Origin of the sequence: Asaia prunellae JCM 25354, assembly GCF_000613885.1 — a bacterium.
Classification (GTDB): domain Bacteria; phylum Pseudomonadota; class Alphaproteobacteria; order Acetobacterales; family Acetobacteraceae; genus Asaia; species Asaia prunellae.
The window spans coordinates 173,015-230,685 of the sequence record NZ_BAJV01000001.1; the positions used below are offsets into that span (position 1 = coordinate 173,015).

Here is a 57,671-nt window from a genome sequence, read left to right on the forward strand (position 1 = left end):
AGCCAGGCCAATGACCTTGGGGTGGTCGCGGTAAGTACCCAGCGCCGACGCATCAAGAATAGCTCCGGATGTTTCAACTGGAGTTGCCGGAACGCAACTCGAGAGATTGACCCGCAAATCCATGATGGTGCGATTGGCACAGTTCAGAAAATAATCGAACGCTGCCTCTCCCATGACATTGGCCATTTCATGAGGATCACAGATCGCAGTTGTCACCCCGTGTGGTAATACACAGCGATCAAACTCATAGGGCGTGATCAGGGAAGATTCGACGTGGAGATGCGTATCGATAAAACCTGGCACAGCAATCTTGCCTGTACCATCGATCTCATGCACCCCTTCATAACGCTCCAAGGTGCCAATGATGCGATCGCCGCAGATGGCGATATCACCATCAAGAATGTCACCGGTTACCAGATCGAACAAACCGACATTGCGTATGACCAGATCAGCAGGCATGTTGCCACTGCCTTGCTGAATTCTTTGCTCGATTACATGACGCATTCCATACTCTCCGGTGACCCAGTCCCACTATATAGGTAAAGCCACCGGAGCTTTCAAACAGGCATTCTATATGGTCAGATCAGAGCGTCTTGATCCGGTTTGGCCATGAGACGTCCTCCCATCTCGTAGAAATTCCGGTCGAAGGTTCTGGTTTCCATAATCGACGCAGCAAGCTCTTTGAGGATTTCCATATGGCGATCAAGTAATTCCGATATTCCCTCGTCGCTTTTATCAAGAGAAATAATAGCTCCGCTTGCATAATCCTGTATGGATCCTGCAAGATTGATAAAATCGGAGAGCACGTAATCTTCCGTTACCGCACCAGGCCGTTTCAGAAACTCCATAACTTCTTTATGGAGGTTGATGAAATCGTATATTTTCCCATGAATGGAATCAACATATGAGACGTTCTCTGATTTATTATTCATGAAAAGAACGCACATCAACAGGAAATAAAAGACTGTATCCCAGTTTGTCTTGACAAAGACATAATTCCAGTCATCGAAATAACCATAGGACGACCGATGCGTCTCGGCAAAAACCCCATAGGTTTCTTCAAGAAAGTCATTCATCTGATCGATCAGTGACAGACCGTCAGCTTTGGTTATGGCATTTGTGATCATTGTGTTGGCAAGACCGATCAGATCGGTACCGTTCGAATACAGAGGGTCGACAAAACCCGCAGCCTCGCCCGTTAATGCCCAGCCATCTGCAGAAATATACTGCTTGGAAAGATACGAGTAGTTTCGCAGCATGGCGAAATCAAGCACATCGAAATTTTTCGCCTCCATATAGCTATGGAAACGGGGCTCATGCTGTTTCAGCCAGCTCATAGCCAGAGGATAAGCACTCATCGATGAGAGCTTGTGAATGCTGTTATCGAAAACGATCCCGATGCTCGTCGTTTGTTCGTTGATCGGGATAATCCATACCCAGTAGCCACGCCCTACGAGATGGGTAGTGCTGTGCCATCTATCATCTGCGTCCAGAAATGAATTGGCCGGATCACGCGAGGCGAGAAACTCGTTGATATCGACTCTTCCTCCCACACGAAACCAGATAGCCGAATGATCGATCCCTGCTTCTTTCTGGAGACCAAATTTCTTCATTAATACGCGGCTGCGTCCGGAGGCATCGATGACCCAGCGTGCAGAAGTCGTTTTGCACGCGCCATCGTGATCTCTGATAGTAACCTGGTTCAGATCGCCTTTCTTCTCGAAGTCAATAACCTTGTTGTTCTCGATTACGGTGATCGATGGCTGAACAAGATCAAGGAGATGGTTTTCAAGTTTGCCACGATCAATCTGATAGGTGTTGTGTCGGGGATAAAAGCTCAGGCCAAGCTCACGATAAGGATCCTCTTCTGAGACACCGCTGGTCTGGATAAAGCGAAGTCCCATCTTCTTGTAATGCTGAGTGTTCAGGTGCTGTACACAACCGAGGGTCTGGGCAAGATAATGAGCGCCTATTTCCACGGTAGATTCACCCACCTTGTGAATACGCTCGGGATTTGGAAATTTCCGGTTATGTACGATGCAGATGTCCAGATCAGGATCTGCCATCAGCAATTGACGCGCAAGGGTCAGCCCTGCCAGGCCACCGCCTATGATCAGGACATCATGAAACGTATTCGACTCTCTATCTGACAACGCACTTCCCTCGATTAGCGTCATTGTTTTCAAAAAAACCGATGAATCCAAAGATGCGAACTTTGAAAATTCCTACAAGTCCGCAAACGGAATAAACCAGTCCACTTTTTCTTTGTTATAAAGACACAAGCACTCTGTACTTTACACGACATGTGCATCGCCCTGGAATTATATTTTGTTTAACACCTAAAACATGTCGTGATAACTTGCTGCTTCAAGACGGAATTTTCTTTCTGGTATACAGATGCGGCATACCCGTTCGCGGGTGATGAACAGAGATACGTTTTTTCAACACCATTATCGCGACGCTTGCCGTCATAAGATTTTGAGGCCGTTTATACTATGCCTTTTTCCGATCAAGAACGTCAGATTCTTCTGGATTGCAAGGGCATAGGACCGGTTGTCATACAACGTCTTGAAGAAAGTGGTATCGATAGCCTTGAAGAGCTGTCCCGGCAGATTGCTGATGAGCTATGTCATCAGATCAGTGTGAGGCTTGGAGCTTCCTGCTGGCGAAACAGTCCACAGGCGCGTTCAGCTGTTACCATGGCCATCACAATCGCCCGAGCGTTCGCAGGCGCCAACAAGTGTAGAGAGACCGATTGAAGTAAGGGTGCAATCTGGCCTCTGCTCACGTTTTGTACCCTTTCCTCTTTCCTAACAATCCGCGACAGCCTATCTAGGCAATTGAGACGCGTTCTCACAGGACGCCGTAATTCTTGTTCGGATGGGTCTAGCCATGACACTCGACACCCTGCCCAAAGGCGCCCACGCGATCGTCAGTCAGGTCGTTGCCCGCATGGAAGACGATCCGATCGCCACCCGTCTTGGCGAGCTTGGTTTCATACCCGGGCCCGGTCGAGATCGTGGCCACAGGCCCTGTGGGGCATGACCCGATTGCCGTTCGTCTTGGTTCCACCTGCTTTGCCCTTCGCCGTGGTGAGGCTTCGCGCATCGCGCTTCAGCACGATCTCTGATCCCTTATGGATGCTGTTACCCTGCCGGAAACGGCCACAAAGCCGTTGAGAGCCGCTCTTGTCGGCAATCCGAATTGCGGCAAGACCTCGCTGTTCAATCAGCTTACCGGCAGCCGGCAGAAGGTAGCCAACTATGCCGGTGTAACGGTCGAGCGCAAGGAAGGACGACTGACCACACCTCTTGGCCGTTCTGTCAGACTGCTCGATCTCCCCGGCACGTACAGCCTGAGCGCAACCAGCCCCGATGAAGATGTCACTCGTGATGTATGCATGGGGCTTCATCCGGTTGAGAAACAACCTGACCTGATCATCTGTGTCGTCTCGGCCAGCAATCTCCGGCTTCATCTACGCTTTCTGCTCGAACTTGTTCAGCTCGGCAGGCCAATGCTGGTCGTGCTGAACATGATGGACGAGGCAGCACGTATCGGCCTCACAATTGATGTCCCGGCACTCGCCGCCGCAATCGGTGTACCGATCATCCCCACCATAAGCCTGCGCAAAAGCGGAATCAGCCATCTGCTCGAAGCGCTCGACAAACCGGAATTCCCCCTGCCACCCGCATTACCTGAGGGGCTCGATCTGCATGCTCAGGTCGGGACACTGATCGCGCGCTTTACCAATGAATCGTCGCTCAGGAGTGACAGGCTGGCCGACAGGCTAGATCGCTGGTTTCTCCACCCCGTCTGGGGGCCAGTCATCCTTCTGGTCGTGCTGTTTTTCATGTTCCAGACAGTTTTTGCCTGGGCACAGCCAATCATGGATGCGCTTGAAGCGGGTATTGCTTCGCTTGGCCAGATGATTGTCTCACCTTTGCCTCAGGGATTGCTTCGCAGTCTGATCGCCGATGGCGTTATTGCCGGGGCGGGAACGGTTATTGTTTTTCTTCCACAGATCTTGATCCTGTTCCTGTGGATATTGTGCCTTGAGGAAACCGGCTATCTGCCCCGTGCGGCCTTTCTGCTCGACAGGATCATGGCACTTGCCGGATTAAGCGGACGTTCTTTCATACCGTTGCTCTCAAGCTTTGCCTGCGCCATTCCGGGCATCATGGCAGCGCGTACCATCCAGAATCCGCGTGACCGGCTGGTGACCATCCTGATCGCACCGCTCATGACCTGCTCCGCGCGACTGCCTGTCTATACGCTTTTGATTGGCGCCTTCGTGCCGCATCGCACGGTATTCGGCTTTCTTGGACTACAGGGGCTTGTACTGTTCGGGCTTTATTTCGTCGCCATCATCAGCGGCATCCTTGCGGCACGCCTCATGACGCACGGCGTAGCATCAGACGAGCATCCCCTGATGCTCGAACTGCCCCCCTACCGTACACCCAATCTGAAAAGCATAGCGCTTGGTCTGTGGCAACGTGCCACCATGTTTCTGTCGCGTGTTGGCACGATCATCGTTTCCCTGAATGTCCTGCTCTGGGCCCTGTCGAGTTTCCCGTCCCCACCAGCAGGTGCCCCAGGAGCCGCTATCGATTACAGTCTGGCAGGCATGATAGGCCACTGGATGCTGCCGGTCTTTGCGCCACTCGGATTCAATTGGCAGATCTGTGTTTCACTGATTCCTGGCCTTGCCGCTCGTGAGGTCGCGGTCAGTGCGCTGGCTACCGTTTATGCACTGGGCGCGAGTGACGATGCGGCGGCAAGCCAGCTCACGCCCCTGCTCAGTGCGCACTGGAGCATGGCAACTGCCTTCTCCCTGCTTGCCTGGTATGTCTATGCCCCGCAATGCATCTCAACTCTTGCTGTGATGCGTCGCGAAACACGCTCACTCAAGGTTGTTCTGGGCGCTGCTGCCTATCTGTTCGGCCTTGCTTACGTAGCGTCGCTGCTTACGTATCACGTGACACGCGCCCTGACTGGAGCTTCCTCATGACACAAAGCATCATCGTTATTGTTCTCGTAGGCATAGCGCTGGCTTTCTGGCTGAACAGACTTTTTCCGCTTCAGGCAGCGCGCCTCAGGACACAACTCGGCATTGCCCGACAGACAGCGCCTCAAACACAGAAAAAAGGCTGCAACAGCTGTGATCGCTGCAAGGGCGGGGGGTGTCACTAAGCAGCCGGCCAGACATTATATGCTGCTTTCAGCCCGCGTGATGAACTCGCGAACCTCATGCAGATTTTCCATAATGGCATGGGCCTTGCCGATGATTTCCTCATTCGGTGCCATAAGATCCGGTACCACAATCACCCTAATACCAGCTGCATGCGCCGCGCGCGCGCCATTGTGGGAATCTTCTATCGCCAGACAATAGGCAGGCTCGATGCCAAGGGCATGAGCTGCCTTGAGGTAGGGTTCCGGATCAGGCTTGCCGTGCGTGACATCGTCACGCGTGATGATGGCATCGAAACGCTCATGAATCCCGACATGCCGAAGATGGGTATCGGTACGTGCACGGCTCGATGACGTAGCAATCGCTCGCGGCAAACCCAGTCTGTCCAGATCATCCAGAAGCGGTATAACCCCCTGCTTCAGGATCAGCCTGCCAGCCTCGACCAGTGCATGCATACGCTTGTCCTGCGTACGAAACAGGGCATCAAGATCAACGCCTGATCCATAAGTGTCGATTACAAGACGCGCGCAGGCGTCACCTGGCAGACCAATCATCTGCCGGGCAAACTCGACAGGAATGTCATGACCGAGATCTCGCGCTGCGGTGACAAAGGCCTCAAGCGCGAGTGTCTCACTATCGAGCAGCACACCATCCATATCGAACAAAACACCCCGTATCGGGCCGGGTCCTGTCATCGAATCTCTCCTCACGCCGTCTGGCCGCGAGCGCAAAATGGCAACCAGGCTCCAGACGACACCTTATCTTGCCCTATCCGGGATGACAGACCAACCGCGCCGCCAGCTCAGCCGCAACGAAAGCCGCAATAATCTGAGGGCGCTTGTCGCCCAGCCCCTGAGCGCCTACAGGGCAGACAAGCCGGTCAATCTTTGTCTGGGGGAGACCGATATCACGGAAACCTGCCTCAAAGCGTTTTCTCTTGCTACGCGATCCGATAAGCCCGACATAGGCAAGATCGTCACGCTCAAGCGCCATCGCCACGATCATGGCATCAAGCCTGTGGCTGTGTGTCATGACCAGAATCCCGTCTCCCGGCCTCAGGCGGACAATCTCGTGCTCCCAATCATCGGTTACACAGACACTCACTCCGTGCGGCACCGTCCCGAACTCGTCCGCTCGCTGGTCGATCCAGCGCAGGGAGATGGGAAGCAATACTGCGGCCTGCATGAGTGCTCTCCCCACATGTCCTGCCCCGAATACGGACAGAACGGGCCAGGCCTGACGCTGCGCATCCAGGGCGCGCAGTTCAGCGTCAAGATCAAAGACCGGTTCATAACGGATCACCACTACGCCACCACAGCACTGATTGGCCTGTGGTCCAAGCACGAAGCGGTTTTCCTCACGCCCGGCCTCGCCGCGCAGGATCTGCCGCGCCCGCATCAACGACTCCCATTCAAGCGCACCACCGCCAATCGTACCCGTCTGGGCGGTTTCGGTCACAAGCATGAAAGCTCCTGCCTCACGCGGGGTCGAACCACGCGTTTCAGCAACCACCACACGCAATACGGCCACAGCCTGACGCTGCCATGTCTGGATGAGAGCCAGATCGATCAGCCGGATTCTCCCTGCTGGTTCTGCGCCTTGACGCGCATGATTGTACGCAAGAGCGTTTCAGGCGTCGCAGGCGCATCAAGCGACGGACAGGCGCGATAGGAATCAAGGCTTGCAATGGCATCCGACAAGGCATGCAGCACGGCTACGCATGGCATAAAGGGGGTTCGCCAACGGCCTTGGACCGGTAGATGGTTGCCTCACGATTGGGAGCATTCTCGAGCAGGGTAACATTGAAAATACGCGGGCGGTCAGAGCAGGCCGGGATTTTATAGGTGCTCGGGGCATGGGTACGCAGCCTGCCCTGCGTGTCCCAGACAAGTTCCTCGGTTGTCAGCCAGCCTGCCCCCTGGACAAAAGCGCCTTCGATCTGACCGATATCAATAGACGGATTGAGGGACTCCCCGGCGTCATGAAGAATATCGACGCGGTCAATCGTGTTTTCGCCGGTCAGCAGATCGAGCGTCACTTCGGCACAAGCAGCACCATAGGCAAAATAATAGAATGGCCGACCACGCCCTGTCGCTGCATCCCACGAAATCTTGGGGGTCTTGTAGAATCCGCTGGCCGAAAGTGAGATGCGCGCAAAATAGACCTGCCAGACGAAATCGCGGAACGAAATGCGCTCATCCCCGATGCGCACGCCTTCGGTCTCGAAGCTTATCTGCTCAGGGGCCACCTGCCATTTCTCTGCAGCAAAACCGATCATGCGCCCCTTGATCTGGGTAACCGCATCAAGCACCGCCATGCCATTGAGATCAGCCCCGGAAGAAGCCGCCGTGGCAGAAGTATTCGGCACCTTGCCCGTTGTTGTGGCGGTAATACGGACGCTCTCGGCTGGCAGGGCGAATTCATGCCGGACGATCTGCACCATCTTGGTATGCAGCCCCTGCCCCATTTCCGTGCCACCATGGTTCACCTGCACAGAACCATCTGTATAGACATGAACCAGCGCGCCCGCCTGATTGTAATGGGTAGCGGTGAAGGAAATGCCAAATTTCACCGGCACAATGGCAATGCCCTTTCTCAGGCTGCGGCTCGTGCTGTTGAACACACGCAGGGCCTCGCGACGCGCGCGATAATCACAGCGTTCGGCAAGCTGGCTCAGAACCAGATCAGTAATCGAGTCCTCAACCACCATGTGATAGGGCGTCACATTGCGTTCACCCGTGCCATAGACATTCCGCAGACGCACATCGAGCGGATCCATGCCCGTGGCATAGGCAATCTCCTCAATCACCCGTTCGGCAGCGATGATGCCCTGAGGGCCGCCAAAGCCGCGAAACGCGGTATTGGACTGCGTGTTGGTCTTGAGTGCCAGAGAGCGAAACCGCACATCGGGGTAGTAATAGGCGTTGTCGGCATGAAACAGAGCGCGATCGGTTACCGGGCCTGAAAGATCGGCCGACCATCCACATCGGGCCGCAAGCTCCATATCCACGGCCAGGATATCGCCCTGATCGGTAAAGCCGACATCATAACCAACCTGGAAATCATGTCGCTTGCCGGTGATGACCATGTCGTCATCCCGATCAAGGCGCATCTTGGCAGCCTGCCCTGTCCGTTCAGCGGCAAGAGCAGCAAGACAGGCGCACCCGTTGGCCTGGGATTCCTTACCGCCGAAACCTCCTCCCATACGCCTGATTTCAGTGGTGACGAGGTGGTGCGGCCGTCCCAGAACACTCGCAACAAGGTGCTGCGTTTCAGAAGGGTGCTGCGTCGAGGACCACAGACGCATTTCACCGGCTTCACCAGGCTGGGCAAGGGCTACCTGCTTCGAGATAGAAGTGTTCCTGCCCGCCTATCGTCAGGGTGCCCCTGAGCCGCCGCGGGGCCCTGCCGAGAGCCGACGCCACATCCCCCCGCGCCATGGTGAGCGGTCGCCAGACAACGGCGCTGCCATTTTCCTTCGCGCTGTCGATATCAAGAATGGCCGGGAGCTCATCATAGACGATACGCGCTAGGCTGACCGCACGACGTGCAATGGCTCGATCAGTTGCCACTACGGCGAAAATGGGCTGACCGACATGCTGCACCAGATCCTGCGCCAGTAGCGGCTCATCATTGGCATGAACCGGGCTGGTCTGGTTTTCACCCGGGATATCCTCAGCTGTCAGCACACGCACGACACCCGGTACGCGCGTACAGCCGAAAGATCGACGGATACGAGCCGCGCATGCGCTTTCTCGCTCAGGCCCGGTACCACATGCAACAATCCCTTCGGCTCGGGCAGATCATCGATATAGAGCGCCCGTCCGGTTACATGCAGCACCGCGCTTTCATGTTTCATGTCACGGGTGTCGTTGGTGGCAGGTCCCGGGGCGGATGCGGCTTCGGTGACCGATACGCTTTGAGGGGATGCGACGAGCGCGCTTTGATCAGGCATGGAGCAGCCCTCCCGCTCTGGCCAGACGTATGGTCTCGCCGCGGCTCTCCTCGTAGAAACGTGTCAGCAGATTGGCCGCCACAGTCTGTCGATACCAGGCGCTGGCACGCATGTCGCTCAGTGGGGTGAAATCTTCAGCCAGGGCCAGGCGGGCAGCCTCAAGCGTGGCCTCGTTCCATGATGCGCCCGTCAGCACAGCTTCCGCACGAGGCGCCCGGCAGGGCGTAGCCGCCATGCCTCCAAAGGCCAGACGGGCTTCCACAACATGACCGATTTCGTCCACACATATGGCGAAAGCAGCCAGAACTGCCGAGATATCCTGATCAAAACGCTTGGAAATTTTGTAACTGCGATAGAATGTGCCTTTGGCCAGAGGTGGAATATGAACCGCCTCGATAAACTCCCCTGGGCGCCGATCCTGCCTGCCATAGCCCAGAAAATAGCGCTCAAGCGGGATGACACGTTTTTCGCTGCCGTAACGCAGATGCAGCATGGCTCCGGCCGCAATCAGCGCGGGCGGTCCATCACCTATGGGCGAACCATTGGCAATATTGCCGCAAAGCGTTGCGCTGTTGCGTATCGGGGTCGAGCCGATCCGTCCGACAAGCGCGCCAAAATCAGGCAGGTGCGCAGAGAGTGCTTCACGTGCAGCATCATAAGTGATGCTGCGCCGATATGGAGCCCATCTTCCCTGTGTTCGAGCCTCATCAGCTCGCGGCACTGGCCGATAAAGGCCACACGTGCAGAGGGCGCATGGCCTTTGTAACCCATAGCCCTACATCGGTCGCCCCGGCCACAATCAGCGTATCCGGGTAATCGAGCAGATATTGTGCGAGCGTGTCGGCAGTGTCGGGTATAAAAACCGTCCCGGTTGCAGTCTGGATGACCACATCCGCATGATCCTCAAGCGCCTCCAGCCTTGGGACAAGGCCTGAAAGCATTTCTTCAAAGGCACTGTCGGGTGCTGCAAGCGCCTGCTTCATGGCGCGCACGATGGGGGCGTAGCCTGTGCAACGGCAGAGATTGCCTGAAAGGGCCGAATCAATCGCCGCATCGTCGTTCGGACGCTGTTCGGCATTGCGATAGGCTACCATCGACATCACAAATCCCGGCGTGCAGAAGCCGCATTGCGTCCCGTTGAGACTGACCATCGCCTCCTGAACCGGATGCAGGGCAGCAGCACTGCCGATATCCTCAATGGTAAACAGGACCGCACCATCAAGCATGGGCAAAAGCTGGATACAGGCATTGACAGCCTTCAGGACCACGCGATTTTGGCGCAAACGAGCGACAATCACCGTGCAGGCACCGCAATCACCTTCATTACAGCCTTCTTTGGTCCCTGTGCGGCCCTTATGACGCAGCCAGTCGAGCAAAGTCTGGTCAGGGGCTACATCGTTCAGACTGACGAGACGCTCTCCCAGATAGAACCGTATTGAATGACGCATGAAGACCCCCTTCAAAAAGCGGAAAGCAGATGAATGAGAGGGGGCTGCCCCTTCGCCATTTCCTGAAACTCTTGTATGATTGTGAGATTCGACGTCAGAGAACAATCAGGAATATTGCATTTCCTGCCTTGTTCTCGCTTCGAACTGCGCCTAAGGCTCCACGGCCATTCCAAACGCAAGAGGATCACAATGAAATCCACTGATCTGATCGACCGCATCGCTGCCGCTACCGGTGGCACCAAGGCCGACGCCAAGACCGCCCTCGACACGGTCTGGGCCAGCATCATCGACGCCGCCACCAAGGGCGACGAAGTTTCCATTCCGGGCTTTGGCAAGTTCCAGGTCCGCTCGACGGCTGCCCGTCAGGGCCGCAACCCGAAGACGGGTGAGACAATCGAAATTGCTGCTTCCAAGAAGCTCAGCTACTCCCCGGCCAAGAACGTCAAGGACGCGCTCGCCGGCAAGTAAGCCGCTCAGGGCGTCAGTCGGTTGAGGGTGGTTTCCGCCCCGCCCTGACAGCCCGGATCGGGTCAGGCCCCTGTTCTTCCTGAAAACCACGTTTTTCTCGAAAACAGGGCCTTACCCTTCCCTTTTGCCCCTCCATGGTCCCTTCACGGGCTGAGGTGCGAACAATAATTGGACGTAAAAGTTACTTTGTCCTGTCCGGGATGCTTGCAAAAGTAGACTGGTTTCGTCACGTTCCGCGGCATGCTGCCCCGCTTTCTACCCATTCTCCTCATCGCTTTTCCGTTCGTCTCTGCCCAGGCCGAAACGCCTGAAGCACAGGCTACTGCACGCGTGTTCGATCATCTCCGCAACGATCCGACCCGCCTCACCCTGTTCATGCGCAGCTTCCCGAAAGGGGGCGATCTGCACAATCATCTGGCAGGCGCCATCCCGGCTGAGAGCTTTCTCGACTGGGCGGCTGAGGACGGACTTTGTGTGTCTCTCTCCCAGGGGCGCCTTCTTTCTACCAAATGCCGACTTGCCACACCGGGCGATATCCCCGCTGCCCAGCTACGGGCACATGACGACGCGCGCGCGGTCATGATCGATTCCCTGTCGATGCATGATTTCGTTCCCACAGCGACAGATCGTTCCGGCCACGATCACTTTTTCTCGACTTTTGGACGGTTTGCACCGGTTCTGGCTGCCCATCAGGGGGCCATGCTGGCTCAGGCACGTGATCAGGCCGCTGCCGATCACATTGTCTATCTCGAACTCATGATCTCGCCGGGACTTGGCGCCATGGTGAAGGCCGGAGATCAGCACCCCTTGCACGATCTTGACCTCTCGGCGGCCCATGAGGCCCTGGCTGATGATCGTCCGCGCCTTGTTGCCGAAGCCAGACATGACACGGACGAGATGGAACATGATGCACGGGACATCCTGCAATGCGACACACCCGCCGCTCATCCCGGCTGTGCCGTGACCGTACGTTATCTGTTTCAGGCCATACGTACCATGACGCCTGCGCAGGTCTTTACCCAGCTGGATGCGGGCTACCAGCTCGTCCATGACGACAAACGTTTTGTGGGGCTGAACTTCGTCGCCCCTGAAGACAACCCCGTTGCCATGGCCGATTACAGTCTGCACATGCAGATGTTCGCCAAGCTGGGCGCTCTCTATCCCGATGTAAGGCTCAGTCTTCACGCAGGAGAACTGACCCCTGCCCTCGTTCCGTCCAGCGGATTGCAGAGCCATATACGCGACGCTGTTGAAATCGCAGGAGCGGAGCGCATTGGCCACGGGGTTGATATCGTATGGGAGAAAGATTCCATTCGCCTGCTCAATGAAATGGCCCAGCAACGCATTGCAGTCGAGATCAACCTGACCAGCAACGCCCAGATTTTAGGGGTAAGTGGTAGCGCCCACCCCCTGAATCTCTACCGCCGTGCCCATGTCCCGGTCGTTCTCTCGACCGATGATGAAGGCGTATCACGCAGCAATCTCACACTCGATTATCTGAGAGCGCTATCTACCACCAGCCTGACCTATGCCGATCTCAAGACCCTCTCGCGCAACAGTCTGACCTATGCCTTTATTCCAGGTACCAGCCTGTGGGACGGCGATCATATCACCACGCTTTGCAAAGCCCCCCAGAGCTTTGCCTGCGCGGATTTCCTGAAAAAGAGCGAGAAAGCCCGACTTCAGCTTCAGCTCGAACAGAATTTTGCTACTTTCGAGAACACGATCAGCCACGAACCCCTTTTCCAGTGAAAATCCCCTCACCCATGATGAAAAGCCTTCTCGCTCTCACCACACTCTCGCTTGTCAGTATTCCTCTCACCCCCCCTGTGGTGGCACAGGCTGCTGAAACGGCCCCTGCGGCAGCCAAGATCCCGGTACGCGTCGTAGTCGTTACGACCTTCGAAATCGGCAAGGATACAGGCGACACACCGGGTGAATACCAGAACTGGATCGAGAAATTTCCCCTCGCCCAGACCCTCCCTGCTCCGGGGACTGATCATGGCGTGATGCACTACAATCCTGATCTGCAGGTTCTGGCAATCGCCAGCGGTGAAGGTCCGGAGCATATGGCTTCTGCCATGACCGCCCTTGTTCTCGACCCACGTTTTGACCTTCGACACAGCTATTTCGTGCTTGCCGGTATTGCCGGGATCAACCCCAATTTCGGGACAATCGGCGCGGCAGTCTGGGCACCACGCGTCATTAATGGTGGACTGGCCCATCTGATCGATCCACGTGAAATCCCCAAGGACTGGCCTGACGGTTTCACACCTGTGCAGGGTAGCCGCCCCGACGAAACGCCACGGCCGCCTCTGCATTCGCTCTCCGGTGACATGATGTATACGCTCAACCCCGGACTGACACGCTGGGCCTTCGATCTTACCAGATCCATCACCCTGCCTGACAGCGAAGGCATGAAACAGAGCCGGGCGCGCTACCGTGCTACGCCCCGGCGCTGAAGCCTCCTGTTGTCATGATGGGGGATACCATTTCAGGTGAGACCTTCTGGGTTGGCAAGCTCATGAATCGCTGGGCTGAACGCTGGGTGCGCTACTGGACTGACAATCAGGGTGTCATGGCCACCACTGCCGAAGAGGATGTTGCATTCTGCCAGGCCCTCGCCCTCCAGGCCAAGGCCGGACGTGTGGATCCTGATCGTGCCCTCGTACTGCGGACTTCGAGCAATTTCGACATGCCCCCGCCGGGCCGGACTGCCGCGCAGCTCCTTGCTGATGAAGCCAATGAAAAAGGCTATTCAGCCTTCATTCCCTCGGTCAACGCTGCCTATCAGGTCGGCAGCGTCGTCGTGCGCGAGCTGGCAACACACTGGGACCGCTACGAGAAGGTGATTCCTTCCACCGGAAAATAGCAACAACAGAGCTTCGTTCCCCGTCTCCTTTCCGTTCCAATCCAGACCAGCCTAGCGGGACTGGCCGCGGAAGCGGGCCGGGGGCACGCCGAGCAATCGTGTAAATGCCTTGGCAAAGGCACTGAGAGACGCATAACCGGTCTCGACCGCAACACGGGTCACGCTTTCTCCCTGGGCAAGAAGCGTCGCGGCATGAAAAAGCCGCGCCTGACTGATCCATTGCTGCCAGCTCATGCCGGTCTCCCGGTCAAAATGCCGCCGGAAACTTCGTTCCGACATACCTGCCTCCCGTAGTGCCATTGCGAGACTGGCCCTGCCGGGATCCAGCAAGGCGGCATCCATTGCGCGCTGGAGCGAAGGACGCGTCGCTTTCGGCAGCACGAATGCCTGTTTTTCCGCATTACCGATCACCTCCTGCACCATCAGGGCAAGGGTCTGGAAACAACTCCTGGCCAGAGGATCAGGATCAAGCGATCCCTCTGACCAACGCACAACGTGAAACAGCATTTCCTGAAGAACCGGTGACACCGGAAAAACGCAAATAGTCTCACAGCTCCCGACAACCACCTCGGCATCCAGGAACAGCGACAATCCGTCGAGATCACGGATCATGGTGCGATGACGTGTTCTGGCCGGAATCCATAACGCATGCCCGGCAGGAAGAAGATGACGCCCGTCCTGCCCCTCCACCTGCGTCGTACCTTTTCTGGCAAAAAGAATCTGATGATGCTGGTGGTCGTGCCATGCATAGAACAGGGCCTCATGCGACTCCCTGCGAGCCATTCCGATGCCCTGCAGGCGGTCAAGGCCATGGTCCTCGAGAGCCACCTTCGTTTCCTCGACTGTCAGAATTCTCATCTGGCCGTTATCCGCTCTTTTTTGACCGACCCGCGTCAGACGGCCATCTCTTTCCCTCCTATCCTGCGCGTATCAGGAAAGGAATGAGCATGACGTCTACCCATGATAACCGGATCATCACACAGTTCACCCGCTGGGCAGCATGTTTTGCCGCACTGCCGATCCATGCTGAGGCCGAGAGCATGGCCATGACTGTTGCTGCCTGCGACGTCAGATCAGGAACACGTGTACTCGATGTGGCCTGCGGGCCAGGTATTGTCTCCTGCGCGCTGGCTGCGGAAGGTGCCGATGTAACCGCTCTGGATATGACCCCGGCCATGCTCATCCAAGGGCGCGAACTGGCCGCACGGCGTGCCCTCCCTGTCACGTTCGATCCAGGCAACGCCTACCACCTGCCTTACGGGAACGGTACATTCGACAGAGTGGTCACGCGATACAGCTTCCACCACATGATCCGTCCCCTTGACTGCCTGAAGGAAATGGTCCGCGTCTGCTGCACGGGCGGTCGCATTGTCGTTATCGATGCCACCCCGGCTCCCGAGTGCCAGCAGGCCTATGATCAGGCAGAAAGAGTACGTGACCCCTCCCATATAAATGCCCTGACCCGGACACAGCTCCTGTCTTTGGGAGAAGAACTCGGCCTGACTACAATCCGGACCCATCATTATCGCCTCGAGGCCTGTCTGAACGATCAGGTCGCCCCCGAAGATCAGGCTGCCCTGCATGATCTGTTTGCCGAGGATATTGCCAGCGGCACCAACCGGCTGGGGATGGGTGCCTGGCATGTTGAAGAAGGTATACGTTTCTTCTTTCCGATTTCGATTATCGTCTGGCAGAAATAACGCCTGCGGCAAGGACGGAACAAGGTTTTGTCAAAACACATTGGCCAGCTGAGACGCTTCTGGTTCAGGCGTTCAGGAGAAGGACGACAAGCTTGCTCAGCAAGGTTTCTTCTTCTGCGCCGAACCGCGCGGGTTCCGGGCTGTCAATGTCGAGCACACCCAGCAATTCACCATCGCGGATCAGCGGCAGGACAATTTCAGAGGCAGAAGCAGCATCACAGGCGATATGCCCCGGAAAGCTGTGTACATCGTCAATGCGCTGGATGCGGCGCTCCGCGGCTGCCGTGCCGCAGACACCACGCCCCATAGCGATACGCGTGCAAGCCACCCGCCCCTGAAACGGTCCAAGCACCAGCTCGCCATTCTTATAGAGATAGAACCCTGCCAGTTGATCCGTGGCAAAGCCTCAAACAATACCGCCGCGATGTTGGCCATATTGGCAATCAGATCGCTCTCGACAGCGACGAGGCCTTCAACAGCGGAAAGAATATCATCCTGGGTCAGTTTATGATCCGAGGCACTCATGGCATTTCACTTTCAGAGGTTCTGAAAGACAATATACCCTGCCACGAGGAAAATGAGACCTGCAAAAACCAGTTTCAAAGTGGAACCGGAACCTTTGCCAAGCTTTCGCGCCAACCAGGTACCCGCCAAGGAACCAGCTACACCACCTGTGATGAACCATCCGGCAAGCGGCCAGTCAACAAGACCTGAGAACGCGTAACTGACCGCAGTCGTAACACCAAATGCTGCTACCGCCACCAGCGAGGTACCAACCGCATTAAGCACTGGCATATGGGTGGCAGCCATCAGCGCGGGCACGATCAGAAAACCACCACCAATACCGAAGAAGCCGGAAAGTCCTCCCGTACAGAGACCGAACAGCCCGACCTTCCAGACATTGTCACGATTGCACGCCGCACCGGGTATGCCTTCGTCATGGCGCCCCCTGATCATGGCAACGCCAACCAGTACCATCAAAACGGAAAAAAGCAGCAACAGACGCTGCCCGTCTACCGCCTTGCCCAACTGCGCGCCCAGCGCTGCCCCCATCATTCCTGCCGGGGCGAAAAACCCTGCACAACGCCATTTGACGGTATGCTCCTTCGCATGACTCACCAGCCAGCAAGCGCATTCACTGCTACGGCAAAGGCACTGGTCCCGATGGCGACATGCGGATTACGCACCCCTACAGCATAAATCAGCAAGGGCACGGCAAGGATCGAGCCTCCTCCACCGATCAGGCCGAGAACCAACCCGACAAGACTGCCTGACGCAAGGGCAGGCAGAAGAGGAGTCTCGATCATGAAACGTGATCAGCCTTTGCTCTTTCTGGCAGGACGCACGAACAGCTCACGCCCGCGCAGCATGAAATCCCAGTAAAGACGAGGCATGACCTTCTCTTTCAGGAACCAAGCAAGACGGGTAGGTTTCTTGCCGTCCAGAATCCAGCCCGGCAGAGTCGACAACAGCTTGCCGCCATAACCGAATTCGGCAAGTACGATCTTGCCACGCTCGACGGTCAACGGGCATCCACCATAGCCATCATAAGCATAATCCAGCTTGCGACCTGAAAGCTGGGCAATGAGGTTTTCGACCACCACAGGGGCCTGTTTGCGCGCTGCAGCGGCGGTTTTGGCATTGCTTGTCCCGGCGACATCACCAACAGCGAAAACATTCGGGAACACGGTGTGCTGCAGCGTATCGGGATGAACGGAAACGAACCCGTCCTGGCCGGCCAGGGAAGACGACTTGATCACATCGGGCGCGGTCTGGGGCGGCACAACATGCAGCATGTCGAAACTGCGCTCAACACGTTCGACTCCGTTATCGGTCGTACGCTCGAATGTAGCAATCTTCCTGTCGCCATCGACCGCGACAAGGCGTGATCTGAGTGTCAGATCGATACTGTATCCCTTGATGTAATCCATCAGCGCCGGCACGAAATCAGCCACGCCGAACAGACTTGGCGTGGCCGTGTCGAATGCAACCTGAACACGTCCAAGTACGCCCCGGCGACGCCAGGCATCGCAGGCCAGATACACCGCTTTCTGGGGCGCACCGGCACATTTGATCGGCATGGGCGGCTGGGTAAAGAGAGCAGTTCCCTCATCAAGCCCGCTAACCAGTTCCCAGGTATAGGGGGCCAGGTCGTAGCGGTAATTGGAGGTTACACCATTCCTGCCAAGTGTTTCGGTCAGACCCGGGATCGCAGCCCAATCAAGCTTCAGCCCCGTAGCAACAATAAGTGCGTCATACAGGATTTCACTGCCGTCACCGAGCGCGACCCGGCTCTGCTCGGGATTGAACGCCGTCACGGCCTGACGGATCCAGCTCGCACGCGCCGGGATAAGCCCCACTTCTGAGCGGCGCGTATCCTTTGCCTCGAATACCCCACCACCGACCAGCGTCCAGCCCGGCTGATAATAATGCTCGGTAGAGGCTCTATCACAGCTACCAGCAATTCGGGTCGGCGACGCAGCAGGCTCGCGGCACAGGCCAGGCCACCAGCCCCACCCCCGACAACCACCACATCAAAACGCTGGTTTTTGTGTGCAGGTTCTTCAGACTGGGCGGAGGCCAGTTCGAACAGATCGGACGCACGACGACCTGAACGGCAGTAAGCCAGAATTTTTCCGGTATTGTCCGGTCCGATCATTTCGGCCAGTGTCTGCCGCATGACTGTAACACTATGGGCATCGGGCGTCGTACCCATGCGTACCGGAATATAGGCAAAAGCGAGTCCGCTTTTTTCTGCAGCGACGCCCAGAGCCGCTACACCCGGCTGATCCTTTTCCTCGTCATCAGGACGAACGGAGATGATGGCGGTAAACCCCTGCTCCTTGAGCGCTGGCAGGTCTTCTACCTGAATCTGGGGCGAAACGGCGAAGTGTGCCGTAAGGAAGCGATGGGACATGAGCATGACTCTCTCTTGTCAGACTGTTTTATTGATGAGCGTGGCCGGGCCTAAAGCGTGTCCAGTGGTATTTTTATGTAGCGCGTACCGTTCTCTTCCGGTTCCGGCAGACGCCCACCTCGCATATTGATCTGAACTGACGGCATGATGAGATTAGGCAAGGACAATGTCGCATCACGTTTCGTACGCATCGCCACGAATTCGTCTTCACTCACCCCGTCATGAACATGCAGATTGCTGTCGCGCTGGGCACCAATCGTTGTTTCCCAGGCGTAGAAATCGCGTCCCGGCGCCTTGTAATCATGACAAAGGAACAACCTTGTTTCACGTGGCAAAGAGAGAAGACGCCTGATCGAACGATAGAGCTGTCTTGCATCGCCACCAGGAAAATCAGCGCGTGCTGTACCGAAATCAGGCATAAACAATGTGTCGCCGATAAAGGCGGCATCACCGATCACGAAAGCCATATCCGCCGGAGTATGACCTGGCACGTGAAGGGCCATCGCCTCGATTTCACCAATTCTGAAAACGTCACCATCCCTGAACAGATGATCGAATTGCGAGCCATCCCGGGCAAAACGCGTACCAGCATTGAAGATTTTGCCGAAAACCTCCTGTACACGCGTGATTTCCGCACCAATTGCCAGCCTGCCACCAAGTTGCTCCTGCAACCAGGGCGCTGCTGACAGATGATCGGCATGAGCATGTGTCTCAAGTTGCCAGACAACCGTCAGATTTTCATTTTTTATGAAATCAACAAGCGCCTGCGCGCTCTCCGATGAGGTACGACCCGAGGCCGGATCGTAATCGAGCACGCTGTCAATGACAGCCGCCTCACGACATTCAGGATCATACACAACATGAGAAGCCGTAAACGTAGCCTCGTCAAAGAAGCTTCTGACCATCGGCCTGCGCAACACGCCATCATGTGTGTCACCTATCAGCTTTGTGGCCTGGCCTATATGGACGTCATCCATGTCGCGCTCCTCACAATTTCATATTTTCATAATATGACATTTCTCTCTTTATGTAAAAATGATAATGTCCTGGGTCAAGAACTGCTTTCTTAAAGAGAGGACATCCCGTGCAGGACGCGTTGCCTATCTTGCCTCTTCAACTCGGATCGAAAGCGCCAAATTTTCGCGCCCGCACAACACAGGCGTCGTGACTCTGGGCGATTTTCGCGGGCGCTGGATTGTGCTTTTCTCTCATCCGGCAGATTTTACCCCTGTATGCACCAGTGAATTTATTGCTTTCGCCAATGCACAGGACGATTTTGACGCCCTCGACTGTCAGCTGCTCGGTCTTTCTGTTGATAGCCTGCCTTCACATCTTGCCTGGCTTGATGCCATCAGACGGGAACTGGGCGTGACCATACGCTTTCCGGTGATCGAAGACCCGTCCATGGCAATCGCGCGCGCTTATGGCATGCTTGATCAGTCTGCGGAAAACAGCAGTACGGTACGATCGAGCTTCATTATTGATCCTGCAGGCAACATCCAGTCCATTCTGGTTTATCCGCTTTCTGTGGGACGATCGGTTAAAGAAATCCTGCGTACGGTCAAAGCCCTGAAACACTCGGCTGAAAGCAGCATGCTGACCCCTGAAAGCTGGGAGCCCGGCAAGCCTCTCTTCGAACCGTCATCCTGCACTTTTGACAAAGTCTCGATGCAGGATTCGGCACTCTGGTTTTATCGGCTCAAGGAGGATAGAAAATGAAGAACAACAGCAAAGAAAGCTTTGCTTCCCTTCTGGAACGGCTGCGTCTTTATAATCAGGCACAACGCCTGACCATCCTCTCCTGTCTCTGTGCACAGCCCCGATCGGTTTCTGAAATCGAACGGGAGACCCAGATTGGTCAGCCGGCACTGTCACAGCAACTGGGAGAGCTGAGGCGGGCCGGTATAGTCGCAGCAAAACGCTCAGCGCGCGAAGTTATCTATGATTTTGCCTCATCGCTGGAAAAACACAGAGCTCAGATCATTCTGTCCCTGTTGTCTGGCGAGATAAAAGCGCCTCAGCCAATGACAGGCGCCTCACCTCACATCGGAGCACAATTTGCCACGATCATCAGCGAGGGACAGCCTGACGCCTAGTCTTTAGAGGATCAGGAGTTTTCCGGAACTGGCTGATCACATGGTCCCGGAACGATTGGAGAATCGCTCTGGGACCGACCATTCCGTCAGGACAGGGATTCTGACAATGCCTGCCGGCTATCAGAGACCCCTCGTCAGAATCAAATTGCCACAATACCCTGAATGAAGTGATGCAGGACATTCACGCTTGCACCAATCTCCCCTTCGGTCGCCAGACGCAGCGCCGGAGCCACAGGCGATTCATACGGTGCAGAGATACCTGTAAATTCCGCAATCCTGCCAGCACGAGCCGCTGCGTAAAGCCCCTTGGGGTCCCGGGTCTCACATAATTCAAGCGCTGCATCGATGTGAACTTCATGGAAGCCCTGCCCTATGATCTGCGCCGCCTGGGCGCGATCCTCAGCCAGAGGCGAAACCAGCGCAACAATCACAACCTGCCCGCTCTCGGCCAGAATGCGGGCGACATGTGCCGTACGGCGAATATTTTCACGACGATCAGCTGCAGAAAACCCGAGATCGCTGCATAATCCGGCACGCAACGTATCACCATCGAGAACCGTGGTGCGTAGCCCCTTCTTGACCAGTTCCGCTTCTGCCGCGCGTGCAATGGTGCTCTTGCCCGAGCCAGGCAGGCCAGTCAGCCAGAAGACAGCCCCTTCGTGACCATGCAGATCACGACGCTCGCTTGCTGTTACCTTGCTGGCGGTCGGGTGAATAGCATGCGCGCCTTCGGGAAGTTCCGCAGCACCGAGCAGCGGCGCGCCGCCTACAATACGCTGGAAACGATCGACCAGCACGCCACGACCATCATTGTAGCCCGGAGCAAACGGGTCAAACAGAATGGCGTGAGACGTTGTCAGCGTGATCTCGGCAAAACCATCCGGCGGCACTTCGTCCCCCGGAGAGAGCGTCAGATCGTCGAGATTCACCACAGCATCAATAGAAGCTACCGTCACATCATGCTCGGCGGTCGCCAGTCGAAGGGTAAAGCTCTCACCTACACGCAGCGGATCGCCGCGCAACCAGAACAGACGAGTACGAATGCGAGCCGCACGGATCGGCGCTTGCCAGCCTCATGCGCATGGAAAAGCAGATCACCACGATCAGGAACGAGATCAGGTTCAAGACGCAGGGCAATCGATTCACCCGCACCCGCAACAGGATTTTCAGGCGCATGCCAGCGGCAGATTTCAGCTACCGTCGCCTGCTGCCCCTGCAATCCGATCATGATGCGATCCCCTGCTCGGATCACACCACGCTCAATGCGCCCGGCAACATAGCGCACATCATCGAAGCGATAGACATCCTGTACTGGCATACGGAAATCGAGTGCAAGACGCGAGGCCGGGGCTGGCACCGCTGCAAGTGCCTCGACCAGCGTTGGGCCAGCATACCAAGGCGCACGCTCGGAGCGGCTGGCAATGTTATCGCCATCGCGGGCCGAGGCCGGAACAAAGGCCTCGACCGTGATTTCAAGACGCCCCAGAAGATCGCGCACATCACGCTCAGCCTGAGCGATCTTCGTCTGGTCGAAATCAAGCAGATCGGACTTGTTCAGCAGAACGATGACATGACGAATACCGATCAGGCGCAGCAGCATGGCATGACGACGCGTCTGTTCCTGCGCGCCCTCGAGCGCATCAACCACCAGAACGGCAGCCTCGGCATCGGCAGCACCTGTAATCATGTTGCGCAGGAACTGACGGTGGCCCGGCGCATCGACAATCACGAATTCACGCCCGCCCAGATGGAACGGAATACGCGTGGAATCGACGGTCACGCCCTGATCGCGCTCGATCTGGAGGGAGTCGAGCAGGAAGCTCCATTCGACAGCCAGGCCACGCTTGCGGCTGCTCTCGACAATCTGCGCAAGCTTGCCATCCTGCAAGCTGTCGGTGTCGTAGAGCAGACGCCCGATCAGCGTCGACTTGCCATGATCGACATGGCCGACGATGACGATCGGTGTGGCGGCGGCCGCAGCGAGGCGGGAAGATCGTTGGTGGTCATGGTATCGCCCATAGCTCAGAGATAGCCCGCAACACGCAGACGCTCGAAAGCGTCTTCGGATTCATGGTCCATGGCGCGACCGGCGCGCTCGGAGGTCTTGCTGTTTTCCAGCTCGGCAATGACTTCGGCCAAAGTCGAGGCATTGCTGTCGATCGGGCTCGTGATGTCCTGATCACCCAGAGAACGATACCGCTTGCCGTTTCTGGCAAAATACAGATCAACCAGCGGAATGTTCTCGCGCTCGATATAGCGCCAGATATCGATCTCACGCCATGAGAGCAGCGGATGCACGCGGATATGCATGCCGTCTTCATAAGGCGTAGCGTACTGGTCCCAGAATTCAGGGGGCTGGTTGCGCACATCCCATCGATGACCCGCACCGCGAGGACTGAACACGCGCTCCTTGGCACGCGTTGCTTGCTCGTCGCGACGGATACCGGCAATAACGCCGCGCAGCTTGTGCTTTTCGATCAGACTCGCCAGACCAGCCGTCTTGCGTGCAGCAGAGCGTGCTGCGGGCGGCAGGGAGGGATCGATTTCCTCAACCGGCGGGCAATCACCCAGCATCAGATCGAGATTCCATTTCTTCGTGTATTCCTCACGAAAGGCATACATCTCGGGAAATTTCTTGCCGGTATCGACATGCATGACCGGAAAGGGCACACGACCCATAAAGGCCTTGCGTGCCAGCCAGACCATGACATTGCTGTCCTTGCCCAGAGACCAGAGCAGCGAAAGCGGACGAAGCTTGCGATAGGCTTCACGCAGCACGAAAATGCTCTGCGCCTCGAGCTGATCGAGATCGTCCATGACGCGGGGGGACGCCAAACTCATGTTATGCTCCGTTATCGCGCAGGCAGGTGAATGCCGCATTCGGTTTTGGTCTGACCGGCCCAGCGACCGGCTCTGGGATCCTCGCCTTCCGCCACGGCACGTGTGCACGGCGCACAGCCGATGGAACGGAAGCCGAGGGCGGTCAAAGGGTGGCGTGGCAGGGCTCGGCGAGTCATTTCCGCCTCGATCTGCGCACCCGTCCAGGCTGCAAGAGGATTGATCTTGGCCCGTCCGTCATCGAGCGGTTCGAATACTGGCATGGCGGCACGGGTCGCAGCCTGACCGCGCTTGCGCCCCGTAATCCACGCATCGAAATCGTTCAAAGCGGCGTCCATCGGCTCCACCTTGCGCAGGGCGCAGCAGGCATCGGGATCGAAATCGGCCAGCATATCCTGTGGGTCGCGATCATGCAGGGCCTTGTCGCTGGGCCCGACGGAACGCAGATTGGTCAGGCCCAGAAAGTCGGCCAGCTCGTCACGATAAGCTAATGTCTCAGGGAAATGACGTCGCGTTTCCAGAAAGAAAACAGGGAAATCTCCGTCAATTTCGGCAATCATTGCCAGAAGCAGTGCGGATTCGGCACCAAAAGACGAGACGAGCGCAACGCGCCCGTGAAGCAGTTCCATGGCATGCGCCAGCAGCCTGTCTTCAGGAATCTCTTCGAGGATCTGCCGTTCTGTCCGGGTCAGGGCCATGACTGAATAAATCCACACCAATTGATCGCTTATTGCGACAATATGCCCGACATAATAGCTCAGACCGCGACGTGCAATGGGTAATCTACGAACTTCACGCTTCTTGATGGTGAATTAAGCGCCGGTGATTGATCACCTCTCCCACCAGTGTGAGCGCCGGACTGACGATCCCACGCTCAATAACCAACGTCGGCAGGGTAGCCAATGTTGCGACATGAACGCGCTGGTCGTGCCTTGTGCCCTGCTCGATAACAGCAGCTGGCCATTCAGGCGGCAGGCCATGGGCCATCAGCTGGGCACAAAGATCAGCCATGGGGGCAAGCCCCATATAGATAGCAAGGGTCTGACCCTTCTTCGCCAGACTGGTCCAGTCGAGATTGAGCGTTCCATCGGCACGTGCATGGCCGGTCACAAAAATGCAGCTCTGCGCACAATCACGATGGGTCAGCGGGATTCCCGCAGCGGCCCCGCAGCCACTGGCCGCCGTGATGCCAGGGATGACGCGCACTGTCACGCCCGCATCGACCAGCGCCTCCATCTCCTCGCCGCCACGCCCGAAAATGAACGGATCGCCACCCTTGAGACGCAGCACCCGCTCACCCGCTTTGGCACGCCTGATCAGCTCCTCATTGATCCCGTCCTGAGGCAAAGTGTGCTTGCTGCGCTTTTTGCCCACGAACACACGCTCGGCGTCACGACGCACACGATCCATGATCGCCGGAGGGATCAGCTGATCATACAGCACGGAATCCGCATTTGACATCAGGCGCAAGGCAGCCAGTGTGAGCAGGTCCGGGTCACCCGGCCCGGCCCCCACAAGCCAGACCTCTCCTTGCATGGGGGCGCCTGTGAGAGCGTCTTCCAGACTCTGGCGGGCAGCCATGTCATCGCCTTGCAAAGCCTGCTCGGCTCCACGGCCATCAACAAAATTCTCCCATGCCCGACGACGGATCTGCGTGTCAGGCTGGGCCTGTTTGATCCAGGCGCGCTGGGCCTGCATGAAACGAGCGAGACGGGACAGCCCATCAGGCAAGAGTGCTTCGATCTGGGTTCGAAGGCGACGCGCAAGAACCGGTGCGGCCCCATTGGTTGAGATGGCAATCTGCACAGGGGTGCGGTCAATTATAGCCGGGGTGATGAAGCTGGAAGGCTCGGGATCATCGACAACGCAGATAGCCACGCGCAATGATTGTGCCATCGCCGCAATCGTCCGGTTGAGCGCAAAATCACCAGTTGCGGCAAAAACCAGCCGCATTCCGGGCATAAGGCCTGCAAGCGTATCAGGCGCAATCTCGTCACCAAGATGGGTAACCCGTCCGGATGCCACTTCCTGTGCGATCTCGTGATCGTCGATCTGCCCCAGAACCGCAATGTCCGGACAGCGCCCGAGAAGAAGGCGCAACTTGTTTGCGGCTACTTGTCCGCCCCCGATGACGAGAGTGCGCGCGTCATCCAGACGCATGGCAATAGGGAGATAGGTCGCTTCCTTGATCATAATCCATCTATGGCGTGCCCTCCCGCAATCGCCAAGATACAGCAGCATCCGGAGACAGATACTTCGGGCTCACTTGTAAGAAACCACACGAAAATGTCGGCTGGGCAGCTTCGGCAAGCCTGTTAGCATACCCACAAAATGAGCCGCGATGAGAAGGAATTCGCAATGTCCGACCCTGTCCTGTTTTCTCTCAAAGGGCGGCGCGCCCTGATCACCGGTGCATCACGCGGAATCGGCTTTACCCTGGCGCAGGGTCTGGGAAGTTTCGGCGCCGAGATCATTCTGAACGGTCGTCAGGCTGGGGCTCTGGATGCAGCGCGTGCCCGACTTGAACAGGAAGGCATTGCGACGCGCGGCAGCGTATTCGACGTCACGGATCAGGATCAGGTCATGGCAGGAATCGAGGCCATAGAAAAGGAAGGACCGATTGATATCCTGATCAATAATGCCGGCATCCAGTTCCGTTCGTCGCTTGATCAGTTCCCCCGCAATGAATGGGACCGGTTGATCTCGACCAATCTCAGTTCTGTGTTTTTCGTCGCCCAGGCGGTTTCACGCCACATGATCGCGCGCAATCGCGGCAAGATCATCAATATCTGCTCGGTTCAAAGTGAACTCGCCCGCCCTGGAATTGCGCCCTATACGGCCACGAAAGGGGCTGTGAAGATGCTGACAAAAGGGATGGCAACCGACTGGGCGCGGCACGGGCTGCAAATCAATGGTCTCGCCCCGGGGTATTTTGAAACCGAGATGAACGCAGCTCTTGTCGCCGACCAGGCGTTCTCATCCTGGTTGTGTCAGCGTACCCCTGCCGCCCGGTGGGGCAAAAGTGAGGAGCTGATTGGCGCCGCCGTGTTCCTGGCCTCGGATGCCTCAAGCTTTGTCAATGGCCATATTCTGACTGTTGACGGCGGTCTGACGGCCTCTGTCTAGCGACGTTGCCCATCGACGGAGAACCGTAATTACAAGGAAGAATGCTGCATAAAATATAAAGAACTGCGAACCGCCATTGAAACGAGCCGCAACATATCATCCATATCTGTTGGTCAAGACTCATTGTACGCAGTCTGTTGCGGCTTTTCAGGAAAACAGCTCCCGAAAAGCCATCAGCCTATACATCACCTAGCTCGGGTCATTTACCCTCATTTCCTCACGGGATCTGAACCAGAATTCTCCATTCAGAGCAATGGTTTCTGAGTACAGGGGTAAGCCCACTTTCATTCTTTTGCGGAAACAATATCTCTTACTCATTCAAACTTTGTTATCATATAACATATTAGTTTTTTCCCTCAATAAAGATAAATCCATAATATAGATTTATAAAAAATAATGAGGTTAATATAATGGCTCTTCCTCAACTCGACGAACAAGCTGTAGGCTTGCCAACAATCGGAACCTACGAAGTACAGTATACAATACTCGCTGATGCTCCATATAATCAGAGTGCCGCAAACGCGAAACTAACCAAGATAACTTACAATGCAGATGGAACATTTACAATCGATGGCGTCACGCGTTCTGTGCAGTACATACTGAAGACATCAATTGGCCCCTATAGCCCGTCTTATCCGGTTATGATGATAAAGGCGACTGGAGGCGCGAATATCCTGCTTGCTGCACCAGGCTTTGATTTGTCCAAATGGATATTTGTCATGCCAACCATGGGAAGTTTTCAGACTACGGTTAGCATGTCTTACAATGCACCCAACGCAACAGCAGCCGAGAAGAGCACATACTCTCGCGGCATGTATGCAGGCGTTGCAGGATGGACAGGCAAATGTTTTCTTGCCGGGGCATTGATTGCGACACCCAAAGGGCAGGTTCCCGTAGAAGAACTGAGCGCTGGTGACGAAATACTATGCTTTGATTGCGAAGGAAACAAATCCGTGTCCATTATAGATTATGTCTATAATGGAAAAAATCAGAACTGGTTCCCGGATTTGAATACTGAATCATGCCCTGTAATAATAAAAGAAAATGCACTTGCTGACGGCATTCCGAATTCTGACCTTACTGTCACACCAGAACATTGTATTTTTATAGATGATTTTTTCGTTCCTGTCAGGATGCTGGTTAACGGGAACAGCATCTACTATGACAAATCGAAAACAGATTATGAATATTACCATATTTACCTAAAAAATCATTCTATTATCGAGCTAATGGCCTTCGTACTGAAAGATATCTGAATGACAATTCAGGATTCTTCGAAGAAGATGTTCTTTATCAGAATAATATAAAACATGAGTGGAACATTAACTCAGCCGCAAATCTGAACACATCTGCGGAATTCGTTAAGCCAATATATTTCAGAATAATAGAACGAATCTCCATTGAACAAGGATCTGACAAAGGCAGAATGGAAGATAAGACCTCTATAAAAAATGATATTTCCCTGCTGGACCAAAGTGGTCAGGTTTTTGAGTGTTCACGAAAAAACGGCAATATACATATCTTCCATGTTCAAACTGACAGCCATGATATGGCCATCCAATCCAATGTGTTCGTTCCATGTGACGATATTGGCCCTTTCATTGATGATCGTCGCAACCTAGGGGCGCTTATCGGGAAAATTACAGTCTTTTCTGGTCAAGATTCCCATACCTACGATAAGCATTTACAAGAAGATGCGGTCGTAGGCTGGCACTCCAAAGAAAACACTCATAGTCGCTGGACGTCAGGAAGTGGTAAGCTTGAAGGTATCATAAGTAAGAAAGATAATTTTAATATTATTGCGATAGAGGTTCTATAGAAAATCCGGAATAAGGATTGACAGATATCTCATCGAGCCCAGATTATTGGGCTCGATGAGATATTGCAAATATCAATGCCCCCTGTAATTCGTAACGAATAATTGTATAATTTTTATTGAATAAATAAAAATATCAATATATCATATGACTTAATTTCGTTATTTGCGCTGGTTATTTTCATTATTATTGATGGATCGCTTTAAGGGCGTTACGGTATCTGATTGCCAAAGACCCTTGTTAGTCAGGCGTAAGAAGCTCATTTTCATTCACTGTTTACTACTTTACGCTCCTGACGCTATCATCACAGTCAGTTGCGCAGGCTTATCGGCTTCCATCCTGAAGACACCCGGCCTCCCTCTGAAAACCGGATCATACAACAGCAGGGTGGTCATTGTGATGCTGGCAAAGCAAGAAACTTCATACCCGCCTTGGGAACACCACGACTTTCATGATCATGTGCTGAAACCCCTGCGGGCGTTGTTCCCCGAAATCCGGTTTTCGCTTCTGTATATCAATAGCGGGCAACCCTGCCATGCTGACCCAAGCCGCACCGATCAGCCCGATCTTGCAGATTGGACCGATCACGACTGGGAAAAAGCCCTGCCTGAAGAGGGTACCCTTTCCTTTTCCGGCTGGTCTTTCTACCCATTCGGCATTCCTGCCTGCGGGGCGATCGCCATTGATGCAAAACGCGCAATGCTCCAGCCGCATCAGGACCGCGCCATTCAGGCCCAGGCCAGCCTTCTGGGCACTCTTGTGTCCAGAAGGCATCATGCACCTTCAGACACCCCCCAGAAAACCAACCCTGTATCAGGGAATGCGCAGGATCACCCCCCTCTGATCCAGCTTGGCTTCTTCTTGTGGAGCAGCAAGAGAAACAGGCTGACCGGGGATCCACGCATGGCAGCCTTGTGTGGACTGGATGCAGAAAGGCTCAGGCATGGCATTACGTGGGCCGAATTCTGTGCCTGTATTCATGAGCATGATCGTCCCGCACCGCATGAGCAACCAGTCAGGTGGATGATCGATTCCACCAGAGAGGGTATTCGTCTGTTTACCGCTCGGGAGCGGCTTTCGCGCGTTCATATCAGTGCCCAACGCCATGGAGAGGAATGCACCGGAACCGCCATAGATATCACCCACGAAGATCGTCTTGCACTCAGAACCAGCCAGTCTTTCATCAATTCGATACTGGTCAGTGCCAATGACTGCATCAAGATTCTTGATCTTGATGGTGTCATCACCTTCGTCAATCACGGTGCAGTACGCGTGCTCAATCTTTGTGCACCGTCAGATATGATCGGACTATACTGGCCTGACGTCTGGCAGGAGCGCGGCCGTTATCTGACCCTTGAGGCCATTGACGCAGCCCGAAGAGGCGAAACGAGTCATTTTCAGGAATATGTGGAGACCTCGGATGGCCGCACCCGTCTGTGGGATGTGGTCGTCGCCCCCATTCTGGGTGCCGATGGTCGTACTGAACGTATTCTGGGTGTCTCGCGCGACATGACAGTCGCCAACCAGGAGCATGAACGCCTGGAGCTTGCCCTCGAAGCAGGGACGATCATCGGTATGTGGCTCTGGAACGCCAGATACCAGCTCGTAACAGGCGATACGAGAATGGCAGAGACACTTGATCTGCCCCCGGAGCAGCTTGCAACCGGTCTCTCGCTTGTACGGTTGATGAAAGAGATATTATCCGAGGACCGCCCTGCTGTGAGAGCTGCCCTCGAAATGGCTCTTCATGAAAAGACACGTTTCCGCTGCGAATTCAGACTGCGTGACAAAGGCTTGCGGACCAGCCGCTGGGTCGAGGCGAATGGAGCACCTCGCTATGACCAGCATGGTGAACTCTGTCATTTCCCCGGTATCCTGCTCGATATCGATACCCCCAAACGACAGACACTCAAACGCGATGCCCTCGTCCTTTTCGGGGACGAGCTCAGAACGCTTTCTACCGCCGACGATATCCTTGAACTGACCGCGCGCACGATCGGTATCACGATTGAAGCCGATCGTTCAGGCTTTGCCGATGTCGATCATGAACGTGAACTTGCCCAGGTCACTGATAGCTGGCGACGGAATTCCTCGGTGCCGGATGCTTCTGGGCTCTACGCCTTTCGTGCGTTCGGCACTTATATCGATCTTCTCAAACGTGGTGAGGTCGTCGCGATCGACGACGTCAGAACCAGCCCTCTGACGACAGATCAGGCTGACTCGTTCATGCCGCTTCAGATCCGTGCCCTGCTTAATGTGCCGATCATGGAAAAAGGCATTCTGCAGGCAGTTGCCATCGTCCATTTCGCTCATCCGCACTGCTGGGACGAGATCACTCTCGCCTTTGTCCGGACCATAGCCGATCGCAGCTGGGCCGCCATACGTCAGGTACGCGCCCAGGAAGCACTGCGGCGCCTGAACGAAACGCTCGAAGAACAGGTGCTACGCCGCACCCGCGAACGCGACCGCCTCTGGGCTATCAGCACGGACCTCCTTGCCTTGATGGATCGTGATGGCCGACTGCGCTATCTCAATCCCAGCTGGCAGAACTGTTTCGGCGACAAGGCGCGTGACTGGCTGGGGAGCAAGCTGGAACAGCTCGTTCACCCTGATGATATCCTCCGCGCCACCGAAGTTGTGGCACTTCTGAGCGAAGGACAACTCGATCATGGGGTAGATCTGCGTTTTCTCTGTCATGACGGCGCTTGGCACACTTTCAACTGGTCGGGGTCAATTGAGAGCGATGACATCTACCTGACCGGACGCGATGTTACCGATCGGATCGCCCTTGAGGATCAGCTGCGTCAATCTCAGAAAATGGAGCTGTCGGACAGCTGACCGGCGGTTTGGCCCATGATTTCAATAATATTCTAGCTGGAATTGGCGGAGCCCTTGACCTGCTCAGCCGACGCCTGGAACAGGGACGTACCGACGGTCTCGACCGTTATATTGTTGCTGCAAGAGGTGCAACAGACCGCGCTGCGGCGCTGACCCACCGTCTGCTCGCCTTTTCCCGTCGGCAGACACTTGATCCGCAACCTGCCGATATCAATGCGCTTATTTTCGGCATGCAGGACCTGATAGGTGGTACGGTCGGACCCGGGATTGTTCTCGACCTAAATCTCAGTGATGTCATTGGTCCTGCGCTGGTGGATACGAATCAGCTCGAGAACGCCCTGCTCAATCTTGCAATCAATGCGCGCGATGCCATGCCCGATGGCGGCACCCTGCGTATCGCAACGACACACACACAGCTCGACACGGTTCAGGCCAAGGAATGGGGGATACGTCCCGGCCTTTATCTGCTGCTTTCAATCACCGATACCGGTGTCGGCATGAGCGCCGATGTCATGGCGCGTGCTTTTGACCCCTTCTTCACGACCAAGCCACTTGGCAAGGGAACCGGTTTGGGACTGAGCATGATTTACGGTTTCGCCCGTCAGTCCGGCGGCAGGGTCAGCATCAGTTCCATCCCCGGTGCCGGGACATCCGTTCACATCTGGCTTCCCAGTCATGTGGCGGCCCTGCTCGAGACTTCGGCGTTACCAGAACGTGAGGCCGGCGGCGCTTCTCTGCGCAATCTCAGGGTTCTGCTCGTCGATGACGAAGAGACCCTGCGCTTTACCATTCGTGAAACTCTGGAAGAATGGGGAGCTATGGTTCAGGAGGTTGGCGATGGCGCAGCAGCCCTTGCTCTGCTCAACGATCAGGAGCGTCTTTTTGATGTCATGATCACTGATGTTGGCTTGCCGGGGGGGTTGAACGGAAGACAGCTGGCCGACGCAGCGCGCGAATTACGCTCCGGATTACCGGTCCTGTTCATCACGGGCTACGCCGAACAGGCCCTTTTCAATCGCGATGGTTCGGACGAGAAAATTCATATTCTCCCGAAGCCCTTCTCTACCGCCCATCTGGAAGAGAAACTCAGAGCCACGCTTGGTGGTCGCTGAGTTTCTGCATCACGGCTCTCAGGATACTGTCAGTGTCTCGCTCTTTCCCGAACCTTCCGGCTTCTCACCCCCTGGCTGCAACCCGGCCAGCCCTGTCACTTCAACAAAACGAGTCGGATAGGGCAGATGAATACCGCGAACTTCAAAGGCCTTCTTGAGACGACGATAGAATTCGCGCTGAACCGGCCAACGCCCTGCGGTCGTGGTGGGTAGCGTTCCACGTACTGTTACCGAAGTCTGGTTGAGGGAATCAACTCCCCACAACTGGAAATTATCGATGATCAGGGCACCGAAACGCTCTTCGGCCCGCATCTCGCCGTGATCTCATTGATCACTGCCACAACCTCATCCGTATCGGTTTCATACCCTGTCTCGGTCACGATCATCGCCCTGGCGAAATCACGATTGTAATTGATGATCTGGCCCAGCGAGCTGAAGGGGAAAATATTCATGGAGCCGTCGTTGGCACGCACGTGCACTGTACGCAGCGAGAGATGCTCAACGATACCATAAGTGCCGTTCAGGGTGACCGCATCGCCAACCGTCAGCGCATTTTCCATGAGCAGAAAGATACCATTGATAAAATCCTGCACCAGTTTCTGGGACCCGAAGCCCAGCGCCACACCAAAAATCGATGCACCAGCCAGCAACGGCGCCACATTCACCCCGATCTCGCTAAGAATCGTCAACCCGATTACCGTTACCAGAACAACCAGCAATACAATACGAATCATGGGCTGAAGTGTGCGCACACGAGCAAGCCGCGCCGCGCCGTCGTCCTGCGCCCCTACCTTGCGCGCATAACGCTCCAGAGTGATGTTACTGCCCTCCCAGACGAGTACACCCAGAAACAGGGCGATCAGCACTGTCATCGAAGAGGAAATCAGCCTGTATCCAAGACCGCCCACGCCAAACAGTGCTTTGATGGGCGCGCCCCATGCACTGGCAAGAGCGAGGACGGTCAAGGCAATGATGACCACAGACGTCACGCGCTGTGCAGGCGCGTAATACCGGGTAAAACGTGTCTGGGTATCCTCACCCAGAGCCACCCACCCCGGCGCGGTACGAAACACCCGTTCCAGCAATCCGTAAAGCACAATGCTGACAAACCGCATGATGACAAGCGCAATCGCACTGCGCAGGAACAGCTTCCAGATCGCAGCATAGCCATGATGGATCTCTGCAGCCCAGACCAGCCACAGGCCCATATCGAAGAACAAGGCTGCAATCCACCAGACCCGTCCGAACAGATGAAGCGAGCCAGCAGCCAACCCCTTCTTCTCACCCCGATCGCAAAAACGCATTACACGTCCGCGGCTCCGCATGATCATGACAGCAACCATGAGATGCAATACCAGGGTCACAATCTTGAGAAGCGCCTCGACGACATTGTCCGGCAGACCGCAATCATCCAGTGTTTCAAGCGCGGCGGCGGAAATACCTGTGGTAATCACCAGCAACCGGATCCAGTCGAACAGAAAGACCGAGGCGGAATCAGAAAGCATGGCCAGACGCAGCCACGGGCGCTTGGGCGCCAGAATGGTCCTGGCAGCCACGATCAGCCCGCCGGCAATCAGCGCTGTCAGACTCAAGGCCCGGAGCAGGGCCTCGGTTGTGTCATCGCCATCTGGATCAAACATGACCATCAGCAGGGCAATAAGCGGCACGACAAGTACGGGCAGACAGTCAAGCAGCAGACAAAAAATACTGTAGGGCAGACGCTTGAGTACTAGAAGCAGGCGAAAAAGAGCTCCCTGATGGCGCAGGCGTGAAAGGCGTTCCTTGTCCTTGCTCTCTTCTTCCTCGACCGTCACCTTATCAGGAGAAACGGTCGACGCCTCTCTCTCGACTGCCTCCTGAGCGGCTTGCCGATCGCCTCTTCCCTTGATGAACGCTGCATGACCCTTCCTGCGCGCCATCGCCTCGATCCGGCCACGCGGACCACGGAGCAGGAAACGAAGTGCATAGAACAGGGCCGTGCTGCTGCCGGCCAGAATGACAGCTCTCAGAAGCAGCTTGAGCGTTTTTTTCCGATCGCTCTCACTGTTACTCATATGGCGCCACCAGGGCTCAATGGCGCGCACATCGACAACCGTCCGCAAAAGCGTGTGCGCCTGGCCACTGACAGCGCGGCTCCAGTCAGTCGCACTCCCCAGTATCTCTGCACCAAGTCCGTCAGGCTTCAGTTTTGCCTGAGTACCGTGGGTACTCCCCTTTTGAGCCTGAGTCAGATTTTGCAGCGTCGTCAGAAATTCGCGACGCTTGGTCTCGTCATTCAGAACAGAAGCAAGCTGTCTGGCCTGTTCGGTCGTGATGCGTGGCACATCATTGCCGGTAGAGACCGTTTGCGCCTGCACAGGCTGGGTGACGCATAGCAGGATACCAAACAGCAGCGTCATGAATGCCGGAAACAGGGCACGGCACGATAACGCTCGGGAACGGGGCAGCATCAGGAAATTCCTTGCAGGAAACAGGACATGACAAACGCCCCTGCCTATGACGAGGGGCGCAGTCAGAGCAATCCGGGAAGGGTCGGCCGGGAGATCTGCAGCGTCAGAAAAAACGCCAGACACTCCCGGGGAGCAATCAGGCCGCTTCTGACAGACGATGTTCACGCCACAGGATTGCAAGCGCCGAGACAAGAGAGGCGATATCTTCCCGACGATGGAGCGGGCCTGGTGTAATGCGCAGACGTTCTGTTCCACGGGGAACAGTAGGATAATTGATGGGCTGGATATAATGGCCGAAGCGCTGAAGCAACGCATCTGACAGAGCCCGGCATTGCGTGGCATCTCCCACCATCACAGGCACGATATGCGATGGGTTGGCCAGATGCGGTATGTTGGCCCGATCAAGGCTCTCACGCAGCCAGGCAACAGCCTGTCTATGCGCCTGACGTTCTGCTTGGCTCTGGCGCAGATGGCGGATACTGGCCAGGGCACCTGCGGCGATCATGGGTGGCAAAGCTGTCGAGAAAATGAAACCCGATGCAAAGGACCGAACGAAATCACACAGGGCTGCCGTGCCGGTAATATAGCCGCCAACGACACCAAACCCCTTACCGAGTGTTCCTTCAATGACCGAAAGCCGGTGTGCAATACCCAGCTCCTCTGCCACGCCACCGCCCTGATGGCCATAAAGCCCGACAGCATGGACCTCATCAAGATAGGTCAGGGCATTATAACGATCCGCCAGATCACAGAATGCTTCGATCGGAGCAATATCCCCATCCATGGAATAGACGGATTCGAAAGCAATGATCTTGGGCGTATCGAGTGGAAGTGCCTTCAGCTTCTCTTCGAGATCGGCAACATCATTGTGACGGAAGATCATCTTCTCGGCACGGGAGTGACGAATGCCCTCAATCATCGAAGCATGATTGGCAGCATCCGACAGCACGACACAGCCCTTCAGGCGTGCGGCGATTGTACCCAGCGTCGCCCAGTTGGACAGATAGCCGGAGTTGAAGAGCAAGGCAGCTTCCTTGCCATGCAGAGAGGCCAGCTCGGCCTCAAGCGCCACATGTTCGTGATTGGTACCTGAGATGTTGCGTGTTCCTCCGGCGCCGGCACCGCTACGTTCCAGGCTTTCATGCATGGCCTTCAACACGTCGGGATGCTGCCCCATCCCCAGATAATCATTGGAGCACCAGACCGTGATGTCGCGTTTGAGCCCATGATGATAGGCGTGGGGAAACTGACCGGCATGACGCTCCAGCTCGGCAAAATGCCGATAGCTGCCGTCAGCCTTGAGCCCGTCAAGGGCTGTCTGGAAAAACCGGTCATAGACCGCATCTGCCTGCGCCATCTCTTCTCCTTCTCTTCAGCACCTAGCGCAGAACAGCTTAAGACGTTGCAGGGCAAGTTAAACTCACGTTATGGACGCCGTCTGGTTGTGCAGCCTGAACACGTCAATCAGCATCAATGCGGTCTCATTCCTTCTGCCCTGCGTGAAAGACAGGTCTGAGCTTCCCATAATGCATTGCCGGATGATCCGGAGCATTCTCCATCTTTCCCGAGACAGGACTCGATTTTTGCACAGGGGCAAGGCAGAATAGGGAGTGAAACAGTCCCCTATCTGATGCGCTAGTTACGCTCCCTCTTCACTTTCCATTCTGTTCAAGGACGAGACCATGTCGGCCTCCGCCCGCCCTTCACCCCTGTCACAACTGCTCTCCTACCCCCCGCTGGTCGCCCTCAAACCCTATTGGCGCGTAACAATCGCTGCCTTTCTCGGCTGGTTTCTCGATGCCTTCGATCAGACAGCCCTGCTTCTGACCCTGCCTGATATCTCTCATGATTTCGGCGTGACTATCAGTGCCATGGGTACGGTTCTGCTTGCACAAAGCATCGGGCGAGCCATTGGCAACACAGGCTGGGGCTGGCTGGCTGACCGTTACGGACGCCGCCTTGCCTTTCTGCTCGGCGTGCTCTGGTTCGGGATTTTCTCGGCAGCGACAGGATTCTCGAACGGTCTGATCAGCATGATCGTCATACAGTTTCTCTTTGGTATCGGTTTTGGAGGGGAATGGACTGCATCTGCTGCATTGCTGATGGAGAGCGTCCCCGGTCGCAGCCGCGCCATGGCGTCTGCCATCATGATGTCGGGCTATGAACTGGGCTTTCTGGCTGCAACGGCTGCACAAGCAATCATCCTGCCGCACTACTCATGGCGCCTTCTCTTCTTTATCGGGCTCGCCCCTGCCCTGCTCGCTCTGTTTATCCGCATCGGCGTCCAGGAAAGTCCGGTCTGGAAGCTCAAACAGGAAGAACGCCAGAACGCGACCGAAGAGGCACCGGTAGCCAAGGCAAAATTCGTACTGACCATAGCTGCCATACAGGCCATTGCCCTTATGTCCTTTCTGGAATTCCAGAAAGCTGCCATCTACAGTCTCTATCCAACAATTTTGCGCAACGTTCACCATCTGAGCCCGGCTCTCATTTTCTGGCCAATCAGCTGCTTTTGTATCGGCTCTCTCGTCGGCAAGCTTGGGTGCGGCGCGCTGGCAAGCCGTTTTGGCGATCTTCGCGTCATTATCGGGACGCTTATTGTCGTCGTATTGACCATTTACCCCTTCCTGAGCGCCAGTTCCTATCCTGTCCTGCTGATTGCCGCTGTGATCATGGGGCTTGCAGCCTCAGGCGTGTTCGCTCTGGTGCCGCATTATCTCGCAAAACGCTTTCCGTCAGATACGCGTAGCTTTGGCATGGGATTGAGCTATGCGATTGGTTCATTGGGTCAGGGTCTGGCGGGCAAGCTCGTGCCGGTTTGCGGTCGCTCTCTGGGGTTACCGTTGTCGGCGCAGCTCTTTGTGATCGGATCGAGCGTGATTGTGGGGGCAATTGCCTTATTGAACCAAAGGAACTGCCTGGAGAAACCATGGAGATCGAACAGGACTGATCTGCACAGGCTTTTTCTTCGAATAAAAAAGGCCGGAAGAGGAAACCTCTTCCGGCCTTTTTCCTGCAGGATACTACCCTTTCCTCAGGCAGAAGCGAGGGCATTCAGGCTGATCTGACGCAGAACATTTTTGGCAATCTCACGAACCGGTTCGTTCCGCGAAAGTACGAGCAGCGAAATCTCGACATTGAATTCCGTCTTGATCGCCGTCTGGATTTCAACACCAGCAAGAGAGTCGACACCCAGCTCATTCGGACGGGCACCCGGATCAATACTGTCAGGCGCCATCTTCAGAACACCACCAAGGATCGTCTTGACGTTCTCCAGTATGAAATCATAGCGCTCTTCCGGAGACAGTGCCTGAAGGTGAGCCAGCTTCTGCGCTGAAGAGTTCCGCACATTCTTCTCACGACGAATGAGTGCAAATTTGGGATTGCGCTCCAACGCACCGTGATGGGCAAAACAGGTTTCCCAGTCGATAGCCATCGCCGCGACCGTATCGCGATCCCGGTTGAGAAGATCCGGCAAGAGCGACAAAGCCTCGTCGCCAGGCAGGAGCCTGAAACCGGCATTTTCAAAGAGCTGTACGACACCGGCTTCCTGAGCCAGCATGCCCACTTCAGCAATTGGCCCCCATTGCACTGAAATGGCCGGGAAACCTTCCTTGCGCCGCGCACTGGCAAGGGCATCAAGCCAGGCATTTGCCGCGAGATAACTGCTCTGGCCAATATTACCGGTAACAGTCACGATTGACGAGTAAAGCACAAAGTAATCAAGCGGGCAGTCTCTCGTAAGCTCATCAAGATGACGTCCACCAAGGATTTTGGGAGTCATAACCTTGCGCAGGCTTTCCTCGGTGAATTTCGAGATCAATCTGTCATCAAGGACGCCTGCAGCATGAAAAACACCCTTCAACGGGCGGCCAGCCTCAAGAATAGCCGCTTTGATACGAGCCACATCGTCCCGCACACTCACGTCGCCATAGTGCAGAGTGATCCGTGCACCGGCCTTTTTCAGCGCCTTGATCTTCGCTACGGTCTCGGCATCATTACGTTTCCCACGCCCCATCAAATGGAGATGACGCGCACCGTTGCCTGCAAGCCATGCCGCAGTTGCAAGTCCCAACCCGCCCTGACCGCCTGTCACAAGATAGGCGGCTTCCGGATCAACTGGTCTCACAGGCTGACGCTGGGCGCGTACATCCGAAAGATCCTCATAAGATACGATGATTTTACCGATATGTTTCGCCGAAGACATGAATTTGAAGGCTTCGCGTACCTCGGATGCCGGAAAGACCTTATGAGGCAGGATGACCGTATCGAATCTCCGCGACAGGTAGGGAATACGACCAAAAAGTGCCACGGCTCTGCGACGGTCTCTGGCCATCATGAGATCAAGATCGAAGCTGTGGAACGAGACATTCCCGTTGAAGCTGAACTGGGACAGATCACGCTTTTCCCAGATATCCTTCTTGCCGATCTCGACAAAACGTCCCGTGTTGCAGAGCAAGGCAAGGCTGTGAGCCTGCATTTCGCCTGGCAGGCTGTTCAGCACAACATCGACACCCTTGCCGTCAGTCGCGTCAAGAATGCCTTCATAAAAAGCAAGACTGCGTGAATCCCAGACAGCTTCACAACCACGATCAAGAAGAATCTGCCGTTTCTCGTCACTGCTTGCCGTGGCAAAAATACGCGCACCGATAATCTTGGCAATCTCGATCGCAGCCAGTCCGACACCACCGGCAGCAGAATGCACAAGCAGGATTTCACCCTTCTTGAGGTGAGCCAGATCATGCAGGCAATACAGTGCAGTCCCGATGGCGATAGGGAGTCCCGCTGCTTCGATGACTGTGAGAGGACGACCTGCCGTTTCGAACAGATCCAGCGGCATTACACGAAGGTCCTTGGCCGGCAGGGTCATATGCGAGGCAAAGCATCCCGGATGGGAGGTCAGATAACGCTTGCCGACCTCAAATCTCTTCACTCCCTTGCCAACCGCAACAACCTCCAAGCAGCATTCCATGCCCATTTCAGTCGTGTGATAGGTATCGAGAAGGAATTTCTCCGGCAGGACGGAAATGCCTTTCAGCATATCCTTGAAGTTGAGTGAGGTCGCCAGAATCCGGATTGTGATTTCGCCACGCCCTGGTGGACGCACATCAAAGGCCGTGTAGTAAAGTCCATCCAGCGTACCAGTACGGCTTTTCTGAAGCTTGATGCCAGGCGAGCCCGGCAATTGTGCGAGCTTCCTGTCTGGCTGACCTTCAATTGGCATAAAGCGCGGCACAAAGCGGCGCCCCTCGCGCAAGGCAACCTCGGCTTCGGAATCATCATGCAGGATCTCCCCTGCAAGAGCCGTCAGGGAATCGGGTGTGGCCAGTGTATCGATGTCGATCACCTTGCCGCGGAATTCCGGACGCTCATCAACAAAACCCTTGAAGAATCCGACCAAGGCAGCGCCATCGGGAGACACTATGGCCGGTTTTGCAAGCATTTCTTCCGGATCGAAAAACAGTGCATTTTCAGAAACGAAGATGAATTGAGGCTGCTGTTCGCCTCCATCGATGAGAAGGCGTTTGCCAAATTTCACCAATGCATTGACCTGATCGACAATTGTGTCGAATGCGCCATCGGGAAAAGATCCTGCGTGATACAGGATGGCATCGAGAGAGAGGCCTGGCTCCAGACCAATCGTCTCTGCGGTAATATCGCCGGACCGCGGGACTGAGAGAACGGTCACACCATTGTCTTCAAGAAGTGCAACAAGCTTTTTGAGAGGTGCAGTCCTGGGTCCGGTAACCAGAATGGTCTTGGGCTCAGCGAAAAGGATAGACGGCTCGGTCTCGGTCCATTTCGTGAAATATTCCTGCTTTTCTGCTACCTGTGCCGTATCCTTGCGAACACGCGGCACTTCAGCAAAACGCATCCCCCTTACTTCGGCAACTGGCATGCCCTCTATGGTATAAAGACGCATATTCGCCTCGATCTGGCTCTGACTGATCGAGGTAATCTCCACCCGGGCAACAATTTCAGTAACGCCCTTGCTAAAACAGCTCAGGCGCTCAAAACCGACCGGCACATACATATGATCGTTGTAACTCTCGGGAATGAGACCGATCAAAGCATGCATGGCGCCATCCAGAAGCGCCGGATGCAGGTAATAGGCAGGAGCAGCGTCCAGCTCGGCCTCAGTCAGTGCAATACGGGCATAGGCGACTTCTCCCTGTACGGCAAAGCGCTGCAAGGTCTGGAAGCGTGGTCCATAATGGAAACCAAAAGCGCGAACCTTCTCGTAAAGCCCTGCACCTTCAAGCCCTTTGGCAAGGCAATCATGTGCCTCGTCTTTGTCCAGCACCGGCATGGGCCACGGTGCAGCTGACAGAATATCGACCCTGCCATGGTCGAGCCACATCTCGCTGTATTCTTCCTTTGCGCTGAAAAAGCGCAGGGTCTTTTTCGCTTCGTCATAATCAAGATGCATGACCGGGTTATCGCCAGTCTGCACTACCAGCGGCGCAGTAATCTCGAAATTCTCGAGGATAATTCCTGTCTGGCCCTCGACCTCATGCCCAACTGCCAGGGCTGCTTCAACAAAGCCTGCTGCAGGCAGCAGAACCACGTTATCAATGCAGTGATCCTTGAGCCACGGCACATTAAGTCCGGTCAGATCGACGACCCATGACTTGCCCGGTGTCATGGCTCCAAAGCCAATCAGAGGATGGCTGTCACCACCCTGGCGGAAACGTCTCTCACGCTCATTCTCGACCCAGAACTCTTCGCGTGACCAGCGATACGCCGGAAGATCAATCAGCTCACCGCCTGTGATGGACCGCCAGTCAAGACGTGCCGTCTGCAAGATGATCGCGGCGACTGCATTCTCGAGGCATTTCTCCTCTTTCTCCTGGCGATTTAGCGTACTGATCACGCTCAGCTTGGCTTGATGCTTGTCTGCAACCGATTTGAGTGAACGCCCTATCACCGGATGCGGACTTATCTCAACAAATTGAGTGAAACCATCATTCAGACAGGCTTCGGCAGCCGAAGCAAAAAGGACGGGCTGTCGGGCATTACTGAACCAGTATCCGGAATCCACACGATGATCTTCTGCCGTGAGCGTCCCTGAAACAGTAGAGTAGAAGGGTATGCTGGCCGCCTTGGGAGCAAGCGACTCAAGAGCGGATTTCAGATCGGATTCGATACGATCCATAGCCGGACTGTGAAAAGGCACCTCAACATTGAGAATACGATTGAACAGGCCTTTTTCCGATAGATATGCTGAGAGGATCTTTATACCAGCTTCCGGCCCGGCCACAGTGCAGGTATTGGGAGCATTGACCGCTGCCACGCAGAGTTCGGGTGCTTGCGTGTCAATAATCTCCTGAACAGCCTCGGCAGACAGGCCAACAGCGAGCATACGCCCCGTACCATCAAGGCTGCCCTGCAAGGCACTTCGGTGGTAAATGACTTTTACAGCGTCATCAAGACTCAGCGCGCCAGCAATATAGGCTGCCGCGACCTCCCCCATGCTATGTCCCAGAACAGCGTCAGGCATGATGCCCTGCTGGGCCAGATATTCGGTCACTAGAATCTGAATGACAAAAATTGCAGGCTGAAGAATAGCAGTATTGTTGATACGGGAAGAGTCTTCTTCCTTCAGGATTTCGTCGCAGATGGAAAATCCGGACAATGCCCTGAAAAGCGTATCGCAACGTCTTGCCTTGGCCAAAACCGGCTCAGGCGCATGACTTAACAGATAACGCCCCATCCCCCACCACTGCGGGCCCACACCAGAATAGACAAAAACGATACCCAGACCGGATTGGGCCTCGACGGTTGCCTGAAACATATCCTCATGACGCTGATCCTGCAGATACGCGTCGAGTTTTTCACCCAGATCCTGTTCATCACGAGCCAGGACAAGAAGACGGTGTCGAAACAGGGTCCGCGACGTAGCAAGACTGAACGCGAGATCTCCCAATCGCGGACAGGACTCATCAGAGAGACGGTCACGATAGGCTGCCGCCATGAGAGGCAATGAGGGCTTGGAGAAAGCCGTCAGCAGAAACGGAATTTTGTCATTGATCCGCTTTGCCCTGACAGCCTTGCTGGAAACTGCCTTACCTGGTTCCGGACGACGGAGCAGGGCAATAGCATTCGTGCCGCCATAGCCAAACGAGTTTACCCCGGCATAACGCGCTACGCCCTTTGTAGCGATTGACCGCATCTCTCCTCGAGGAACATCAAGATTCCATTCATCAAGATGAATGGAAGGATTGATCGTTTGCAAACGCGGTTGCGGTGGAGCCATCTGATGACGCAGGCACAGCGCAGCCTTGAGCGTGCCAAGTGCTCCAGCCGCCGCTTCTGTATGACCAAGATTGGCCTTGATCGCACCGATGACCAGTTTTTCGTCTTTGAACCGGGCAATAGATTGCGACAAAGCATAGGTCTCAATCGGATCACCTGCCGGTGTTCCCGTGCCATGGGTCTCGACATAAGCGACATCATTGGGTTCGACCTGGGCTATCTCAAGAACCTCAGTCATGAGACGCGACTGCGCTCCGGCATCAGGCGAAGTCAGAAACTGGGTACGTCCGTCCGAATTCACCCCGGTAGCGCTGACAATGGCATGAATCGTGTCACCGTCGCGTTCGGCATCTTCCAGGCGTTTGAGAATGAAAACCACCCCGCCCTCGCCACGGCCATAACCGTCAGCAGCAGCATCGAAACTCTTCGAACGCCCATCACGCGCGATAAAATGTCCTTTGGACATGATGATAGAGGTCTGGGGACAGATCATAAGACTGACGCCGCCTGTAACAGCAACATCTATCTCCCCCTCATTCAGGCTACGGCAAGCCTGATGCAAGGCAACGAGTGACGAGGAACAGGCCGTGTCAATCGACATGCACGGACCCTGAAAATCAAAAACATGGGCCAAACGGGCTGAAAGCATGGTTGAGGGCGTTGCAGTCGCTGCAAAATGATCACGCACAGTTGGCAAGTTATAGGGACTGGATGTGTGCACATGCGCATCAACAGCAAAGATACCGATGAAAACACCTGTTTTCTGTCCCGATAGCCTGGCGGGAACAACCCGGGCATTTTCCATCGCCTCCCAGGTTACTTCGAGCAATAATTTCTGTTGGGGATCGAGGATCTGTGCCTCTCTGGGGGAGATACCGAAGAAGAGAGGTTCGAACTCGTGTATGTTCTGCTTTAGGAAACTGCCTCGCCGCATATAGGTCTTCGAAGGAGCCTCAATTTCCTCGTCATAGAAGCGTCTTACGCTCCAGCGCTCCTCGGGAATATCTGTAATCGCCTCTCCCTCATCGCAAAGAAAAGACCAGAGTTCATCGACGTTCCTGATGTTCGGCGCCAGGCGGCAGCCAATTCCAACAATAGCAATATCAGATGTTTTCTTGCGCAACATGACAAAGACCCAAAATATTACAAATAATCACAAGGAAGACTATCGACACCTCACGGTCATTACCCGTGAAACTTTCTTGTCTCTCCGCTCTTCAGCGACGGCCTGTTTCCGACCGCTGAAAAGCCGAGGAAAGCCGCTGACGATCGATCCGTCCATCAAGGGACCAGGCATATGATCGACTGACATAACCCTGACCGGCGGCAGAGTCGGATAATAGGCTCGCAGTGCCTGGGCCAGCTGTTCAGCACTGAAATCGTCTGACGAGGTACGGACGATGTTGAGCTGATTTCTGCCGTCTTCGGCCAGTGATACAAAACTGCCGACATCACGCTGCCCTAACAAGGTTCGTGCGATGTCATCAATCACGCCCAGATCGAATTTTTCTCCTCCCAGAGAAACGAGATCATCGATACGGCCGGTAATACGAAGCTTCTTGTCTGATTCGAGAATGCCACGATCACCCGGATAAAACCAACCTTCTGCAAAATGCCGGGATTGTTTTTCCTGGATATCAACATAACCATCGAGCAGGCCTGAACCTTTGACGCGGACGATACCCTCCTCTCCCTGAGGCAAGGGCACACCATGGTCATCGACCACCTGTAATGTAATCCAGGGCAGAGCCATACCAACCGCATCTTCGGTCTCGAAAGATGCAGCATCTCCAATCGCTATCGCCCCGACTTCATCGGTGCCATAGGCTGTCGTGACATTGCGCGTAAGCCGGGCAAGTGTCTTTTCTCTCAGGGATGAGCTCAGTTTACCGCCTGTTACAACAAGCTTCAGCGTGTCCAACGGTGCCATACCCGGCGGCAGGACTTCAATGATATGAGCAAGATGACTGGGTGTCACGACAGCAACCGTCGCAATCTTACGAGCAATCAGAATGCCTATATCTGTGTGACTTACGAAATTAAGAGGCGAACCACCACATAATGCACTGCAGCCGACAATAAACCCGGTCAATGAAACAATACCAATTGTGGACAGGACATGCGGTCTTTCAGCTGTGATGCCCCCCATAATCTGATCTTGAAAGATCATATGCATGATGGCCATCTCTACCTGACGAAAGCTCATCGACAGGACACGTCGCTCTGCATCCGTTCCGGCAGCAATGCCGTAACGGCATATCGTATCGCAATCAATGGCAACATCGAGCGGTCTGGCCTCAGCCTGACGTACACGAGTCAGCCAGACCTCATTGATCTCCAAGACCTGGGTATTCTGAAGCGACAGCCCCCCGAAAGAAAGAACCATATCCGGCTCAAGAAGCTGGATATCACGGAGGAAAGAAGGGTCAGAACTCTCAGGCAAAGACACACTTGCCACCCCTAGAGACGCAAGGGACAGGACGAAAACCCAATGCCAGTAGAGATTGCCGCAATGGATACCGACAAGCTTCGGTCTGGCTTCGCGCAGTTTGTCCAGGGCAGCAGAGACTTTCATCACATCGTGGTCGAACTGGGCAAAGGTCCAGTCTTGTGAGAGGCTGTCAAAAGCCAGGGATTGAGGGTTCTGCCTCGCGTGACGCAGTGCCATGACATGAAACATTTTAATCAATCCCTGAACAAAAATGGGGCGGCCATGACAGCCGCCCTGTTTACCCACAAACCACGGGGCAGTTTTGAAACTACAACCTATCCTGCCTGTGCCCCATAAAACGGGGCCGTAGACTCCGCCAGGTAAGGCCCACCAGCAAGAACCTCTATAGCCAGAATACACACTGCATCTGATTGTCGGTCACTCAAATCAAGCACTGCAGAGCCTGTAGTCCAGCGTTGTCGTCCGTCTTCCACATTGGCCCATCCTTCAAGCGTTTCATCAATGAGATGATTACTGATATAGCGGGTCTTGTCAGACTCCCATATCTGGATATCTCCTACAAGTACTCCGAGATGACGCCTGTCATCATAGAAGGGGCCAATAACGTCGGCCGGACGAGAGACGCGCGATACAATGCGAACCTTGCGGGTATCGGGCGGTAACATGAATACGCTCGAACGATTGACTGTCCGCATTTTACGCATCACTCGGCCATGATCGTCAACAAGGTGCAGATCAGGATCTTCCGTGATTTCCGGTTCGCGCTTGATTTCTCCCAGCCCGAGAGCTGCCGCTCTGTGCGCAAGGGATGCGTGGAGCGGCTCGACAAAGCGACGCTCAACCCGCAGCGGCGCCGCTCCATCGCTTACCCAATCCCGCTCAGCGGCATTGAGGATATGCACGACCGAATTGGCCTGGGCAAAACGCTTGCGATCACCAGTATCGAGATAACTTTCGGTCAGCGCCCCCTCTGACCAGAGAATGGAATGCTCATTCGTCTCAATATGATAATAATCGAAATGAGTAATTGTCCGGTCATAGTAAATGCTGCGCCCATTAACCAGCATACGGGCAGGTACAAACGCACCGTTCAGGAACATGGCATGTTCTGGTGTGACAAGCAGATCCCTGTGCGGAATATTTTCACCAAGCGCACTACGCAGAATACGAACCGGATAACCTGCTTCATCGTCATCCAGCCAGGAACGCACAATGGTCGAGCGATGCCCCAGCCACACAATCTCACGGAAAACTTCTTCTCCATTGACGCAAGCGGCTACGCGATCACCGACCCTGAGATCTTCGATAGCGACCTCACCATGCTCCGTGCGGATCATTGTTCCCTTGAGAAAGCACTTGTCATAGACGAGGATCGTACTGCCATCCACTGGATCTCTCTCCAGATGATAATCCGTCGCTGCGTTCGCTTCCGTCCCACTGACCGGGGCTGACCACAGAACCTGTCCATTTTCGTCGACAATACTGATCTGGGTGCTGCTGTAGACGATGCGCTGCCCCTCGGTCCATCCGAGGGTATCAACATCAATACGCCCCTTCCAGCCAATATGAACCCCTTGCAACACAGCACCCGACTGAACGATGAGTAACCCGCCAGCACCCTCACCTTCTTCCGCAATACCGGAAATCGTGACATTCGTCAGAGTAGCACCGGAATTAACCGTCATGGTACCACCACGCGCAATAGAAACCGTTTGGGCAGATGCCATTGCATCGAGCGTAACCTCACCATCCGCCGCAATATTTGCCGTATTAATCTTGCCTCCGGCGAGAGCATGAGCACTCCCACCAGCTCCGACTGAAAGATTACTTGTCACTGCAGCACGCTCGACCTGCACAAGACCACCAGCAGAGACGATAGTATCGCTTGCCTGACCACCAGGACCCAGGATCTGCGTCCCTGCGCTGAAGATGGTCTTCATCGAGACGCCGCCAGACGCTACAGTTTGAAGCCCACCAATCAGACTGCCTATATCCGTTCCTCCGCTCTCCAGAACCTCGGTCGAACCGATATCAAATTTACTTGCGGATATAACACCAGGACCTGAAAAACTCTGCCCTTTTAGTGTGAACCCTCCCCCTGCAATACCATACCCACCGGCTTGCACATGAGCATCCAGCACAAGGCCGGGACGCCCTCCGTGAGCAGGTATCTGGCTTGCAAGCACACCTCCCTGGGGCCCTACTGTAACGCCGCTGACAAGGCCATTATTGATGGCTGCAAAACCACCGCTGTCATAGGCGGTTCCTCCCATGACTGAGCCATCGCCACCGGCAAGAACCACACCGCCTGACACCACGGTGGCTCCCGACGCCATTGCAGCTGCGGAAGCAATCAGCATGGCAGGATTATTGGTGCCACCTGCACCCAGACCTGCAACGTAGCTGTCAATCGTTACAGCATCCGCGCCTTGTGTAATGAGCGTCGCACCGCTCAACACACGGTAACTGTAAGGACCGATTGCGGTAATGGACGCTGCGCCCGTCATACCATCAGAAGTAATACCCATATGCCAGCTCCCGCTCGAATATACGAGTACGCATCATTAAAACGAAAAGAGAATGACAAGACGAAAAACATGTCGCTGCGTCACAGATCAACGCCCAATTCGCAAGATACGAAATTCACTCGCCTATGTTTTGTTAACTAAAAATCAATTGGCACATGGGGTTTTGTTAATCAATACAAGTATATATAGGGAATTTTTATGATGATTGACGATCTCGCGTTTCTTTTTGGAAAACCATTTCTTCGACTTCAGTTAGAACCTTGTTAAGCTGGCTTTTTTTCCGGTGATGCCGCTCACAAGGATACACACACACCTAAACCACTATTTTTATTTTTCGATAAGAAACCGAAGCAGAATATGTCTGCAACACTCGTTCGAGCTAATTCGCACATCAATATAGAACTACAGAATCTGTTACGGGATAAGTTCTCGCCTACTCGTACCACGAGCATTGTCTGCCGGGCGTGAGAAGGCGAGAACTACGATGTTTAGGCCAGTACTGCCGATTTAGCTTCAGATGAAGACTCCAGCATGTAAGGACCTCCCGCCAGAATCTCGATCGACACCATGGCTATGGTATCGACGGCGCCGTCATCCCAAGGCAATTCTGCATAACCGGTTGTCCAGCGATGCGATTCTTCTTCCTTACCAGCCCAGCCGCTCAGATCATGTGATGTCAGATGGGCATCTATGAGACGCGTACGCCCAGCCTCCCACACCTGGATCTGACCGACCAGAACCCCGAGCTCGCGTCGATCGTCGAGATAGGGCCCGACAACGTCGATGGGACGAGAGATACGAGAAGCAAGATAAAGCTTCTGCGCCCCGGACGGCACCATGAAAACATGCGTATTCTTGACGATACGTAGCGTACGGATCTCTCTGCCCTTGTCGTCAACAAGCCGTAGATCAGCTTCTTCTGTCAGAGCCGGCTTTGGAAGAGTCACACCAAGAGTGAGCTTTTCCGCTCTTTCAGAGAGCTCGGCAAAAAGAGGCTCGACAAAATCGCGCTCGACACGCAGCGGTGCGGCAGCATGCTCTTCCCAGTTTTTGGCAGGCGCATTCAGCAGACGTACCACGGTATCATTCTGCGAGAACGTGAGGCGATCACCTGTATCGAGATAACTTTCACTCAGTGCACCATCAGACCATATGATCGAGTGCTGATCTGTTTCGACATGGAAGTACTCGAAATGGCTGATCGAACGATCATAGTAGATACTGCGACCATTCACCAGCATACGCGCAGGAACAAAGGCATTATTGAGGAATATTGCATGTTCCGGCGTTACGAGAAGATCCTTATACGGAACATTTTCTCCAAAAGCGTCCTTCACAATACGAACCGGATATCCACACTCGTCATCATGGAGCCCTGGCCGGATGGTGGCAGCACGATGCCCGATCCAGATGATCTCACGATAGATTTCCTTTCCATCCGAGAAGGCCGCCACGCGATCACCTACTGCGAGATCCTCGACCGCACATTCACCCTTCTCGGTACGAATCATCGTACCCTTAAGGAAGCATTTATCATAAACAATTGAGAGACTTCCGTCTGAGTCTGGCTGCACACGAAAATCACTGGCACTCGAAGCAGCCGGGACACCAACAACAGGACCGGACCAGAGTTTGTTTCCGCTTGCATCCGTGATTGTCAGCGTATTGCCGCTATAAACAGTCTTGGCTCCGGAGACATACTGGACACCGTCGATATCAAGCCGGCTCTTGTAACCCATGGACGTAACGCCGTTGAGTACAGCTCCTGACTGGAGAACCAGAAGTCCGCCAACACTACCGCCAGAATCAATGCCTGAAATGACAGCATTCACGAGTGTTGCACCCGAACCGATCGTAAATGTGCCCCCACCGGAAATGGTAACATTGGAAATCACAGCAGCAGAATCCGCAGAAGCTGCCGCTGCTGCCTGAACCTGGAGATTGGTGACAAGACCACTAGCTGTCGCACGCAAAGAACCGCCAGAAGCAAGCGTAACCGCTGATGCAGTCCCCCCACTCACCATGATTAGACCATTTGCCAGGGCCGTAGCCCCACTTGCAAAACCTCCGGACTGAAGGATCTGCGTACCTGCGCTGAAGATCGACTTCAGGGCCGAGCCGGCAGAACTGACGATCTGGGTACCACCGATAATACTCCCGACCTCAGTACCGGCCGAGTTAACAAGCTCCGTCGAGCCAACATCGAATGTTCCTCCGGACATGATGCCGGGACCCGCAAAATCCTGCCCCTTGACCGTAAATTTACCACCCACCGCACCATATCCACCGGCCTGGACATGCGTGTTGCGGACAACCCCAGGACCACCGCCGGAACCCGCAGCCCCGCCTGCATACACAGCGCCCATTGAGCCGATCGTCGCGCCGTCAACAAAACCACCATTGATAGCAGCAATAGAGCCACTGTTAGTGGCCATTCCGCCTACAACAGTACCGCCATAGACACCCAGAGCTGCACCACCAAACCCGACTTCAGGCCCGGAAACAATACCACCTGCCGACGCCATCACGAGTGCCGGGTAATTTGTGCCACCAGACTGTCCGGGTATCGTACCCGAACTATTGTTGGGTCCGTTACCGAAGCCGGAAACAATAGGACCCGAAATGACATAGCCTGCACCCTGAACAACCAGGGTAGCACCGCTCAGAACTGAATATTGCCCACCACTACTGGTGATTGTAGCACCACTGGCTGTAACATCCGATGTAATTGCCATTCCGGCCTCCACAAAATACCCGACGCGGCAAACCCAGAATTTCCCACCGGAATCCCCGTGGAAATGAGTCCCGCAGTTTCACGCGGTCTGCCGCGCATTCAGCCAGTCTATCTCTGGCAATTATCGTTTCCTATTTACCAACACTCAGGTGACACACAAAACGAAAGAACGCAATGGATAATTAGTTACCGATCCTTTCCAAAAATGAAACACTATGCATTATTTATTTATACTATAGTAAAAATTACTTTATCTAGAGTAAATTTCATGTAAATTTTCGGTAAAGTCTGAAAACGTACAGGAGAATTATCATTTATGTATATTTATTCTCAAAAACAAAGATTGATACATTGTTTTTTTTGATAAAAAAAACTTACTTCCTCTCGATTAACTATTTATTATTTTCCCATAGACAAATCTCCATGCGATAATACTTTATGCGCTTTATCAAATCCTATTCCCCATTACATGTAGCCACCCATATTATTAACCTTACAATAGACAGGAAATCCGCACCTAAAAATATTGCGTTTAATGCCCTCAGAGTTCAGTATCGACCCTGATGTCCTGGAATTGAAGTGGTCGCGAAGTGAGTAAAATAATTTTCCTTAACCCTTTTAGTCCTACAGCCATTTCAGGTGGCATTAAAGTAACCTATCAGCACGCAGCCATTCTTGCAGAACTTGGCCATGATGTGTCGATTTTTCAGCCAGCAGGGAAATCTGAGTGGCTTGAGATTTCCGATCGAATCACATTTTGTAGTGATATTGTATCGGATGAACGGACTCTTCTGGTCTACCCCGAGACCTTGAACGGCTTCATGCTTGATCTCGCCCGCGCTCCGCTCCCGGGTACCAAAGTGATGTTCTGTCAGAACCAGTTTTACCTTTACAGTTTCAGGCTGCCTGGAGAGGATCTTCTGGGGATGGGATTCAAACATTTTATCGTACCCGGCCATGAAACAGCCAGATCCCTCGCCTCCGTACTCAGATTACCCAATATCCATGTCATTCCGAACTCGATTGATCCCGAGCTCTTTTACCCACGCCCCAAGCAGCTATGTATTGCGACGAACCCTAGCAAATGGCCTGCTCAGAAAGGCAACTCCGCCATAGCAGAGCTTCTCGGTTCCATGCTGCATCTCAAATATCCCCACACGAAGGATATTCCCTGGATTCCGCTCGAAAATCTGGCACAGCACGATGTCGCCCAAATCATGGGTGTAGCCAGCATCTTCCTGGCCTTGTCGCGTCAGGAAGCGGCTCCTTTGACACCACTGGAAGCCATGGCTTCGCGCTGTGCTCTGGTCGGTTTCCATGGCACAGGTGGCATCGATTACGCGACACCGTATAACGGGCACTGGTTTTCCCCAGAGCAATGCGAGGAAATCGTTGACTGCATCGCATCGCTTATCTTTGAGATCTCTCATGGTGCACCACGCGTTGACAGAATGCTTGACGAAGCAGAAAAGACTGCCAGAAAATATTCTGTCAGTGCCACATATCAGGCTATAGTCCAGGTTTATGGCGAGATCCTCGCACCATTGGCTGCCTAGGATTTTTACAGAGTAAACATCAAGGGCAGTTACCTATGGACAGCATGCCGAGCCAAATTGGCCCTGAAGGAATCAGATATGATTTTCAAGATGGTTGCCGTGTCAGCCTTCCTGAAGGACAGTGGCATCTGGAGATCAAGGATCTGCTCACCCAGACAGTGCTTTTCTCCGACAACAGCACCGGCGGACTTGTTACAAGCACCAAAAGATATTTTATTCCGTTCTCGATCAAGGTGAGCCGCGCCGGGCGAGTTATTTTCAATCATATCATGAATCTCCGCGATCAGGAGGTGTTGATTGACATGCATCTCGGTGGGATCGGCGATCATATTGCCTGGATGGGGCATGTTGAAGCTTTTGTGGAACGACATGGCTGCAATCTTACCTGCATCGTACGAACCGATATTGTCGAACTCTTCCGGGAAAAAAGCGATCTTATAACCATCACTGACAATCACGAGCTTTTCAGTCATCAATATTATGCCCGCTACAAGGTCCTGATCTTTTTCAACGACAATGACCGAAACTTTCAACCCACCGACTATCGACAGGTTGGGCTAGGCGTTATGGCTGCCTACATTCTTGGCCTTCCCCCTCAGGATCGACGCCCAACCATCAGAATTGCCGAGGGAGGCAGACCAATTCCTGAAGAATATGTCTGCATAGGCACCCAGGCAAGCGGGCATAACAAATACTGGAACAACCCGACAGGTTGGCTCAATCTGATCCCGTTTCTCAAAAAGCTTGGCTACCGGGTTATCTGCATTGATCGTGACCGCGTGACCGGCAGCAACACGATCTGGCATCATATTCCTCATGGAGTAGAGGATATGACAGGCCAGATCCCGCTAACTGAACGCGCACGCTGGTTAACTCACGCGGCCTTTTTCATAGGTCTATCGAGCGGTCTTTCCTGGGTCGCCTGGGCTGCCGAGTGCCCTGTCATACTGATCAGTGGCTTTACGGAACCTTACAATGAGTTTGCAACACCTTATCGCGTGATCAACCGGAATGTCTGCAACGGATGTTCAAACGACGTGACCCTGGAGTTCGAACGGTCAAACTATATGTGGTGTCCGCGTCATGCTGATACAGAGCGCGACTTCGAATGCACCAAGATGATCTCCTCACGCCATGTCGAACAGACCATTGAACAGCTGATCGCAGATCAACAGGACTATGCCTAGTATGAGCGATATCAATTCCATTATTGATTCGATTTTGAACTACGCTGGACCGAACCAGACTGAATCATCTTCAACCCCACCTCCGTCTTCCGCCGTTGCCCTTGAAAGCTCTGCCCCGGTCTCTGCACAGTCAAACAGCAACAGCGCCTTTCCAGCCTCCCCGGACGTTCCGACACAGATCACTCCGACAGGCATTGCCTATGACTTCAATTTTGGCCCGCGTATCAGCCTTCCCGAGGGGCGCTGGCGGGTCAACCTGCTGGATCTGGATCGTGACGTGCATCTCTACAGAGCCGAGACCGGCGCCTGTATGATCGTCGGGTCGAAAAAATACTATATCCGTACACGGCTCGAAGTTCTTTCACTCGACACAAATGAAGTTGTTCTCGTGCATGATTACGATTGCCGCGATCAGAACGTAGCCATCCTTTTGCCCGGGGGTACGCTGGGCGATGCGATCGGATGGTTTTCATACGCGGTCAAGTTTCAGCAGCTTCATCAATGCCACCTGACCGTCGCCATGAACCCGGACGCGTGCAAACTCTTCGCCGGGCAGTATCCCGGCATCAGGTGTTGCACCTTCACGGAATATGAGGAAATCAAGCACCTCTCATATGCCACCTATCATATAGGTCTCTTTTTTAATGACGAGGTCCATGACTGGCAGCCTTCTGATTTCCGTCTGGTCGGATTACATCGCACGGCTGCCTATATACTGGGTGTGAATCCTGCCGAAGTGCCTCCACGCATGGTGCCATGGCCGGAGGCGAAACCGCCGATAGAAGGGCCGTATGTCGTTATAGCCACTCAGGCATCCAGCCAGTGCAAATACTGGAACAATCCTTACGGGTGGTCACGTGTGATTACCCATCTCAATCAGCTTGGTTACGAAGTTGTCTGCATCGACAAAAGCCCCGTGGGCGGGCACCGTAACAACTGGAATTATATTCCGCACGGAACGCGTGATGAGACGGGAGATCGCCCGCTTGCCGAACGTGTACACTGGTTGCGCCACGCCACCTTCTTTATCGGCCTTTCAAGTGGCCTCTCCTGGTTAGCCTGGGCAGCGGGAACGCCTGTTGTCCTGATAAGCGGCTTTACCCACCCCTTGAATGAGTTCGAAACCCCCTACCGCGTATTTAATCCTCATGTCTGCAATAGCTGCTGGCATGATGTTCGCACACCTTTTGATCACGGGAACGTCTTGTTCTGCCCACGACATGAAAATACTTCGAGGCAGTTCGAGTGCACCCGCCTGATCTCACCCGAACACGTCATCTCCTATTGCAACACTATACATCAGAGACAGCAATCGCTTCCCGCGATCGAAGAATAATTCCTCTCCCCAGATTTCAGATAAACGGATATTATCGAATGTACGAAGAAAATCAGCTGCTCATCGACGCGCAGGCGTGGAAAGAGAGAAGTCTGATCGAATTACTTTACTTCAGAAGAATAACAAAAGGTGAAGATCCGATCTTTCTTTTCCTTGGAGATGGTGAAAACGTTACCGAAACACTGAGTGCGGAAACATTACATCGACAGGCCTCACGCGCCGGCGCTCATCTTGCACGTACACTCGAACGTAATTCGCGTATCGTCCTGCTGTTCGAGAACGGTCTGGATTATATTATTGCTTTTTTTGCGTGCCTCTATGCAGGGCATGTTCCTGTATCCGGGATCTATCCGAGTTCGATCGGCGCGAGAGAGCGTTTTGCTTTCGTATTGCAGGACTGTCAGGGACAGGCCGTGCTTGGTAAGAAGGAAACGCTCCAGCTTTTCCATTTTGATGCTGGTCTGGAACAGCCTGTCAAATGGATCCCCCTGGAGAGCGCACTAAAATCGTCACGTGAAATTGAGCCGATTCCGGCACTTTCGGAATCTCTAGCTCTCATACAATACACTTCAGGATCGACAGAGACTCCGAAAGGAGTCGGATTATCGCATAGAAATATCTGTCACAATATTTATATTCAGCTCATTTCCTATCAATATCAGGATACCGGATTAATCTGGCTTCCTTTCACTCATGACATGGGTCTTATTGGTGGTGTCTTACCTGCTCTCGCGGCCGGAAAGCCCTTCTACTTCATGTCTCCTGATAAATTTATCGAAAAGCCGTCTCGATGGCTTGATGCGATCAGTCGGTTTGGTGCGACACTCTCCGGCGGTCCGGATTTTGCCTATCGATATTGCGCTCGCCTTCCTCCCAACGAAATCTCACCGCACTGGGATTTGTCCCGTTGGAAGGTTGCATTTAACGGATCCGATAGTATCAACCCTGAAACACTCGACAATTTCTACAATGTTTTCAAGAACAACGGCTTCGTGAAAGAAGCTTTTTATTCCTGCTACGGCCTCGCTGAAAATGCCTTGCTCGTGACATCGGGTACCAAGGATCAAGGCATAAGACTGACATCCTTTGACCGCTTTTCGCTCAGCCAGGGGAAAGCGGTGGCTACATCGCAACATATCGAAAGCTCCACGACACTTCTCGCCAGTTGCGGCTTACCACACGAAGAACAGCATGTTCATATTGTGGATCCCGATACAATGACTTTTCTTGCTGAGGATCTTGTTGGCGAAATCTGGGTCGACAGCCCCTGCGTCAGCATCGGTTATATAAATAACCCCCAGCGTAATGCCTATAGTTTTATAGAAATCGATGGAAAAAGGTATCTGAGAACACAGGATCTAGGATTTCTACATGAAAAAGAACTTTATCATGTAGGCAGGTCGAGTGAAAAATTTACGCATGAAGGCAATATCTATTATACAAATGATATCTCCCTCTCCCTGAGCAAGGCATTTGCAGGCGCGGTATGCCTGGTCGCGCCTCCATGCCTTCCCCAACGCAGATTACCCAGCCTGATTATAGAGTACGAAACGGCACCGGATCCCACGGGTCTGCGGGCACGCGTGTCCGAGACAATGAAACGCTATCGGATTACGCAGTTTGCCTATTACGCCATCCGCAAAGGATTTGTTATCCGCACCCCAAGTGGCAAACTCCGAGCAGATCTCACACTTGACAATATCATGGCCGAGCAGTCGGCGATCTTGGTGTCGGGTGACACAGAATCACCCGTCGTCAGGGGCGCAAGCTCAATCATTTGATGGGCAGAACGACCTATGAGCAAGGCTAAAATCCGCTTATCCGGCTCACATTATGGATATTGTCACAAGTTGGTCTTGTCCAAAGCGGCATCGGTCACGTATGCATGTCCCAAGAGGCCAGTGCTTGCCTCCGAAAAACCGCCAATCGATCACAAAACTTGTGATCTTTTCCTCTTTGTGACAACCTTGTTTCGATCAGGCTGCACCTTTTAAATTTCCAAAGGTATTCTGCAAATGGCAGACAATAATTCAGACAAGATCCTGAACCAGATCGCACAGGGCATAGCGTCGCTTAATGCAGAATCAGCACCTATCATCTTTGCCGATAATGTGCCGGTCTACGGACATGTCGGGGGTATCATAACCGTTACCCTTGCTGCAGAACGTCCTCATGGCAACGAAATTGTAATTGCACCAACTGCGCATCTCAGACTGACCCCCAAGGCAGCAAAGCTTCTGGCCGAGTCTATTTTGAAAGCTTTCGCAATGGGAGAGCGCAAGGAAGCTCCTGTCAACTGAGAAGAAATTGTTCTCGTGAACCGGATCTCACCGTTCCCCTATCGGTGAGATTCACCATCGATAGAGCTCCTCTCCCGTAACAAACCTGCAAGATTGATCCGGGCATCGTTATCGCCAGCTGCCGCCCCTGCCTCGAAATAATGGCGGGCGTACTCGGTGTTTGCCGCAACAGCGCCACAGCCTTCCTCATGAAGCAGGCCAAGCATGTTGAAGGCCTTGCTGATACCACGACGAGCGGCTTCAACATACAAAGCATAGGCACCTGCCTTGTCCTGCAGTACGCCGTCTCCCTTCAGGAAGAGATCAGCCAGGTTGTAAAAGGCCCACCCCTCGCCACCCTCTGCTGCAGCCTCATACAAGGCCATTGCCGTTGCGACATCACGGGCCACACCCCAGCCGCGTTCATAAGCACGTCCGAGCATATTGAGCGCCGTCGGATGACGAGACTGGGCCGCTCGAACAAAAAGACGATATGCCTGCTGAGGCGCGCCGACATC

The 57,671-nt window shown here is 54.4% G+C and carries 38 protein-coding genes and 7 pseudogenes (2 of these 45 running past the window's edge); 22 read left to right on the forward strand and 23 right to left on the reverse strand.

The features are described from left to right. Together ade and JCM25354_RS00755 are read right to left on the reverse strand one after the other, a co-directional pair. On the reverse strand, nt 1–504 hold the 5' end (the start) of the coding sequence (ade, locus tag JCM25354_RS00750) for an adenine deaminase (RefSeq protein ID WP_025884590.1). The gene continues 1,197 nt to the left of window position 1, outside the view; the window shows 504 of its 1,701 coding nt (coding positions 1–504); the start codon lies at nt 502–504; the stop codon falls past the left edge of the window. Nucleotides 505–578: 74 nt separating this feature from the next. After that, nucleotides 579–2,153, reverse strand: coding sequence for an NAD(P)/FAD-dependent oxidoreductase (locus JCM25354_RS00755; protein WP_025884591.1), 1,575 nt, complete (start codon nt 2,151–2,153; stop codon nt 579–581). A 342-nt stretch (nt 2,154–2,495) separates the two neighbouring features. Here JCM25354_RS00755 and JCM25354_RS00760 point away from each other — a divergent pair, with 342 nt between their 5' ends. The 5 genes from JCM25354_RS00760 (at nt 2,496) to JCM25354_RS00775 (ending at nt 5,190) form a co-directional block, all read left to right on the forward strand. Beyond that, on the forward strand, nt 2,496–2,759 hold the full coding sequence (locus JCM25354_RS00760) for a helix-hairpin-helix domain-containing protein (protein ID WP_025884592.1): 264 nt from the start codon (nt 2,496–2,498) through the stop codon (nt 2,757–2,759). 133 nt (nt 2,760–2,892) lie between these two features. Beyond that, on the forward strand, nt 2,893–3,045 hold the full coding sequence (locus JCM25354_RS23210) for a FeoA domain-containing protein (protein ID WP_369345702.1): 153 nt from the start codon (nt 2,893–2,895) through the stop codon (nt 3,043–3,045). Then, a complete protein-coding gene (locus tag JCM25354_RS23215; RefSeq protein ID WP_369345706.1) occupies nt 3,035–3,130 on the forward strand; it encodes a FeoA domain-containing protein in 96 nt (31 codons plus the stop codon). The genes JCM25354_RS23210 and JCM25354_RS23215 overlap by 11 nt, the downstream gene beginning before the upstream one ends. Before the next feature lie 6 nt (nt 3,131–3,136). Beyond that, nucleotides 3,137–5,008 carry a ferrous iron transporter B gene (feoB, locus tag JCM25354_RS00770; protein ID WP_025884593.1) on the forward strand — a complete coding sequence of 624 codons (1,872 nt, stop codon included), beginning with the start codon at nt 3,137–3,139 and terminating at the stop codon, nt 5,006–5,008. Then, nucleotides 5,005–5,190 (forward strand): hypothetical protein, encoded by a 186-nt coding sequence (locus tag JCM25354_RS00775; protein ID WP_025884594.1) that lies wholly within the window; start codon nt 5,005–5,007, stop codon nt 5,188–5,190. Before feoB ends, JCM25354_RS00775 begins: the two co-directional genes overlap by 4 nt. A 15-nt stretch (nt 5,191–5,205) precedes the next feature. On the opposite strand, the gene JCM25354_RS00780 is transcribed toward JCM25354_RS00775, so the two are convergent. From JCM25354_RS00780 to xdhA, 4 genes and pseudogenes are all read right to left on the reverse strand, one after another. Beyond that, nucleotides 5,206–5,883 (reverse strand): HAD family hydrolase, encoded by a 678-nt coding sequence (locus JCM25354_RS00780; protein WP_025884595.1) that lies wholly within the window; start codon nt 5,881–5,883, stop codon nt 5,206–5,208. 73 nt (nt 5,884–5,956) lie between these two features. Beyond that, nucleotides 5,957–6,760 carry a xanthine dehydrogenase accessory protein XdhC gene (xdhC, locus tag JCM25354_RS00785; RefSeq protein WP_148301326.1) on the reverse strand — a complete coding sequence of 268 codons (804 nt, stop codon included), beginning with the start codon at nt 6,758–6,760 and terminating at the stop codon, nt 5,957–5,959. Next, nucleotides 6,757–9,047, reverse strand: a pseudogene (gene xdhB, locus JCM25354_RS15630) (xanthine dehydrogenase molybdopterin binding subunit). Before xdhB ends, xdhC begins: the two are co-directional and overlap by 4 nt. Before the next feature lie 88 nt (nt 9,048–9,135). Further along, nucleotides 9,136–10,591: pseudogene (gene xdhA, locus JCM25354_RS23670) on the reverse strand (xanthine dehydrogenase small subunit). A 189-nt stretch (nt 10,592–10,780) separates the two neighbouring features. Here xdhA and JCM25354_RS00800 point away from each other — a divergent pair. The 3 genes and pseudogenes from JCM25354_RS00800 (at nt 10,781) to JCM25354_RS15640 (ending at nt 13,931) form a co-directional block, all read left to right on the forward strand. Further along, on the forward strand, nt 10,781–11,059 hold the full coding sequence (locus tag JCM25354_RS00800; protein ID WP_025884597.1) for an HU family DNA-binding protein: 279 nt from the start codon (nt 10,781–10,783) through the stop codon (nt 11,057–11,059). A gap of 240 nt (nt 11,060–11,299) precedes the next feature. Then, nucleotides 11,300–12,811: an adenosine deaminase family protein gene (locus JCM25354_RS00805; RefSeq protein WP_025884598.1), complete on the forward strand. Its 1,512-nt coding sequence runs from the start codon at nt 11,300–11,302 to the stop codon at nt 12,809–12,811. Between the two features lie 17 nt (nt 12,812–12,828). Beyond that, a pseudogene (locus JCM25354_RS15640) lies at nt 12,829–13,931 on the forward strand (purine nucleoside permease). Nucleotides 13,932–13,982: 51 nt separating this feature from the next. Here the strand turns inward: JCM25354_RS15640 and JCM25354_RS00815 are convergent. Beyond that, entirely contained in the window at nt 13,983–14,789 is an 807-nt protein-coding gene (locus JCM25354_RS00815; RefSeq protein ID WP_025884599.1) for a helix-turn-helix transcriptional regulator, read from the reverse strand. Nucleotides 14,790–14,878: 89 nt separating this feature from the next. Here JCM25354_RS00815 and JCM25354_RS00820 point away from each other — a divergent pair, with 89 nt between their 5' ends. Further along, nucleotides 14,879–15,631, forward strand: a complete 753-nt coding sequence (locus JCM25354_RS00820; RefSeq protein ID WP_243443812.1) for a class I SAM-dependent methyltransferase — start codon at nt 14,879–14,881, stop codon at nt 15,629–15,631. A 64-nt stretch (nt 15,632–15,695) separates the two neighbouring features. Here JCM25354_RS00820 and JCM25354_RS15645 read toward each other — a convergent pair. The 4 genes and pseudogenes from JCM25354_RS15645 to JCM25354_RS00840 all read right to left on the reverse strand — a co-directional run bounded on the left by JCM25354_RS15645 (nt 15,696) and on the right by JCM25354_RS00840 (nt 19,525). Next, nucleotides 15,696–16,156, reverse strand: a pseudogene (locus tag JCM25354_RS15645) (GAF domain-containing protein). 12 nt (nt 16,157–16,168) lie between these two features. Then, a pseudogene (locus tag JCM25354_RS15650) lies at nt 16,169–16,938 on the reverse strand (sulfite exporter TauE/SafE family protein). Nucleotides 16,939–16,947: 9 nt separating this feature from the next. Beyond that, nucleotides 16,948–18,548, reverse strand: a pseudogene (locus JCM25354_RS15655) (beta-lactamase hydrolase domain-containing protein). Nucleotides 18,549–18,598: 50 nt separating this feature from the next. Further along, nucleotides 18,599–19,525: an MBL fold metallo-hydrolase gene (locus tag JCM25354_RS00840; RefSeq protein WP_025884601.1), complete on the reverse strand. Its 927-nt coding sequence runs from the start codon at nt 19,523–19,525 to the stop codon at nt 18,599–18,601. A gap of 187 nt (nt 19,526–19,712) precedes the next feature. On the opposite strand from JCM25354_RS00840, the gene JCM25354_RS15660 reads away from it, so the two are divergent. Then, a complete protein-coding gene (locus JCM25354_RS15660; protein ID WP_408734971.1) occupies nt 19,713–20,267 on the forward strand; it encodes a peroxiredoxin in 555 nt (184 codons plus the stop codon). Continuing rightward, the gene (locus JCM25354_RS00850; protein WP_025884602.1) at nt 20,264–20,644 is read left to right on the forward strand and encodes an ArsR/SmtB family transcription factor; all 381 of its coding nucleotides are present in this window, start codon (nt 20,264–20,266) and stop codon (nt 20,642–20,644) included. The genes JCM25354_RS15660 and JCM25354_RS00850 overlap by 4 nt, the downstream gene beginning before the upstream one ends. A 140-nt stretch (nt 20,645–20,784) precedes the next feature. Here JCM25354_RS00850 and cysC read toward each other — a convergent pair. The 4 genes and pseudogenes from cysC to cysG all read right to left on the reverse strand — a co-directional run bounded on the left by cysC (nt 20,785) and on the right by cysG (nt 25,672). Then, nucleotides 20,785–22,670 (reverse strand): annotated as a pseudogene (gene cysC / locus JCM25354_RS15665) (adenylyl-sulfate kinase). Further along, nucleotides 22,667–23,461: a sulfate adenylyltransferase subunit CysD gene (cysD, locus tag JCM25354_RS00860; RefSeq protein WP_025884603.1), complete on the reverse strand. Its 795-nt coding sequence runs from the start codon at nt 23,459–23,461 to the stop codon at nt 22,667–22,669. The pseudogene cysC and the gene cysD overlap by 4 nt, the downstream one beginning before the upstream one ends. 35 nt (nt 23,462–23,496) lie before the next feature. Further along, on the reverse strand, nt 23,497–24,180 hold the full coding sequence (locus tag JCM25354_RS00865; protein WP_025884604.1) for a phosphoadenylyl-sulfate reductase: 684 nt from the start codon (nt 24,178–24,180) through the stop codon (nt 23,497–23,499). A 94-nt stretch (nt 24,181–24,274) separates the two neighbouring features. Continuing rightward, on the reverse strand, nt 24,275–25,672 hold the full coding sequence (gene cysG / locus JCM25354_RS00870; RefSeq protein WP_025884605.1) for a siroheme synthase CysG: 1,398 nt from the start codon (nt 25,670–25,672) through the stop codon (nt 24,275–24,277). Between the two features lie 168 nt (nt 25,673–25,840). Between cysG and JCM25354_RS00875 the strand changes: the two genes are divergently transcribed. The 5 genes from JCM25354_RS00875 to JCM25354_RS15670 all read left to right on the forward strand — a co-directional run bounded on the left by JCM25354_RS00875 (nt 25,841) and on the right by JCM25354_RS15670 (nt 32,375). Beyond that, nucleotides 25,841–26,608, forward strand: coding sequence for an SDR family oxidoreductase (locus tag JCM25354_RS00875; protein ID WP_025884606.1), 768 nt, complete (start codon nt 25,841–25,843; stop codon nt 26,606–26,608). A 410-nt stretch (nt 26,609–27,018) separates the two neighbouring features. Next, entirely contained in the window at nt 27,019–27,864 is an 846-nt protein-coding gene (locus JCM25354_RS00880; RefSeq protein ID WP_025884607.1) for a Hint domain-containing protein, read from the forward strand. Nucleotides 27,865–28,034: 170 nt separating this feature from the next. Further along, a complete protein-coding gene (locus JCM25354_RS00885; RefSeq protein ID WP_025884608.1) occupies nt 28,035–28,427 on the forward strand; it encodes a hypothetical protein in 393 nt (130 codons plus the stop codon). Between the two features lie 457 nt (nt 28,428–28,884). After that, on the forward strand, nt 28,885–31,263 hold the full coding sequence (locus JCM25354_RS21500) for a PAS domain-containing protein (RefSeq protein WP_199899870.1): 2,379 nt from the start codon (nt 28,885–28,887) through the stop codon (nt 31,261–31,263). An 8-nt stretch (nt 31,264–31,271) separates the two neighbouring features. Beyond that, on the forward strand, nt 31,272–32,375 hold the full coding sequence (locus tag JCM25354_RS15670) for an ATP-binding protein (RefSeq protein ID WP_051537144.1): 1,104 nt from the start codon (nt 31,272–31,274) through the stop codon (nt 32,373–32,375). Nucleotides 32,376–32,393: 18 nt separating this feature from the next. Here the strand turns inward: JCM25354_RS15670 and JCM25354_RS00900 are convergent, their stop codons facing one another. The 3 genes from JCM25354_RS00900 to hemA form a co-directional block, all read right to left on the reverse strand. After that, nucleotides 32,394–32,687 carry a mechanosensitive ion channel family protein gene (locus JCM25354_RS00900; protein ID WP_025884610.1) on the reverse strand — a complete coding sequence of 98 codons (294 nt, stop codon included), beginning with the start codon at nt 32,685–32,687 and terminating at the stop codon, nt 32,394–32,396. After that, nucleotides 32,657–34,825 carry a mechanosensitive ion channel family protein gene (locus JCM25354_RS00905; RefSeq protein ID WP_148301327.1) on the reverse strand — a complete coding sequence of 723 codons (2,169 nt, stop codon included), beginning with the start codon at nt 34,823–34,825 and terminating at the stop codon, nt 32,657–32,659. Before JCM25354_RS00905 ends, JCM25354_RS00900 begins: the two co-directional genes overlap by 31 nt. A gap of 136 nt (nt 34,826–34,961) precedes the next feature. Beyond that, the gene (hemA, locus tag JCM25354_RS00910; RefSeq protein ID WP_025884612.1) at nt 34,962–36,182 is read right to left on the reverse strand and encodes a 5-aminolevulinate synthase; all 1,221 of its coding nucleotides are present in this window, start codon (nt 36,180–36,182) and stop codon (nt 34,962–34,964) included. 325 nt (nt 36,183–36,507) lie between these two features. Between hemA and JCM25354_RS15675 the strand changes: the two genes are divergently transcribed. Next, the gene (locus JCM25354_RS15675; RefSeq protein WP_243443813.1) at nt 36,508–37,893 is read left to right on the forward strand and encodes an MFS transporter; all 1,386 of its coding nucleotides are present in this window, start codon (nt 36,508–36,510) and stop codon (nt 37,891–37,893) included. Here JCM25354_RS15675 and JCM25354_RS00925 read toward each other — a convergent pair. From JCM25354_RS00925 to JCM25354_RS19620, 4 genes are all read right to left on the reverse strand, one after another. Then, nucleotides 37,860–44,207, reverse strand: a complete 6,348-nt coding sequence (locus tag JCM25354_RS00925; RefSeq protein ID WP_035446539.1) for a type I polyketide synthase — start codon at nt 44,205–44,207, stop codon at nt 37,860–37,862. The genes JCM25354_RS15675 and JCM25354_RS00925 overlap by 34 nt on opposite strands. 39 nt (nt 44,208–44,246) lie before the next feature. Then, on the reverse strand, nt 44,247–45,761 hold the full coding sequence (locus tag JCM25354_RS00930; RefSeq protein WP_035446541.1) for an AMP-binding protein: 1,515 nt from the start codon (nt 45,759–45,761) through the stop codon (nt 44,247–44,249). Nucleotides 45,762–45,847: 86 nt separating this feature from the next. Then, a complete protein-coding gene (locus JCM25354_RS15680) occupies nt 45,848–48,061 on the reverse strand; it encodes a Hint domain-containing protein (RefSeq protein WP_025884615.1) in 2,214 nt (737 codons plus the stop codon). 488 nt (nt 48,062–48,549) lie between these two features. Then, complete coding sequence (locus tag JCM25354_RS19620; RefSeq protein ID WP_025884616.1) at nt 48,550–50,796, reverse strand: Hint domain-containing protein; 2,247 nt, start codon at nt 50,794–50,796, stop codon at nt 48,550–48,552. Between the two features lie 589 nt (nt 50,797–51,385). Here JCM25354_RS19620 and JCM25354_RS00945 point away from each other — a divergent pair. The 5 genes from JCM25354_RS00945 (at nt 51,386) to JCM25354_RS00965 (ending at nt 57,174) form a co-directional block, all read left to right on the forward strand. Further along, the gene (locus JCM25354_RS00945) at nt 51,386–52,351 is read left to right on the forward strand and encodes a glycosyltransferase family 4 protein (RefSeq protein WP_025884617.1); all 966 of its coding nucleotides are present in this window, start codon (nt 51,386–51,388) and stop codon (nt 52,349–52,351) included. Between the two features lie 44 nt (nt 52,352–52,395). Beyond that, nucleotides 52,396–53,538 (forward strand): autotransporter strand-loop-strand O-heptosyltransferase, encoded by a 1,143-nt coding sequence (locus JCM25354_RS00950; RefSeq protein ID WP_243443814.1) that lies wholly within the window; start codon nt 52,396–52,398, stop codon nt 53,536–53,538. 1 nt (nt 53,539) lies between these two features. Continuing rightward, nucleotides 53,540–54,874: an autotransporter strand-loop-strand O-heptosyltransferase gene (locus JCM25354_RS00955; RefSeq protein WP_025884619.1), complete on the forward strand. Its 1,335-nt coding sequence runs from the start codon at nt 53,540–53,542 to the stop codon at nt 54,872–54,874. A 38-nt stretch (nt 54,875–54,912) separates the two neighbouring features. After that, entirely contained in the window at nt 54,913–56,655 is a 1,743-nt protein-coding gene (locus tag JCM25354_RS15690; protein ID WP_025884620.1) for an AMP-binding protein, read from the forward strand. A gap of 234 nt (nt 56,656–56,889) precedes the next feature. Continuing rightward, entirely contained in the window at nt 56,890–57,174 is a 285-nt protein-coding gene (locus tag JCM25354_RS00965) for a hypothetical protein (protein ID WP_025884621.1), read from the forward strand. A gap of 38 nt (nt 57,175–57,212) precedes the next feature. Here the strand turns inward: JCM25354_RS00965 and JCM25354_RS15695 are convergent, their stop codons facing one another. After that, nucleotides 57,213–57,671: the 3' portion of a tetratricopeptide repeat protein gene (locus tag JCM25354_RS15695; protein WP_051537145.1), read on the reverse strand. 75 nt of this gene lie beyond the right edge of the window; only the last 459 of its 534 coding nucleotides appear in the window; its start codon lies beyond the right edge, outside the window — the gene reads right to left on this strand; it ends in the stop codon at nt 57,213–57,215.

What these genes read in the sequence shown, in the direction of transcription:
- JCM25354_RS00880 (WP_025884607.1), top strand. Translation starts at nt 27,019, where the DNA reads ATGGCTCTTCCTCAACTCGACGAACAAGCTGTAGGCTTGCCAACAATC.
- JCM25354_RS23210 (WP_369345702.1), top strand. Translation starts at nt 2,893, where the DNA reads ATGACACTCGACACCCTGCCCAAAGGCGCCCACGCGATCGTCAGTCAG.
- JCM25354_RS00760 (WP_025884592.1), top strand. Translation starts at nt 2,496, where the DNA reads ATGCCTTTTTCCGATCAAGAACGTCAGATTCTTCTGGATTGCAAGGGC.
- JCM25354_RS00820 (WP_243443812.1), top strand. Translation starts at nt 14,879, where the DNA reads ATGACGTCTACCCATGATAACCGGATCATCACACAGTTCACCCGCTGG.
- JCM25354_RS15690 (WP_025884620.1), top strand. Translation starts at nt 54,913, where the DNA reads ATGTACGAAGAAAATCAGCTGCTCATCGACGCGCAGGCGTGGAAAGAG.
- JCM25354_RS00780 (WP_025884595.1), bottom strand. Translation starts at nt 5,883, where the DNA reads ATGACAGGACCCGGCCCGATACGGGGTGTTTTGTTCGATATGGATGGT.
- JCM25354_RS00805 (WP_025884598.1), top strand. Translation starts at nt 11,300, where the DNA reads ATGCTGCCCCGCTTTCTACCCATTCTCCTCATCGCTTTTCCGTTCGTC.
- JCM25354_RS00875 (WP_025884606.1), top strand. Translation starts at nt 25,841, where the DNA reads ATGTCCGACCCTGTCCTGTTTTCTCTCAAAGGGCGGCGCGCCCTGATC.
- JCM25354_RS00930 (WP_035446541.1), bottom strand. Translation starts at nt 45,761, where the DNA reads ATGTTTCATGTCATGGCACTGCGTCACGCGAGGCAGAACCCTCAATCC.
- JCM25354_RS15680 (WP_025884615.1), bottom strand. Translation starts at nt 48,061, where the DNA reads ATGGGTATTACTTCTGATGGTATGACGGGCGCAGCGTCCATTACCGCA.
- JCM25354_RS00840 (WP_025884601.1), bottom strand. Translation starts at nt 19,525, where the DNA reads ATGGATGACGTCCATATAGGCCAGGCCACAAAGCTGATAGGTGACACA.
- JCM25354_RS00965 (WP_025884621.1), top strand. Translation starts at nt 56,890, where the DNA reads ATGGCAGACAATAATTCAGACAAGATCCTGAACCAGATCGCACAGGGC.
- JCM25354_RS00905 (WP_148301327.1), bottom strand. Translation starts at nt 34,825, where the DNA reads ATGCTGCCCCGTTCCCGAGCGTTATCGTGCCGTGCCCTGTTTCCGGCA.
- cysD (WP_025884603.1), bottom strand. Translation starts at nt 23,461, where the DNA reads ATGGACGATCTCGATCAGCTCGAGGCGCAGAGCATTTTCGTGCTGCGT.
- JCM25354_RS00815 (WP_025884599.1), bottom strand. Translation starts at nt 14,789, where the DNA reads ATGAGAATTCTGACAGTCGAGGAAACGAAGGTGGCTCTCGAGGACCAT.
- JCM25354_RS19620 (WP_025884616.1), bottom strand. Translation starts at nt 50,796, where the DNA reads ATGGCAATTACATCGGATGTTACAGCCAGTGGTGCTACAATCACCAGT.
- JCM25354_RS15675 (WP_243443813.1), top strand. Translation starts at nt 36,508, where the DNA reads ATGTCGGCCTCCGCCCGCCCTTCACCCCTGTCACAACTGCTCTCCTAC.
- JCM25354_RS00950 (WP_243443814.1), top strand. Translation starts at nt 52,396, where the DNA reads ATGCCGAGCCAAATTGGCCCTGAAGGAATCAGATATGATTTTCAAGAT.
- JCM25354_RS00885 (WP_025884608.1), top strand. Translation starts at nt 28,035, where the DNA reads ATGGAAGATAAGACCTCTATAAAAAATGATATTTCCCTGCTGGACCAA.
- JCM25354_RS00900 (WP_025884610.1), bottom strand. Translation starts at nt 32,687, where the DNA reads ATGCGGGCCGAAGAGCGTTTCGGTGCCCTGATCATCGATAATTTCCAG.
- JCM25354_RS00925 (WP_035446539.1), bottom strand. Translation starts at nt 44,207, where the DNA reads ATGTTGCGCAAGAAAACATCTGATATTGCTATTGTTGGAATTGGCTGC.
- JCM25354_RS00955 (WP_025884619.1), top strand. Translation starts at nt 53,540, where the DNA reads ATGAGCGATATCAATTCCATTATTGATTCGATTTTGAACTACGCTGGA.
- JCM25354_RS00800 (WP_025884597.1), top strand. Translation starts at nt 10,781, where the DNA reads ATGAAATCCACTGATCTGATCGACCGCATCGCTGCCGCTACCGGTGGC.
- feoB (WP_025884593.1), top strand. Translation starts at nt 3,137, where the DNA reads ATGGATGCTGTTACCCTGCCGGAAACGGCCACAAAGCCGTTGAGAGCC.
- JCM25354_RS00775 (WP_025884594.1), top strand. Translation starts at nt 5,005, where the DNA reads ATGACACAAAGCATCATCGTTATTGTTCTCGTAGGCATAGCGCTGGCT.
- JCM25354_RS00850 (WP_025884602.1), top strand. Translation starts at nt 20,264, where the DNA reads ATGAAGAACAACAGCAAAGAAAGCTTTGCTTCCCTTCTGGAACGGCTG.
- JCM25354_RS00865 (WP_025884604.1), bottom strand. Translation starts at nt 24,180, where the DNA reads ATGGCCCTGACCCGGACAGAACGGCAGATCCTCGAAGAGATTCCTGAA.
- hemA (WP_025884612.1), bottom strand. Translation starts at nt 36,182, where the DNA reads ATGGCGCAGGCAGATGCGGTCTATGACCGGTTTTTCCAGACAGCCCTT.